Source organism: Staphylococcus sp. HMSC069D12 (assembly GCF_001810405.1).
GTDB classification, from domain to species: Bacteria; Bacillota; Bacilli; order Staphylococcales; family Staphylococcaceae; genus Staphylococcus; species Staphylococcus haemolyticus.
In genome coordinates, this window is record NZ_KV801100.1 from 1 (window position 1) to 41,373 (window position 41,373).

Consider the following 41,373-nt stretch of genomic DNA (forward strand, 5'->3'; position numbering starts at 1 on the left):
TTTAGTCATCAGTCCAATTTATTATAGAGCCTATATTATTGTTACTATGTTTAATTTTTATCTTTAGAATCACTTGAACTACCAGAACTACTTGAACTTTGTGTTGAACTATTGTTAGTTGTCGTTTTATTCTGTGTGCTAGGTTGTGATGTTGATGGCTGTTGCGTAGAAGGTTGTTGTGTACTTGGTTGTTGTGTTGTTTGAGTTTCTTTAGTATTTTTTTCTGAAGTAGCACTTTCTGAACTCTTTTGTCTTGAACTGCTTTCTTTTGTTTTAGATTCTTGTGTTCGAGTTGTCGAGTTATTTTGTTGTGTAGAATAACTTTGTTGCGTGTTTACAGTGTTGTTTGACGTTGGTTCTGATTGTGCATTTTCTCCATTATTAGATGTAGTAGATTGCTCATCAGTTTGTTCTTCTTTCGTTTTATCTTTCTTCTCTTTTTTATCATGCTTCTCAGTTTTATGATCATCACTTGAATTTGATTGTTTAGTACCAGTTGCTGCAAAGAATATTGAAAAACCTAAAGCAACAACAAGTAATAAAATGACGATACCTGCCAATACTTTTTTCAAGGTGTATCCTCCGTCCTTAATTCATTTCTTTATCTTATTATAATAAAACTTCATAAAATAGATAGTATTTACACAATTTTATAATATTAAATTTTGTTTACTAAAATTTTTGATAAATAGGTCTTAAGTACAGTGAATGTTTGTATGTATTGTGCGATAATATAAATGAAGTGTAATTCTAATATAGAAAGAAGGACTAACATGAATAAAGTAGTTAAAACTATTGCCTCAACAACATTAGCATTTGGAACACTTTTAGGAGTGAGCAGCGCTGTATTACCAGTACAAGATACTGCCCATGCAGCAACGCAAACTAAAGGGTATTACTACTCTTATAATGGTTACGTTGATAAAGACGCTAAATTCTTAACAGACAAGAACTTTATTAACGCAATCAAACACGACAACATTAAATTTAATGGTATCAAACTTGCTAAAACAAATAGCACAACTGTAAAAGAAAAGTATAATCAGAAATTTACTGGCGTAACAAGCAATGGCAAAAAAGCGAATAAATTACAATTTATAGTTAAAGGCGATTTAACGTACAGTCAACTTAAAAAAGCTTATGGTAAAGATTTGAAAAAAGTAAAAGGCAACAATAATGTTAAAGGTAGCGGTATTTACGTTTATAAACCAAATAAAGATGGTTTAGCAACATCATTTGTTCTTAATAACAATAAAGTTATAGAAGTAGATATTAGTTACGTAGGCTTTACAACAAGTAAATAATATTTAGAAGAGCGCATAAATGGGACTTCCTCATCTATGCGCTTTAATTTATCTCTAGTTAAAATAAAACTCATGTTTCAATGATATGAGTCACTAATTACGCAGCACACTTACTCTACATTACAAATAACCTCAAAATCGAGTTTCATCGTTTGTGAACCGTTCTCGTTACTAATTGTGATACAGCGATTTAGCGAGTCGATACGACGTATATACGCTGCAATTGATTGGATATAGCCATTTCTCCAATAACTAATCATTGCCAGTTGGTGCTGTGTGAATTTATATGTGAGCTGTCGATTGATATTTTCGAATTGATCATCTGACAATGAAGGCATGGCAATTTTATTCTGTTCCTCAATAAAATCATTCAATCGTAGATATTGTTCTGGCATTGTCGCAAAGGGTTATATATATATTGAAGGATATAGACTATTTTGTTTAAAATGAATCATATTTTAAGAAAAAATGAACAAAGTAAAAATATTAAATAGTCTTTTTTTATTACGTGTAATAAGTTTAATATGTATGATGTAAAAAGAGTTCGAATAGTGTATACTTATACTATTAAAATTAGAAATGAGATTATTATGAAAATAGTAGAAGTAAAATCTAAGAATGGTATCAATTTTATGATTTTAGATGGTAATAATGAACCTATAGTAGATGCAGTAAGATATTTGAAGTATCTGGATAGTGTTAATAAAAGTTTAAATACCAAGAAAACCTATGCCTATGCACTAAAAAAATTTTTTGTTTACTTAGAAAGTAAAAAGATATGCTATAAAGAAGTTAGTTTTGATAACTTTGTTGATTTTATAAGATGGATGAAAACACCTTTTGAATATGAGAATGTCCTCTCTTATCACCGAAAAGGAAAAAGCATTAGTCCTAAGACAATTAATCTGACTATTACTGTAGTATCTAATTTTTATGATTATCTCTATAGGAGCAAAAAATTAGATGTTAATTTCTATGATTTTATACATACGGAAAGTAAATACTCTAAAAAATATAAAAGTTTCATGCATCACGTAAACAAGGACTATGGAATGTTGAAAAATATTTTGAAAGTAAAAGAACCAAAGAAAAAACTAGAAGTGTTAACCAATGTTGAGGTTAAGAAATTATTAGGAGCAGCTAATAATATTAGAGATAAATTCTTAATACAATTATTATATGAAACAGGATTACGTATAGGTGAGGTATTATCATTACGCATTGATGATATCAAATTTGATTTTAGAAAAGGTCACCAAATAGTTTTGAAAAATAGATTTAATAGCAATGGTACTTATTTAAAAACTGGTGAAAGAAAAATATTTATTTCTCAATCGTTAATTGATTTATATGACGATTATGTGTACGAAATAATTGACGAACTTTCCATATGTTCTGATTATCTTTTTGTAAAAATAAAGGGTAGAAATGTAGGAGAAGCTATGCATTATAGTGATATATATTCATTATTTAAAAGGCTAAAACATAAAACATCTATAAATGTTCACCCCCATTTATTTCGCCATACACATGCAACTGTTTTTTATAATGAAACTAAGGATATTAAACAAGTTCAAGAAAGACTCGGTCATAGTAATATACAAACGACTATTAATTTATATGTTCATCCCACTGAAGAAGATATACGTGAAGATTGGAATAAAGTTAAGCATCAATTTCAAGTTTTTAATAAAGGGGAATAACTATGTCAATACCAATTAATTTGCCTACAAACAGTACTATGATTAATGAATTATGTACATTACAAAGTAGAACTATAAACATAAAAGGAGAAGTGCTAATAACTGAAATATATGATGATTACTTTTTAAAAAATGATGAATGGCACATTTCAGCTTTTAACAAGTTCGAGCAATTTCAAGATAGTATCAAGAACTATAAAGACAAAAGAAAAAATATTTTCTTTAGGATTAAAAGTGAAAATTTGAATTTAGAATTTAAATACCTTTTTTTGAAACTTATAGTTAAAGAGGATTGGTCTTTATCTAATGTATTTAATACTGGAGCAGTGAAACTTAACAAGATTGCTGAGTTCTTTAATGAAGTTTATCCAAATTTAAATTCTTTACTAGATTGTGATATTAATATGTTAGAAAAGTACTGGTTTAGTTGGTTGACTAAAAATAATATACCTATAAAAAGAAAATCATCAACAATAGTTTTTGGTGATTATGAACATAAAAGTGGACTAGCTTCTTTTTTAAAGAATATGTATATTAATCTAAATAAATTTATTGATAAGCGAGAAGAATGGGAAAAAGATAAATGGGATATTAGAAATTTAGAAAAATATGGATTGAGTTATAATAAAACACTAACTGGTAATTATTTGAACTTTGAAAAAATTGAGTCAATTAAAATGCGAGAATTAGCAAAAAAATATTTAAAAAATCGTTTGATAACTGGTGATATAGCATTTGCTACAGCAAGATTTTATATAAGAGTTTTGACTAGGTTTTTTCAAAATATATCTAAAAATAAAGAAACAAGGAATAGTTTAAATGAACTAGATAGATGTCATATCGAAGCATATATAGAATTTTTATTTGAATATGCTAATAGTAAAAATGTGCAAAGTTCTAGGAACTTCGTTAGAGAAGAATTAAAAGCAATTAGAAGGTTCTTAAATGATATTGCTAGTCAAAATTATGATATAGCCCCCTCTGAAGATATACGTTTTTTAATTTATCCTCAAGACTTTCCTAAGCGCGAAAAGAAAAATAGTAGCCAAATTGATTATATCCCAGATTTTGTATTGGAACAGCTTTTTGAGCATATAAATGATTTGCACAAAGATTTAATACCTGTAGTTTGGATAGCTTTTAAAACAGGACTAAGAATTTCTGATGTATTAACATTAAAAAATAATTGTCTTGCAAAAGTTAATGGAAAGTTTTCAATAATTACTGATATTGCTAAAACTTTTGTTAAAGGACATAGGATACCAATCGATAATGAATTAGCTGATATAGTAGCAGTTTTAATAGCCAATTCTAAAATTAAAAGTACAAAAGATAACAACCCTAATAATTATATTTTTGCTATTCATAAAGGAAAAAGAAAAGGAATGCCCTTTACACAGCATATGGTCAGAGCACACTTAAATCATTTAGCAAAAACAAAAAATATTCTTGATGAACAAGGTGAAGTCTTCCATTTCAAAACTCATCAGTTTAGACATACTTATGCAGTGAAATTGTTAAATGGTGGAGCAGATATATTAACCATACAAGAATTATTAGCACATTCCTCACCAGAAATGACACTCAGATATGCTAAGTTACTTGATGATACAAAAAGAAAGGCTTTTGAATCAGTTATTGATCAAGGGGCTTTTAGTTTTGATGTTGACGGTAAAATTAAAAATATACAGCATAGTAGTGAATTATCAGAAAAAGCATTGAATTCTTTATGGCAAGAACATAAATTAAACGCAATGGACAATCCTTATGGTACTTGTCATGCTAGATTGAGCGGTGATTGTCCATATATGGAAGCTCCGCCATGCTTAACTTGTAATTCTGGGAAACCATGTAAGGATCTAGCTATTGGATTTTCTGATTTAGATGTTGAAAAATATGAATTACATATCAAATCAACGGTCAAATCCATAGAATTAGCTAAAAATAATAATAGACAAGATATAGTTGAAAAACATACTAATATATTAAATAAATATGAAGAAATATTAGGTAATATAAAAGATGGAAACATTATATTCGGGAGAAGTAATAGAATAAAAGTATAGAGGTTAAGATGGGAAAATTTAATAGACAAGAACAATTAAAACAATTACATGCAGAACGAAAAGTTAAAACCGAGCAAAAAGTTTCTAAAGCAATAAATGAATTGGTTCGAAAAAATGAAGAAATTAACTTTAATATTGTTGCTAAGCATTCAAATGTATCTAAAGCTACTTTATATAATAATAGTAAAATTCGAAAGAGAATCGAAGAGTTACGTGAACAAAGTAAAGACATATTTGTACATAAAAATAACAGTGACGGTAAAGACGCATTAATTTCTTCATTAAAAAGGAGAGTAAAATCTTTAGAAAATGAGAAAAAGAGGCTCAAAGATGAAATAAACACATTATATAATAAAATATATGAAGATATTTAATACACAGGTAAAGAGAAATAATTCAAGTTTAAGAGATATTATACACATTAGTATTGAAAAAAGTATGTTTAGTATTTGTAGAATCGTAAAATGTAAAATAACCATTGATTGTATCAATTTTCAAAATTTTTCCTGTATAGTTTGAAATGCTGCCGTCTTCCCAATATGAGATTGTACATAACTCATCATTTTGAATTTTTATTTGAAAAATCTGATCTAAATTATCTAATGAATCATGTGTTAGCAATGGTTTTTCTATTTTATTTTGATCCTTTATAATTTGTTCTAAAATTTCAAACTGTTGCGGGAGAGTCGCAAAAGCTTGCCATTTGATTTTTCCACGCCCTTGAGGGATTTTAGGGTTTAAATATTTTCTTGGTATTTTTCTATAATCAGTTTCATATTTATATTCATCTGGCGCATTAGGATTTGGAATCATGTTTACCACCTCATCATCATTGTAGAACGTATGTTCTTTTTTGGCAAGGATTATATAATTTTTTAATGTGATTAATTAATTTAAAATAAGTTATTTTCTATATGGAAAAGTTGAGTAAGATTATCGAGCATTTATAATTATAGTAACTGGAATTATGATGTTTGGTATGTTAATAGTATTTTCTCTTTTAAAAAATGTGAACATAAAAAAATAGAACATATATAATTATAAATAATATATATGTTCTTCGATATTATGAAGTTTTATGAAAGATAGAATTATATCAGTTTTTGTAGTACATTTAGACTATTAAAATTTGTTTATTACATTCTTGGCGGTTTCACTTATCAATTTATCATTAGGTTTATCACTTTTATTGTCTTTATTCGTAAAAATGACTAAAATAATAGGTTCAGATTGGTTCTTAGGATAAATAAAAGCTACATCATTTCTAGAAGCATATGTTATTGCTTGACCACTTTTATCAGCAACCTTATAGTCTTTTGGAACACCATCTTTAATTAAAGTGTCTCCGTTTTTATTATTTAACATTAAATCAAGTAAGAAATTTTTATTTTTTTTGCTTAATTTTCCATTTGCGATAAGTTTATTTAAAGTCTTGCCGAAAGCAGCAGGCGTTGAAGTATCTTTTTTGCTCTTTGGTGAATAGTAATTTAATTCTATTTCATATCTAACTGGATTTGTTACTTTATCTCCCAATTTTTTTAAACGTTTTTTAATTTTTTTGATTCCACCGATTTCGTTTATAATTTTATTGTTTGCTGTATTATCACTATACTTCATTGAAGCTTCAATAAGTTCTTTTAAAGTGATATCTTTTCCTACATATTTTTCTAAAATAGGAGAATAAGCAACTATATCATCTTTGTTAATATGTACTTTTTTATTTAACTTATTATAAGGTACTTGTTCTAACAAAATAGCACTATTTATCGCTTTTGAAGTTGAAGCATAGGCAAATCTCTTATCGGCATTAAATTTTACTTCCTTACCACTTTTAGTATCTAATGCATAGACACCAATATTAGCATTATATTTCTTTTCTAAATTATTTAACTCTTTAGCATGTGAACTGGTTGAATTACATGCACTTAAAACTAAAGCAATTGCAATTAAAAGTATTAACTTTTTCAAAATATACCCTCCAATATTACAGTTGTAATTTCTATAAATCAATAATATTACAATTGTAATATTCGCGTCAATAGTTTATTATAAATATTTGAAAGAAGGTGTTGAAATGGCTAAGTTATTAATAATGAGCATAGTAAGCTTTTGTTTTATATTTCTATTGTTATTATTTTTTAGGTACATATTAAAACGCTATTTTAATTATATGTTAAATTATAAAGTTTGGTATCTAACTCTTCTTGCAGGATTAATTCCTTTCATCCCTATTAAATTCTCTTTTTTTAAATTTAATAATTTGAATAATCAAGAGCCCACAGTTGAAAGTAATTCACACAATTTGAATCCTAACATAAATACCACTAAACCTGTTCATGAGTTTACAACAGACATCCATAAGTTTAATTGGGATTCAATAGATAATATCTGCACAGTTATTTGGATAGTTTTAGTTATTATTTTAAGTTTTAAATTTTTAAATTCTTTATTATATCTTAAGTATTTAAAGAAACAGTCACTTTATCTAAATGAAAAAGAAAAAGATAAAATAAACAAGATACTTTTCAATCATCAATATAAAAGAAATATTGTGATTCGAAAAGCAGAATCTATTCATTCTCCAATAACTTTTTGGTATGGAAAATATATTATTTTGATTCCCAGTTTATATTTTAAAAGTATAAATGACAAAAAACTAAAATATATAATATTGCACGAGTATGCTCATGCTAAAAACAGAGATACTTTGCATTTAATTATCTTTCATATTTTTTCTATTGCTATGAGTTATAATCCACTAATACAAATTGTAAAAAGAAAGATGATTCATGACAATGAAGTAGAAGCCGATAGATTTGTCCTTAATAATATTAACAAATATGAATTTAAGTCTTATGCGGAAGCTATTATGGATTCCGTATTAAAAACCTCATTTTTCAACAAAAATATATTAAGCCATTCATTTAATGGTAAAAAATCATTACTCAAAAGAAGATTAATTAATATAAAAGAAGCCAATCTGAAGAAGCAGTCAAAATTAATTCTAATTTTTATTTGTATTTTTACTTTTTTTATCATGATAATTCAAAGCCAGTTTTTAATGGGGCAATCCTTAACTGATTATAATTATAAAAAGCCCTTACAAAGCGATTACCAAATTTTAGATGAAAGTAAAAATTTTGGTTCAAATAGTGGATCTTTCGTTATGTACAGCATGAAGAAAGACAAATACTATATTTATAATGAAAAAGAAAGTAGAAAAAGATATTCTCCTGATTCAACTTACAAAATTTATTTAGCACTGTTTGGACTTGACCGTCATATTATAAGTGATAAAAATTCACGTATGTCATGGAATCATAATCATTATCCTTTCGATTCTTGGAATAAGGATCAAGATTTAAATACGGCAATACAAAACTCAGTTAATTGGTACTTCGAACGTATTAGTAATCAATTATCAAAGAACTATACTTCTGATCAACTCAAGCAATTAAATTATGGTAATAAAAATTTGGGAAGTTATAAAGCCTATTGGTTGGAAGATAGTTTGAAAATATCTAATCTTGAACAAGTAATAGTTTTAAAAAATATGATGGAACAAAATAACCATTTTAGTAAAAATGAAAAGAAACAATTATCTTCTTCGTTATTGATTAGAAAAAATGAAAATTATGAATTGTATGGGAAAACAGGTACAGGTATAGTAAACGGGAAATATAATAATGGGTGGTTTGTAGGTTACGTAATTACAAATCATGATAAGTATTATTTTTCTACACATTTATCAGATGAAAAAGCCTCTGGTGAAAATGCTAAATTAATAAATGAAAAAATATTAAAAGAAATGGGTGTTTTAAATGGCCAATAAGCAAGTTGAAATATCTATGGCTGAATGGGATGTTATGAATATAATATGGAATAAAAAATCAGTATCAGCTAATGAAATTGTAGTTGAGATTCAAAAAAATAAAGAAGTTAGCGATAAGACGATTAGAACATTAATTACAAGACTATATAAAAAAGAGATTATAAAACGATATAAATATAATAATATTTATTTTTACTCATCAATTATTAAAGAAGATGATATTAAAATGAAAACTGCTAAAACCTTTCTTAATAAATTGTATGGAGGGGATATGAAAAGTTTAGTGCTTAATTTTGCGAAAAATGAAGAATTAAATAACAAAGAAATTGAAGAATTGCGAGACATTTTAAATGATATTAGTAAAAAATAAATAGATATAGGGTTCAAACATAATACATATATAAAATATGTTTGAACCCTATTAAATTAGATTTTTTATGAGATTAGTACATATAATAAACGGAGCCCACTTCACCATGCCACGTCCTTGAGGAATGTTAGCGTCTAGATATTGTCTTGGTATTTTACGATAATCTGTTTCATATTTATACTCATCTGGCGCATTAGGATTTGGAATCATGTTAACCACCTCAAATTCATTATAGAACATATGTTCGTATTTTGGAAGTGGTTTTCTACAATATAAATTAATTTTATATTTATTTTGGAAAAGTAAAAAAGACTATATAAAAGAGCCATAAGTTTAACAAAGGGGAAGTAAACTTATGGCTATAGTTATTACATAATATAACTTTTTGTGAAGGAGTTAATGGGGATGTTACTCCTATATTTAGTATAACATAATTTATATAAAAAAATTATTTAACGATTTGTGAAATTTAATTTTGTGTAATTATAAACAACATTACATCAAATATTAAACACTTCTAATTAGTTAACCAAAATTGTATAACAATCAAGAATGGCGTATGATATGTTTAGTTATAAAGAAAGAAGGCTTCTAATTTGAGAAAAACTACAAAAGCATTAGTTGCAACGACATTAGCACTAAGCACATTATTTGGTGTAGGTTTTACAAGTGCATTGACGGAAACATCTATTGCACATGCTGAATCTAAAGCTACAACAAACACAACTCATTCTAAAGCGAATGCGACATCTGCATATTACAATTATAAAGGATATGCAGGTCAAGACGTATCTTTTGTATTAGATAAACATTTTAAAAATGCGGTAAAAGCTGAAAATGTTACATTCAATGGTATTAAATTGAAAGCAACAACATCATCTAAAAATGTGAAAAAATATGATCAATATTTTAGAAACGTTTCGAAAGATGGTAAAACAGCATCATTACTTGATTTAAACGTAACGGGTAAAATGACATTGGATCAATTAAATAAAACTTATGGTAAAGATTTACAAAAGGTAAATAACCAAAAGCATAATACAACAGGTATCTATTTCTACCAACCAAATTCAAAAGGAATGACGGTATGGTTTGATGTAGATAACGGTAAAGTTGATCGCGTGGTAATAGGCTATAGCACTGTAAAACAAGCAATGAAAGAATCAAAATAGCATAACTTGAAAGACACCTCAATAGTTGGATGATAAATCTTACTTTTGGGGCGTTTTTATGTAAATAATTAAAGTTAAAACAGATTTTATGAAATACCCCACACAAAGAAAGACAAAAAAATGATATGTTAAAAGTAAAACATAAATATAGCAGTAGGCTGTATAGGGATAGAGGGAGTTTATAATATGAAAAAGAATAAACGTCTAGATCTCATCGCAACGGTAGTTAAGAATAACCGATTTAACAAAAAGGAAGAGATTGCAGATTACATCGATACGCATTTTGGGGTGCGTTATAGCGTAACTACGATTTCAAGAGATTTGAAAGAATTAAAGATTTTTAAAGTTCCAGCTGTAAGTAATCAATCCTATTATAAGAAGTTAGATAATACGCAACAAATGGATGCTAAAACGAAACTGCTACATTATTATGACAGTGAAATTAAAAGTATCATAATAAAAGATAACTACATACTTATCAAAACATCTCCAGGATTTGCGCAATGCATTAATTATTTCATTGATCGAATGAATATTAATGAAATATTAGGGACAGTAGGTGGCAATGACACATTGATGGTACTAACTAATTCTGAAGAAATGGCTAAATATGTGCATTATAAATTATTTAATCATAAATATTCAAATTAATGTATAAAATATAATGTGGATTTACTTTTTTATATTATCTATAATAGAGTGTAACACACCTAATTTATAATGTTCATAACCTAAGTAGTTATATAATTGTAGATACAAATCACGGGTGTTTATAAATACAGAATAATGCATAAAAAACTTTTCTTAAAAATATTATCATACGAAAATAAATGGAATATACATAAAAAGCACCAAATGCCCAATGATTTTGTATATTCAATCACAAATATGCATTGAATAACCAGAAAGCATGAACTAGCACACGTTCATATTGTGAAAACAATCACATAAAATTTTTTGAAAGCGCTTTATACTCTAATTGTAGATAAATAAAGGAGGAAATGAATATGACACAAGGACCTATTCAAGTAAACAGTGAAATCGGTAGATTAAAAACAGTATTACTCAAACGACCTGGTAAAGAATTAGAAAATTTAGTACCAGATCACTTAAGTGGCTTGCTATTCGATGATATTCCTTATTTAAAAGTGGCGCAAGAAGAGCACGACAAATTTGCACAAACACTTCGTGATGAAGGTGTGGAAGTTGTTTATTTAGAAAAACTAGCAGCTGAAGCAATTGCAGATAAAGATGTGCGAGAACAGTTCATTGACGATATTCTTGCAGAATCTCAAAAAACAGTATTAGGACATGAAGCTGAAATTAAAACGTTTTTTGCGAAGTTATCAGATCAAGAATTAATCGATAAAATTATGGCTGGTGTGAGAAAAGAAGAAATTGAACTAAAAACAACACATCTCGTTGAATACATGGATGATAGATATCCATTCTATTTAGACCCAATGCCTAACCTTTACTTTACACGTGATCCTCAAGCATCAGTAGGTAGAGGTATGACAATTAACAGAATGTATTGGAGAGCACGTCGCAGAGAATCACTATTTATGACATACATTTTAAAATATCATCCAAGATTTAAAGATGCAGATGTACCAGTATGGTTAGACCGAAACTCACCATTTAATATCGAAGGTGGAGATGAATTAATTCTATCTAAAGAAGCTTTAGCCATTGGTATATCTGAACGTACATCAGCACAAGCAATTGAACGCTTAGCACGTAATATATTTAAAGATGAATCTACGACATTCAAGAAAGTAATTGCGATTGAAATTCCAAATAGTCGTACGTTCATGCATTTAGATACAGTATTCACAATGATTGACTACGATAAATTCACAGTGCATTCAGCTATTTTCAAAGAAGAAAATAACATGAATTTATTTACGATTGAATACGATGAAGCAAAAGATGATATCAAAATTACACATTCTAATAAACTACGTGAAACGCTAGCAGACGTACTTGGCGTTGAAAAAATCGAGTTTATCCCAACTGGTAATGGTGACGTGATAGACGGCGCACGTGAACAATGGAATGACGGTTCAAACACGCTATGTATACGCCCAGGTGTGGTCGTTACTTATGACCGAAACTACGTATCAAACCAATTACTTCGTGATAAAGGCATTAAAGTGCTTGAAATTACTGGTAGTGAACTTGTTCGTGGACGTGGGGGCCCAAGATGTATGAGCCAACCATTATTTAGAGAAGATATTTAAAGTATTTCGAGCAAACGTAAGGACTTTTTTGAAAAATACATCGCAGGGAAAGTGATGTAGAAATATAACACAAGGAGAAGGGTTTGAAGCAGGGTTACCAGACAATTGAATAATGATGCTTCAAGCCCTTAATTTAAAAGTAATCCTCCTTAGAAGGGGAAATGAATTATGAATGAATCAGACACAAACAAACTTGGTAAAACGTCACTTATTGGCTTAGTCATTGGTTCTATGATTGGTGGCGGTGCATTTAATATCATTTCTGATATGGGTGGTCAAGCCGGTGGTTTAGCAATTATGATTGGATGGATTATCACCGCAATCGGAATGATTTCACTCGCATTTGTCTTCCAAAATCTCACTAATGTAAGACCGGACTTAGAAGGTGGAATTTACAGTTATGCACAGGCTGGATTTGGCGACTTTATTGGTTTCTCAAGTGCTTGGGGCTACTGGTTTGCTGCGTTTCTAGGTAACGTAGCCTATGCAACATTATTGATGTCAGCAGTAGGTAACTTCTTCCCAATCTTCAAAGGTGGTAATACGCTACCAAGTATTATCGTCGCTTCTTTCTTATTATGGGGTGTGCACTTCTTAATACTTAGAGGTGTTGAAACCGCAGCTTTTATCAATAGTATTGTAACTGTTGCAAAGTTAATTCCTATATTCTTAGTCATCATTTGTATGATTGTAGTATTTAATTTCGATACATTTAAAGCAGGGTTCTACGGAATGACAAGCGGTGGTACAGGTATATTTAGTTGGGGCGATACAATGTCTCAAGTTAAGAGTACAATGCTTGTAACCGTATGGGTATTCACTGGTATTGAAGGTGCAGTGGTATTCTCAGGTCGTGCTAAATCGAAAAAAGACGTAGGCACTGCTACAGTAATTGGACTTGTTTCAGTACTTGTTATTTACTTCTTAATGACTGTATTGGCACAAGGCGTCATTCAACAAAATCAAATTGCTGATCTTGCAAGCCCATCAATGGCACAAGTGTTAGAACATATCGTTGGTCATTGGGGTTCAGTACTCGTTAACATTGGATTAATTATTTCTGTTTTAGGTGCATGGCTTGGTTGGACATTACTAGCTGGTGAGCTACCATTTATAGTGGCTAAAGATGGCTTGTTCCCGAAATGGTTTGCTAAAGAAAATAAAAATAAAGCACCAATCAATGCATTATTAATTACAAACATTCTAGTACAAATATTCTTAATTAGCATGTTATTTACAGACAGTGCATATCAATTTGCGTTTTCACTTGCATCAAGCGCGATTTTAATTCCGTATATGTTTAGTGCCTTTTATCAATTGAAATACACAATTGAGCATAAAGGACACGCTACAGTGAAACAATGGGCAATCGGTATTATTGCATCAATCTATGCGATATGGCTTGTGTACGCTGCAGGTATTGATTACTTGTTATTAACCATGTTGCTCTACATCCCTGGTCTATTTGTTTATCGTTTCGTACAACGTAATAACCATAAACCATTAACGAAAGGTGACTATATCTTGTTTGCAGTCATTATCATACTTGCAATAATAGGTATCATTCGCTTAGCGATGGGAAGCGTTTCAGTATTCTAATAAAAAGTTTTAAAAGATTTAGGAGTGTATCTCAATGGCCGGAAAGACATATATCAACAACAGAGACAATGATTTAAGTGAAGGGCTCAAACAATTAGCGTCTTACTTAAATATTCCAACGGGTGTCATTCAAGCATTCAAGAGTGAATGTTTCGTGCGACGTTACAATAAAGGACAAATCATATATTATTCATCTGATCAGCCCACCTATGTGTATTTATTACTAGACGGTATTGTTTTGCGTGAAACAATTAATGAAGATGGGGACGCTTATCGTAAGCTTAATAAAGAGCAACTATTATTTCCGTTAAATCATCTCTTTCGTAAAATTGAATTAAACGAGATGTGCACAGCTATAACACCATGTAATGTAATAGGAATACCTAAAGATATGTTGGAATATCTTTGTAAAAATCATGACGACATATTTGTTACACTGTTCGAAAAGTTAAATAACGAACTTGAACTGCTAAGGGAATACAATATGGCATTAACCACAAAGTTGGCGAGAGAACGTATTGAGAAAGTACTATATTATTTATGTCATGCAATAGGATACGATCATGATGAATTCTACGAAATTAAACATATCATGACCATTCAATTACTGAGTGATTTAGCAGGTATTTCACGTGAAACAACTGGCCATATTGTACATGAATTAAAAGAAGAGAAAAAATTAATAAAAAATGGCAAAAACTGGATGGTTATAAAGTAATAAATAAGGCACAAAGCCCCCTTTATATACAAAAAGCGTTTATATTAAACTACCAAACCGATATAAACACAATAATTGCTACTTAAGACGTTGGTGACATTACTAACGTCTTTTTGTATGTTTGGGTAACACCTTTTTCAGAAAAAGTGTAAAATAGATATAATCATTTATTATTAGAAGGGGCGACAATCAACATGGCACTCATGACAATCAATTACTTATCACCATCTTTAGGTATGCAACAATCATTTGTAGCAATTATTCCAGAAGACGCCAGTTTCTTCGACGAAACACAATCACCTAAATCTTATAAATCACTTATGCTATTGCATGGATTATCAAGTGATGCAACGTCGTATACACGCTTTACCAGTGTTGAGCGATATGCAAATGAACATCAATTAGCCATTATTATGCCGAATGCAGATCATAGTGGCTATGCAAATATGACGTACGGTCATAGTTATTATGACCATATATTGGAAGTGTATCACTACGCACATAAGCTACTTCCATTATCACCAAAACGTGAAGATAATTTTATTGCAGGTCATTCGATGGGTGGTTACGGCACGATGAAATTTGCATTAACACAAGGAAGACTCTTCTCTAAAGCATCGCCATTGTCTTCTGTCTTTCAAGCGCAAGGGTTAATGGAACTTGATTATCCTGATTTCGCACCAAAAGCAATTACTGGGGAAGATACAACTATCAAGGGTACTGAACTCGATACATATCATTTAGTTGATGAAGCAATCGAAAAAGGATTGACCATACCTAAGTTGTTGATTCAATGTGGTACAGAAGATTTCTTATATGAAGATAATCAACAATTTATGACATATTTGGATGATAAAGGAATTGACTATCAATATGAAGAAGGTCCAGGTGAACATGATTATGCGTTCTGGGATAAGGCCATCAAACGCACAATTGAATGGTTAGTAGAAGAATAGGAATGAAAAAGAATTTGGAATCCAAATGATGAATAATAGCAGGAGTCTGGGACAAAATAAAATGTCTCAGCCTACTTTATCATTTTGTCAGTAGCTGACTGATTTGAAAATGCGCTTGAATCAAGCTTTTTTCAAACCTAGTCATCCTTGCCTGGTAGGCGGGGCGCTAACAAAGAGAATTTCCTAAAGAAATACTACAAGATAAGCAAGTTGGGGTTCGGGGCCCCAGCAAAGAGAATTTCCTAAAGAAATTCTACAAGCTAAGCAAGCTGGGGATACGACAAAATAAATTTTGAGAAATTATTATTTCTGTCCCACTCCCGTGCTTTTAATATTTTTTAAACTGATAAATATCTAACTTGAGTGATTGACAAAAACTAGGGAACAACCTATCATCAATAATGAAAACGTTTTCATTAAAGGTGGTACTATGGCAACAATAAAAGATGTAGCTCAGAGAGCAGGGTTATCTATATCGACGGTTTCAAGATATTTAAATCATCATCCTTATATTTCTGAGGATAAGAAAATTAAAATCCAACAAGCGATGGATGAACTTGATTATGTGCCAAATTCAGTCGCTATGCAATTGCGTTCTAACAAGTCGTATACGATTGGTATCATTGTACCTAGAATTACGAATCCATATTTCGCGTATTTGATTGATGCAATTGATAAAAAAATTAAAGGCACACCATACCATATGTTAATTATGCAAACATATAATGATAAAGAAGAGGAATTAAGATTATTAAATATGTTTAAGCAAAGACAAATTGCTGGTGTGATAATGGGCGCACTTGAAAATGACATAGAGGTTTTAGAGACGTATACGAAATATGGACCTATTATTTTATCGGCAGATCAGTCAATGCAGTCTGATAAAGTGAAGATTATACATACCACCCAACGTCAAACGACGTATGATGCCATTCAATACTTAATTAATAAAGGATATCGAAACATAGCTTATTGCACGGACAATAATTACTATGATCATTGCTTCAATAAACCTAGAAATGTCGGATTTAGAGTAGCGATGAAAGATAATGGTCTAGATATTAGAAATGAATGGATTTTTAATAATGTTCATACAATTGAAGATGGTGAGCAGATAGGGAAAATATTGTTGCGACAAGAACAGTTACCAGATGCTATATTTACAGGTAGCGATGAAGTGGCATTAGGGTTAATGCACTTTATGACTGCCCATCAAATAGATATTCCTAACCAAATCGCCATTTTGGGATATGATAATCAACCCATTTCTAGTTTATTGAAGATTCCATTATCGACAGTCAATCAACCAGTCAATGACATTGGTATGCAATTGATTAACTATTTATTGGCATTACTTGAAGAGACAGAATTTGAAATCAACAATAATGTATTAAAATTAAATAACGTAGAACGACAAAGCACATAAATAGAGCTTTCCATTTCGAATTTCAAACGAAGTGGAAGGCTTGTTTTGATTTATAAATCAAACAAGGATACTTAAATATTGTAAGTAATTATTTTTATGTGTAAAATGTAAATAACATCTATGTATAATACATGCAAAAGTTAATAAGGGGATGAGTAGCATGGTAAATGTAAAAAAACAAAGAATGAAAATTTACGTACTAGACAATGGACGCATGAAGATGGATAAAAACTTGATGATTGCTAATTCAAACCAAGCGACGATGGATAATCCAAATCAGCCTAATGAAATGCATGAATTTCCTATTTATACTGTATTCATTGATCATCCTGAAGCAAAGATTTTATTCGATACAGCATGTAATCCAAATGCTATGGGAGATAATGGGCGTTGGATTACAGTAACACAAAAAGCGTTTCCATACTTTGCTGACGAAGCATGTCATTTACCTAATCGACTTGAACAAATTGGCATAGACCCTAAAGATGTTGATATTGTTGTGGCCTCTCACTTGCACTTAGATCATGCAGGATGTCTTGAATACTTTACAAATGCGACTGTCATAGTGCATAACGATGAACTCAACGGAACAATGCAATCTTATGCACGTAACCAAAAAGAAGGTGCGTATATATGGGCGGATATAGACGCATGGATTAAAAACGATTTAACTTGGAAGACTATGAAACGAGATGAAGATTATTTAAAACTCGTAGATGGCGTTAAGGTCTTGAATTTTGGCAGTGGTCATGCATGGGGCATGATTGGCTTAGAAATTGAAACTGAAGAACTTGGAACAATTATTCTCGCCTCAGATGCTATTTATACGAAAGAAAGTATGGAACCAACACTTAAACCTCCAGGTATCTTGTATGATTCGGTTGGTTGGACAAATTCTGTAGAAAAGATAAAAAAATTAGCAGCAGAGAAAAACGCACAAATTTGGTTTGGCCACGATGGAGAACAATTTGCAAAATTTCGAAAATCAACAGACGGATATTATGAATAGGGACTTTCAAGGGAGTGTTTAATTATGAAAACAAGAGCAGCAGTATTATATGAAATGGAAGCATCTCAACCTTATAAAGAATCGAAACCTTTAAAAATTGAGAGCTTAGAGTTAGAAGATCCTCATGAGCATGAAGTATTGCTAAAAATACATGCAGCAGGGCTATGCCATTCAGACTTATCAGTAATTAACGGCAGTAGACCTCGATCTTTACCAATGGTACTTGGTCATGAGGCAACTGGCGAAGTATTAAAAGTTGGAAGTAGTGTCACAAGGGTGAAAGAAGGTGACCATGTAGTTTGTACCTTCATTCCAAGCTGTGGTAAATGTATACCATGTAAAGAAGGACGTCCAGCTTTGTGTGAAAATGGAGCTAAAGCAAATGAAAAAGGCGAAATGTTAGAAGGAGGTATTCGATTATCTAATGAAGATGGACAAGTATATCATCATTTAGGTGTCTCTGGATTTGCAGAACACGCAGTTGTCTCTGAAAATTCTATTGTAAAAATCAGTGATGAAATACCATTTGAACGTGCAGCAGTATTTGGTTGTGCTGTCATTACAGGTATTGGTGCTGTGATGAATACAGCTCAAATTCGTCCAGGTAGTAATGTTGCTGTAGTTGGACTAGGTGGTATAGGATTAAATGCCATTATTGGTGCTAAGTTAGCAGGTGCAAATGAAATTATTGCATTAGATATTAATGAAGACAAATTTGATTTAGCTAAGCAGTTTGGAGCTACCGCGACATTTAACTCTAGTGATGATGATATAGATGAACAAATTAAAGAATATGTGCCTGGCGGAGTAGAATATGCATTTGAAACAGCAGGGGTTGTTCCAGCAATGCAAGTCGCCTATAAAATTACTAAACGAGGGGGTACTACAGTAACAACGGGCTTACCTCATCCTAAAGATGAATTTTCATTTCCACAAGTAACATTAGCTGCAGAAGAACGGACAGTTAAAGGTTCTTATGTAGGAAGCTGTGTTCCTGATAGAGATATTCCTCGTTTTATAAGTTTATATAAACAAGGAAGATTAAACATTGATCCACTCATTAGTGAAGTGATTACTCTAGATGATATCAATGAAGGATTTGATAAATTAGCTGGTGGTGATGTCGGTAGAATTATTGTTAAAATGCATTGATTGAAATTAAAAATTTGAGACTGAATAACGAAAAGTCCTCTATTTCAAATGAATGAAGTAGAGGACCTTGTTGTATAAAGTCAAAATTAAAGTGCTTTCTCCACTTTCCAATACACAATAAACATATACCACAGCATTACTACCAATTCTATGCCTAAACCAGTCATGATGATAATGTCAGTACTTCTCATCATACCTACAATTTCAATCACTACTCCGATAATTCCAAACAATAATAACACCCATAAGTATTTTAAAGAATAGATGCCAAATTGTTTTTGTGCTTTAATCCAATTACGATCATTGACCATTGATTTCGTTGTTCGATAACCGTACCAACGATTGCGCTCGGTAGGTGGATGGAATTTAAAGATATAACCAAAGCAACCCATAACAAAGCTTAATGGCAATAATATCATATTATAAACTCCCTTAATAATTTATCGACTATACAACTAAATGATATATTAAAATTTTTTCTTATCCAAATTGCATTAAAATTAGTAATTGTCTAAAATGAAAATTAAAGAGTTCGTTAATAAATGTTATGCAACTCAACTAAAATATGTTTTGAATATAAAAGACGTTGAAATTCTTCAATGAAAGAAGGCGTACTTTGTGATTAAGTATTATGTTAGTTGTTTAGTACTATTTTTCACTTTTGCAATTCTCTGTGGCATGGCACTGGCTGAAGATGTTACTGATGAAGCATCAGTGGTTGCAGTAGGAGATAATTTAATACACCCCGTTGTCTATAATGATGCACTGCAACAAGATGGGTCATTCAATTTTAAGCCTATGTATTTACATATTAAGAACGACATACAATCACCTGACCTTGCATTTATTAATCAAGAATCTCCATTAGGTGGGGATGATCGCCCATTTTCAGGATTTAAGAACTTCAATACTCCGAGTCAGATTGCTCAAGATGTTGTCGAAACCGGATTTGATATGGTAAATGGTGCCAATAATCATTCATTAGATCAAGGTGATGAAGGTGTCCTAAATCACCTCAAGACATGGAATAAGTTTGATAAACAAGTTTTATTTACAGGTATTTTTAATTCGGAAAAGGACGCTCAAACGATACCAGTTATGACTGTGAATGGTATTAAGGTGAGTTTACTTAGTTATACATATGGTACAAATGAAATGACATCACAATATCCTTACACAATTAAAACGTTTGACGAAGCTACTATTAAACAGGATATACAAAAAGCAAAACAACAAAGCGACGTAGTGATAGTGTCTGCCCATTGGGGAAATGAAAATCACCATACACCAAATAAGACACAGAAGAAATACGCTCAATTATTTGCGGATGAGGGTGTAGATGTTGTCATTGGTACACACCCACATGTCATTCAACCGATTAAATGGGTGAAGAGTAAGCGTGATAATCATCAAACACTTGTCGCATATTCATTAGGTAACTTTCTGAATGGGCAAAATACTGGAGATGAACATAATCAATTATTAGGAAGACTAAATTTTGATATAGTTAAAGCGCCTAAAGGTGCACATATTGAAAATGTGAAGTGGACGAGTATGGTCAATCATTATCAACAGTGGGATCCTACCAATAAAGACACGAGACATGATTTTGAAGTGTATAATTTAGATGATTATAATGAGAAATTAGCCCAACAACATGGATTAATAAACGATAAGAAAAGTCAATGGGATATAAAACATCTTCAAGATATCACGAAAGATGTCATTGATTCTGAATACTTGGATGAAAAGAGTATATGATGCAAAAAAGCCTGTGACATGGTAGAACATGCGACAGGCTTATTTTAATAATTGTAGATGACCTATTTATTCTGTGCTGCAAAGGCTTTTGAAATGTCGCGAAGTTTAGCTGGTGCGTCATCCCACTTCATTGTGACTTCAGTGAAGTGTAATTGCTCTGGAGCAGCGTTAATGGCGTCAAAGACGTTCTGTAAGTCATTCGATGTTTTCACGTCATGCACAATAACATTATCGCCACCGAACACTTTAGGTAAGGCTTTATAATCCCACATACGGATATCATTGTACGTTTCTTCCATGCCGTGGATTAAACGTTCTACTGTATAACCATCGTTATTAATCACAAAGATAATCGGTTTGATATCTTGGCGGATCATCGTAGATAACTCTTGAACTGTAAGTTGTAATGAGCCATCCCCGATTAGTAAGATGTTACGGCGATTTGGATCAGCCATTTGCGTACCTAAAGTAGCTGGTAGAGTATAACCGATAGAACCCCATAATGGTTGTCCTATAAACGTCATGTCTTTCGGTAATGCTAAATCATACGCACCGAAGAATGATGTACCTTGCTCAGCTAATAAGACATCATCCTCTTTAATGAATTGTTGCATCATGTCAAAGTAAGTTGATTGCGTTAAGATATCATCTGATAATACGACTTCTTTTGATGTCCCTTTTTCAAAAGTAGGGAACGAGCCCTCATATCGATAATCAATGGTATTAAGTCCATCAATTAAGCTAGGTAGCGTCACATCTTCAGCAACCGTTTCATTCAATTTAAAGTTATGATGATTAAGCATAACCACATCATCAATATCAAATTCATAAGAGAAACCGGCTGTAGCTGAGTCAGTTAATTTAGCGCCAATATTTAAAATGGCATCACTGTTATCGACATAATCTTTAATTTGGTCTTCTGCAATTTTGCCATCGTAAATGCCAATATAATAGGGGTTCTCTTCGTTAAATGCCCCTTTACCTAATGATAATTGAGCGACTGGAATGTGTGTTTGATTAACAAATTGCTCGAGTGCTTTGTGTAAGTGAAAACTGTTGATTTCATGACCTGTGATAATGACTGGTTGTGAAGCGGAGCGTAGTTTGTCAGCGACCATATTAATATATCGATCAACATTTACGTCTGGAATTGGTGCGACATCATACTCTGAATCTACCTCGATTTCAGTCATTGCAACATCAATAGGAAGATGAATGTGCACTGGGCGACGTTCATGAATAGCAGCATTAATGACTCTAGGGATTTCAGTTGTTGCGTTCTCAGCAGTAATGTATGCTTGCGCTGTCGTAATGTGTTCGAACATCTTTTGATAGCTATCGAAACGACCTTCACCCAATGAATGGTGCACATACTTACCGGCTTGTTCTACTGCTTGCGTTGGCGCGCCTGTAATTGCAATCACTGGGACACGTTCAGCATACGAACCTGCGATACCGTTAACAGCACTTAATTCACCAACACCAAATGTAGTAACGAGCACGCCTAGTCCATTGATACGTGCATAGCCATCTGCAGCATAACTACCGTTAAGTTCATTAGTCGTTCCTACCCATTCAACGCCTTCATGACGTACGATGTCATCTAGAAAAGCTAGGTTGAAGTCTCCTGGCACGCCAAAGATTTTGTCGACGCCTGCATGATGTACTGCATCCATTAAGTATTGTCCTACACGTTGTTTCATATTCATTCCACCTTTATTTATAAATTAGAATACACTTACAATATAATTATATTGGCTAATAAAGTCAATTTAGTTGACCTTTTTTCGACTGTTTTTTGAAAATTGATTATAATGTGTATAATCATTCATAAATGGAAAAGGAAAGAAATCTATGGATAGTAATAAAAATGATTATGAACATATGTTATTTTACTTCGCATATAAGACATTTATAAAAACGGCAGATGAAATTATTGAAAAATACGACATGAGTCGTCAGCACCATCGCTTTTTGTTCTTCATTAATAAATTGCCTGGTATTACCATTAAGCAATTATTAAAGACATTAGAAATCTCTAAACAAGGATCACATGCGACGTTGCGTAAATTGAAGGAAGAAGGGTTAATTGTTGAACAAACATCTGAAGAAGATCGACGTGTGAAACAATTATTTCCAACGCCTAAAGGCAGTAAGTTAGTTGATAAATTAAATAAAGCACAAGATGAATTAATGCAGAGTACCTTTCAGAAGGTAGGACATGATTGGTATGACATCATGGAAGAACTATCGAATTACAGAGAAGGATTTCAAGATATTCAGCATTTGAAAGATGAGAAGTAAATAGGATTGAATAGTAAAAAGGCATTGCGTAAATGACTACGCAATGCCTTTTAATATGCTTATTAGAAATTTTTACCCATTTCTTGTGCTTCAGTAATTGAAGCGGCTTTAATTTCTTCTGTTCTCTCTGGTTCCGCATTATGACCTTCAATAATTACATTTTCGTATGAAGGTACACCTAAGAATGTCATGATTGTTCTTAAGTAACGGTCGCCACTTTCAACATCTGCAGCTGGACCTTCTGAATAGAAACCACCACGTGATTGAATGTGTAATACTTTTTTATCTGTTAAAAGACCTTGAGGACCTTCTGCAGTGTATTTGAATGTTTTACCTGCAATTGAAATTGCGTCAATGTACGCTTTCAATACAGGTGGGAATGATAAGTTCCACATTGGTGAAACGAAAACATATTTATCAGCTGAAAGGAATTCTTCTAAAATTTCACTGAAACGATCAACTTTTTGTTGTTCATCTTGATTAAGTTCATCGCCATTTCTTAATTTACCCCAACCAGTTAATACATCTTTATCAATAACAGGGATATCTTCTTTGAATAAATCAATGTGCTTCACTTCATCACTTGAATGATTATCTTTGTATGAATCAATAAATGCTTTACCAGCAGCCATAGAATTAGAAGCTAATTCATCTAATGGGTGTGCTGTAATGTATAATAATTTTGCCACAGTCGTGCACCTCATATATATTTATCTCGAAATCGATATAATTAATATACTCGATTTTCAAAATAATACAATACTTTTCATGAAAAATCAGACCAATGGTGTATAAGATAATTAAACGTGACTTTAAAAATGAACAATTTTAAGTGTATAATATAGGTAAATTTAGATTTTAATATTTAAGAAATCTAATAAATGTAGAACCTTAAAGGAGTGACAGACATGAAGGGATTATTAATTACAGTAGTTTTAGGCGTAGCTGCATATGTTGGTTTCAAAAAATACCAAAACAAAGTAAACGAAATGCCAAATATTGAATATTAATGTTTTAAGCCAAGATATCTCTGTGTAGAAATATCTTGGCTTTTTTATATTTATGTAAATTACATAATTATTGTTTGTTGGAGAGACCTTAATTGAGGAAGAGGATAAATGTAAGTATAACTTTTTAAGACAAATAATGAATTTATTGCATAAGGACATATATTGACCGTTCAAAATTGTATAATGTACGGATAAAGAAATCTGAAAGTTTTACTCGGAATTACATAGCTATAAAATGAATTTTTATAAATAAGCTACTAATTCATTACGCAAGTAGTTTATTTATTGCATATTTACATGATAGTTACATTAGTTTTAACGTAAATTCTAACTAATATTATAAGATAAAATGTAATGGTTTTGATGAATGTAAAGAATATATTTTGTAATGTTGAAGAAAAACAAAATTAATTCGCAATTACAAAAAAATAATATTGAAGCACGTCCAGTATGGAAACCAATGCACTTACAACCATACTTTGAATCTTATGATTATATAATGGTTGATGGTATAGATAACAGTGCCTATTTATTTGACCATGGAGTATGTTTACCATCAGGTTCTGATATGACAGATGAGCAGCAAACACGAGTGATTGAAATTATTAAAAGTCTATAAAAAATGAGTGATTAATATTATGAAAAAAAAGAAATCAACTACTTTTAAAGTAATTATTACAATACTGATTATATTATTAGTACTTATTGTTGCTGCAGCTATTTTTGTCTTTACGAAATTACATTCATTAAATAATTCAATTAATGAATCCTTAGATAGAGATCATTCCCAATTAAGACAAAAGGCAGCAAAAGAGGGAGACCCTATGACGGTTGTGCTTTACGGTATAGATGACGATGCTGAAAGACAGCAAGAAAATCTCGGGCAACGTAGTGACTCTATCGTCTTGATGTCAATTAACCCAGAGGATAAAAAAACTGTAATGGTAAGTGTACCTCGTGATACACGTGCTAAAATTGTTGGACATGGAACTACCGAAAAAATTAACCATGCTTATGCATATGGTGGTCCCAAAATGGCAGTCAACTCATTGGAAAAATTAATGGATGTACCTGTTGACCATTATATTTCTATTGATATGGATGGCGTTAAAACAGTAGTAGATGAACTTGGTGGAGTTACAATTACGAGTAATGGCTCTTTTATAACTAAAGATAGTACCAATACCTATCAATTCACTAAAGGTGCGCAATACAAAATGGATGGTAAAAAAGCTTTAGCTTACATGCGTAGTCGTAAGGAAGATGGTGCTGGTGGCGATGAAGGTCGTCAATTGCGTCAACAACAAGTAATTACAGCAGTTGCTAGAGAAGCATTCTCTGTTAACTCAGTAACTAAATTAAACGGTATATTCAAAGCTGCTCAAGATAACTTGAAAACAGATTTAAGCTTCGTACAGTTAAATCGCTTCAAATCTGACTATGATAAAGCACAAGACAATGTTAAACGTTTAACAATTAACGGTCAAAATGCACTTGGTGATGACAATCTATACTACTTCTATCCTGATAAAAATAGTCTAAAAGAAGTTAAAGAGAAATTAAAAGAAAACTTAAATCTTAACTAAATGAAAGCACTTTGTCGATGATATAAATCATTGACAAAGTGCTTTTAAATTGCAATTAACCTTTATTATACTTAAATTTTTAGTCTTAATTATTGTTGGTTTTGATTAGATGTTACATCGTTATTAAAGAAATCAAAGATATTTTTTGCGCTATCTGTATTATCATTATTACCAGCAAATTTATTTTCACCTGGTCCATGTGCATATGTGTTTACGTCTTCACCTGTATGACCATAAGTAGTCCAACCAGTGTGAGATTCATCGTTGATTGGTTTTTGAATCGCATCTTGAAGTTTAGTAGTTGCTGCAGCTAGTTTTTCATCGTCTTCACTTTTAGCTTTATCTTGAGCTTCTTTCAATTCTTTAGCAGCGTCTTTAACTTTATCCATTTGTTTAGAAGGGAATTCGAAACCATAGCCGTCGTTAATAACTTTTTCTGGGTCTTTGCCATCAGCAATTTGTTTAGTCATGTAGCTACCAGAGTGTTTCATTTTATGAATTGCTTCTGGATTCCATACGTAATCTTTCCCTTTAGCAATTGATAAACCACCAGTTGAATGATCGGCAGTTGCTACAACTAAAGTGTCTTTGTGTTTGTTTGAGTAGTCTATTGCATTTTGGAAAGCTTTTTCAAATCCGCCCATTTCTGACATAACACCAGTAATGTCGTTAGGGTGTCCTGATTTATCGATAGACGCACCTTCGACCATTAAGAAGAACCCTTTATCATTCTTTTCTAGTTTAGATAAGGCACTGTTTTCCATATCTACTAATAATGGATTACTTTGTGGTGCATCGATTTGTAAAGGCATATCTTTTTCAGAGAATAAACCTAATACTTGATCACTTTGTGAATTAGCAAGTTCATCTTTGTTTGTTACATAATCATAACCGTCTTTTTGGAACTTATCCGTTAAATTACCATTTTCTTTACCGAAGTATTTAGAACCGCCACCTAAAATAACATCAGCTTTATGTTGACCATTAATTTTGTCATTGTAAAACTGTTGCGCGATTTCGTCTTTCTTATCACGGTCATCAACGTGTGCAGCATATACGGCTGGTGTTGCATCTGTTACTTCAGCAGTTGTCACAATACCAGTTGATTTGCCAAGTTCTTTCGCTTTTTCTAGAACGGATTTTAATGGCTTTTTATTATTATCTACTGAAATTGCACCATTATATGTTTTGTGACCAGTTGCAAAGGCTGTACCACCTGCAGCTGAATCTGTTACGTTCTCTTTAGGGTCATTAGGGTTAGTACGGTTAGTACCCTTTAAATATTTGTCAAATGCAGTTTGATCTAATTCTTTAGTATTTGGATTGTCGGCATAGTAACGATAAGCTGAATTGTATGCAGGTCCCATACCATCGCCGACCATGAAAATAACGTTTTTAGGATTCTTTGTGTTACCGATGGCCATGTAATCTTCATTTTGTCCTTGTTGGCCTTGGTTACCTTCGCCAGAACCTGACGCGAATGACACGTGTGTTGTCCCTAATACAGATGCAGCTAAGATTGAACTTGCTACTGTTGTTTTACCAAATTTGTTGATGAAACTCATTTTAAAAAAAGCCCCCTAATATGTATATTGTGTAGTTGTTACACTATTTATATTAAGAAATTTAATTTGATTTTCAGTTAGTATAAAGTTATTTTTAAGTAAAGTAATTGTAAACAATTATTAATGAATAGAATTTATTTTATATTTAGTTTTATCATATGTTGTAAACGTTTTACTTTTATAATTGTTAAAAGTGAGTTATAATACCAATAAATAAAATAGTTCGTCTTATTAAGAGTGAGTGGAGGGAATTGGCCCTATGAAGCTCCAGCAACTGCATTTGACGTGAGGTGCTAAATCCAACAGGAGTTCCTGAAAGATAAGAAGATGTCCGTGAGCGCTTCTTATTTAAGGAGGGCTATTTTATTTACCCAAATTTAGAAAAGGTGGTAAATCTTATGGAAACATTGAAAGAGCTATTTGAACAATTAGACTATTGGGAGCAATATTCACCAAAGAGCTATGGTGGAAGTTTGTTGAGAGTAGCTAAGATAGGAGAAGCCAAAACACAAATATACGACAGTACTTCAATAGAAGATATTAGAACTTACATCTTAAATAAAAAGTAATGTCTAATCTGTACTTATGAGTCGCAATTAAATTTATAATCTTTATTATGATTGAAGCGGTACGTTGAAATAGTCATTATTTCGGTATCGCTTCAGTTTTTTGATGTTCATTTTATAAGTAAAGTTGTAAAATGAAGACTAAGACGATGTATCAATCAAATATAAAATATAGAGGTGTTCAATCGATGATATTTGTAATGTTATCACCACTACTCATCATTGGATTTATCGCATTATCAATAATGGAAGAACGTAAACGTAAAAAGAAAACTGAGCAAAAAGAAGCAGAATTTGAAAAGGAAAAGAATAAAGTTTCAAATCTTGATTATGACGACGACCACAAAGCTTAATAAATCATTAGTAATGAAAGGTGAGCAATATGAAAGTATTCATCGTGGAAGATGATTTTATCATTGCAGAAAGTTTAGAGCAAGAGTTATCGAAATGGAATTATGAGGTCATCGTGGCTAAACAATTTGATAATATTATCGACGTATTTTATGCAAATCAACCACAACTCGTATTGCTCGATATCAATCTACCGACATTCAATGGCTATCACTGGTGTCAGGAGATACGTAAGACTTCTAATGTACCGATTATGTTTATTAGTTCAAGAACCGACAATATGGATCAAATTATGGCAATTCAAATGGGCGGCGATGACTTTATCGAGAAACCATTTAATTTATCGTTAACTATAACTAAGATTCAAGCATTATTACGTAGAACGTATGATTTAGCAGTGTCTAATAATGAAATTACTGTTAAAAATTGCAAACTTGTTGTAGATGAAGCAACACTTTACCATGAAGACGAATCGGTTCAATTGTCTTTTACTGAATTACAAATCTTAAATATGTTGTTCCGCAATGAAGGTAAGTATGTCAGCCGTACCGCATTGATTGAAAAGTGTTGGGAGTCGGAGAATTTTATAGATGATAATACTTTAGCAGTCAATATGACACGATTGCGTAAGAAATTACAATCGATAGGTGTTATAGATTTAATTGAAACTAAGAAGAATGTTGGATATAAGGTGTCTTAATTATGCTGAAAGCTTTTATTAAATCAATATTAAATGAAATTATTATAGTTATCACATTTATATTATTATTCTTACTTATCTTTTTTCTATTTAATTTGCCACTGAGTGCGTATCTATTAGGTGCCGGAATAATGCTGTTCATCATGATAATTTATTGGTTAGTACAATTAAGTGGGTTTAGAGAACAAGTTCAGATGAGAGACACTATTCATGAACTAGAACATGAATTGCAACAGGTGAAAAGTGATCAAACTGAATATCAAGCTAATGTGGAGAATTACTTCTTAACATGGGTTCATCAAATGAAGACGCCTATTACAGCATCTAAATTGTTGTTAGAGCGTAATGAAGATAATGTCGTCAATCGAGTGCGGCAAGAAATTATTCAAATTGATAATTATACAAGTTTAGCGTTAAGTTATTTAAAATTGATGAACCAAGAAACGGATATGTCCTTTTCAAAAGTAAAGATTAATGACCTTGTCCGTCCATTAATTATGAAATATTCTATTCAATTTATTGATCAGAAGACAAAGATTCATTATGAACGGTGTGAGGATGAAGTTCTGACTGATGCACAATGGTGTTCGATCATGATTGAACAGATTCTAAATAATGCATTGAAGTATGCGCGAGGTAAGGACATTTGGATTACGTTTGACCAACAACAGCATATATTGACTATTCGTGATAATGGTGTCGGTATTAGTCAAGCTGACTTACCGAAGATCTTTGATAAAGGCTATTCAGGATATAATGGTCGATTGAATGCTAATTCATCAGGCATTGGATTGTTTATTGTTAAACATATCTCTCAACATTTACATCATCATGTAGATGTACAGTCTGAGTTGAACAAAGGTACGGCATTTAGTATTTATTTCCCGAAGAATAATTAAACTTTCAATATTGTAAGCTAGCCAACAACATTTGTAAGAAATTATCAATGTTGTTGGCATTTTTTTGTTTTATGATAGAGATAACAAAAGGAACATGAGGTCTTAAATTATTGGATTACATCTTCATTGTGACCATTTTTGTAAAAAATTATTAAAGAAAGCGAGGTTGAAGCGATGTTATTAGACGTCAAAAATGTAAAGAAAACGTTTGGCAGAGGTTTAAATGCGACTACTGCGCTGAATGGCATTTCATTTACAGTTGATAAGGGAGAATTTGTAGCCATTATGGGTGAGTCGGGTTCAGGCAAATCCACATTATTAAACTTAATTGCAACGTTTAATAAAGTGTCTGAAGGCAACATCACTATTAACAATCAAGATATTCGCAAGTTACGTAATAAGCAAATTGCGCATTTTCGTCGTGATAATCTTGGCTTTGTCTTTCAAGATTTCAACGTCTTACCAACTATGACGAATCAAGATAACATCTTAATGCCACTTGTGCTTGCTAACCGCTCTCATAAAGTAATGGAACAGCGTATGAATGCGCTAAGTTCTAAATTAGGTATTGAGAAATTACTTTCTAAATACCCGTATCAAGTTTCTGGTGGTGAACAACAACGAATTGCGATTGGTCGTGCATTAATCAATGAACCCGAATTACTGCTCGCCGATGAGCCGACCGGTGCGCTCGATTCAAAGACTTCGAAACAAATCATGACGCTATTTCGAGAAATTAATGATAATACGCAAACGATATTAATGGTAACTCATTCAACTATCGATGCGTCTTATGCTAAACGAGTATTATTTATTAAAGATGGACGTATGTATCATGAAATTTACCGAGGGGAAGAATCGCAACAAGATTTTCAAAAGCGTATCGCTGATAGTTTGGCTATTCTGAATGAAAGTGGGTACTAACATGACCATACATATGCTCTGGAAGATGATTGCTCAAAACTTCAAGATGCAGCGACATGTGATCATGCCCTTTATATTAGCACTGAGCATCATGTTCGCAACGGAATTTATTCTGTTATCTTTAAATATGAATGACTACGTCCAAAAACGAAGTCAGCTATTACCTATATTTATTGGTGTGGGAAATTTCTTTATGAGTGTCTTGGGTTTTATATTTATTTTATATGCCAACCGCTTCATGATGAAACGTCGTCAACAGGAACTTGCAATGAACATGATACTTGGAATGGAGAAGAAACATTTCCGGATGATTATGCTCTTCGAGATGGTATATCAATATGTTTTAATCGCGGTTATCAGTATAACTGGTGGCTATCTCTTTGGCGTATTAATCTTTATGCTTATGAATAAATTAATGCATCAAACGGGCATGTCGTTATTGGATTATCCTTTTGATGTGAAAGCGATGTGCATTACTTTAATTATTTTAGCAGCGGTAATGTTATTTCTCTTCTTGATTAACAATTTAAAAATATTATTCCAAAGTCCTATTAAATTAATACATCAACGTCAAAGAGCTGAAAGAAAGTTACCCAAATTTGTATTATACGTTTTACTAGTTATTGGAGTTGTTACGTTATTTAGCAGTTATCATATTGCGCTCTCTAATCAAATGGTATTACGCTCGTTATATGATTTGTTCGGTGCAATTGGCTTGGTTATGATTGGGACATATTGTTTATATTTATCGTTAGGCGTTTTACTATTAGATTGGTTAAAACGAATCCCTAAATGGTATTATAACCCCAAATACTTTTTTACCATTTCAGGATTGCAGTCTAGGATGAATTCAAATGCGATTGGACTTGCAAGTATCACGATGTTAAGTACATTTCTAATTGTTACTGTGGGTATGACGATTTCAACTTATCGAGGGATATCGAATCAGGTCGATTCTATTATGTCGGATCAATATAGAGTTTCAATAGATGGAAATCTTCACAATAATAAGAAGACTCAGGAGAAAGTACGTCATTTAGAACGTGATATTAAAGATCATGCTAAAGTTGATTTCTTTAAGAAGAATGCAGTTTCACTGATTGCGGTGGATTACAAACAACCAGGATTATTTAAACATCGTAATAATAAAGATTATAATATGACGATTAATAGTACCTATCTCGTGATTATGACACAGCACGATTATAATGAGCTAAATACGAAGAAGGTTAAGTTGAAACATGGGGAATTAGGATTTGAAAGTTTAAATCAACCTTTTAAAAAATTAAGAACTGCAACAATGATGGGGGACCAATTCAATATTAAACAGTTAAATGGTCATAATTATTCGTATCCAGTTCCAGGAGCGTTAACTATTATTACTCCAGATGATAAGACATTCCAACAATTAAACAATTATTATGTCAATGCTGATAAGAATGACCATCATGGTACGCAGAAAGTTCAAAATACATTTATGCATTTTAATATCATGACAAAGCATACATCTGACTTTGATAAGTTGAAAAATAAATTAATGCAACGCTATAAAGTGAGTATTGATGATAAAAAAGAAGTGGCGGGCACATTATATGAAATTAATGGAGGACTTATCTTTATTGGAACGGTAGTGTCTATCATTTTATTCATTGGTACATTTCTAATGATGTATTATAAAAATGTTGCAGAAGGATATGAGGACCGTAAGAATTATCAAATTATGCAACAAGTTGGTATAGATGATGACAGAATTAAAGATACCATTAACAAACAAATTATATGGATATTTGCATTGCCAATTATTGTCGCAACGATTCATGTTATCTTTGCTTCAAAAATAATATATAACGTGTTAGGTATTCTGAATGTTAATCACGTTGGTGTCTTTGTGACAAGTTATGTCGGTGTTATTATTTCGGTTGTTGTTATGTATGCGTTGATGTATTGGATTACATCGCGTATTTATTACATGATTGTTAATCGATATCACTAGATCGAGTATTAAAAATTTGCCATACTTTTTAAAAATTAAGTGTAACCTAATCATCGGTAGGGTATACAACAAAAAAAGGAGGCGTAAAAATGGCTAATCAAACAAACGATAATACATTACATCACACGCAAAATAACAAGATTAAACGCACGGTTGAACATATCCTTACTTGGCTAGGGGTTGTATTGCAAGCAATAGCTGCAATCATGTTCTTAGTTCTTAAACCTTTAATGGGAAATAATAACTTTAAAGATCAAATGATTAGTGAATCTCAAAAGCAAGGTAATTCAGTATCTACTTCAGAATTGAATCAAGGTATTGATGCTTTAGGTAGTTTCATTAGCTTCTTAACTTGGGGTGCTGTAATTTCACTAATTTTAGCGATTATTGGCGGTATTTTAATTAGTAAAAAACCTAAAATTGCAGGTATCTTATTAATTATTGCAGGTCTAATTGCATTATTGTCTAACTGGATTAGTTTTATTCTTTGGATCGTAGCTGGTATTATGCTACTTGTAAGAAAAGGTAAGAAAAAAGATAATTACGCTAATGTCTATTATGACAATAACAACCGTCGTGAAAATCATCATGATGATAAAGATGTTAACGCTAAAAACAATGCATTCATCTTAGATGAAGAAGATAAAGCGAAAGAAAAAAGAGATATTAAAGAACATTATTCTAATGATGATGTTCATAATGGTAGTCATAACCATTCAAATCACAATGATAACAATCGTTATGACAATAATAATCATGACCGTTCTAATTTAGAGCGTAATGATTATCAAGAGTCTAATCGTCGGGATGACTTACATCGTTCAGATGAAGACTTTAACCGTCGTAATGATGTAGATTGGTCTTCAGATGACCGTAAAGACAATAACTTTAATCAAAATCAAGAGCACAATCATAATCATCACAATGAAGAACGTAGTCAATTTGGTTCTCATAGTGATAGATATCAAGATGAAGCACATAAAGATTTAAATGATTTTGGTAAAGATCGAAATGAGCATAAAGATAACGATTTTGTACGTGATGAAGCGGACAAATTGAAAGATAAAAAAGATAGCGACCCATATAAATATTAATAGTTGAGTTGTTTAAAGAGTGAGACGAATGTCTCGCTCTTTTTAATTGCAATAAAGAAGTCGGTGACGCCCCTAAGTTAGCATCACCGACTTTACGTTAATTTCTATTATATGGATAAATAAAATGAATTTTCTACAATACTACTAGTCTAAGCTTCTCTCAGACAATGCTTATTTCAACATGACATTTTTGCTACTATGATAAAATTGCCTGGCGGTCACCTCTGTGTCTTTTTTAAAGTAAAAAATACGCAACCTTCACTATAGAAAAGTTACGTAAATGATAGATGTGAGTTTATATGAAATAAGGCATGACATATCTATACCTTAATCAAGTTATCTACGATTTCGTCCACACTTTCCTACGCTAGTACCATCTAGTTCAGGTTCAAAGGGTTTGGAGTATGACTCCATCTCAGTTTGAAAACACCCCTAGTGCATATTTTTATACTATGTATTTAATTTAGTATTTTTAATTTTAGAAGTCAAGACTGTAATTTGACTAGTTAGAGTTAATGTGAAGAGCCGATTATAAAACAATTTCATAAGTCTACAATACAAATTCGCATTAGCTGACTGAACTGATAATAAGTTTAAAATTAACCTCTTCTTAGTACTAGTTATCCTTGCGAGAGTTGAAAAGCGAATTCAAAACTAATTCTGTTCAACTCCCTTAATTGCAAAAAGTATTATTATTATCATAAAATGAACATTGCATAATTTTGACCCCGTTAATTAATAATTTTTCAAACAAATAATCAATAGTTAACTTAGCAAATATTAGAAGAGGAAGGAGGTTAATCATGACCTTTACGATTGGATTAGTGCCATCGCCAGGCGTTGCACATAAGCTCGTCGATAATGCGATACCAAAGATTCAACAACATTTACATGACCGGATTAAGGATGTGGATGAATGGCATTTCGAGAGTAAAGTAGATTTATTAATAGGATCTGCTGAGGATGTATATGAGAGTATTGATAAAGCTGCAGAATTGAAGGAAGAATATGATTGGGATTTCGTTATTTGTATTACAGATTTACCAAGTATCTCAGGTAATAAAGTTGTGATTAGTGACTTTAATAGTGAAAAGCAAGTTTCTATGCTTTCATTACCTGCGTTAGGTTGGATTAATTTAGAGCGTAAGCTAGTGAAGAGTATGACAGCACTAGTTGAACAGTTATATCACAATAATACGAAAGAGCGCCCCAAAGTACATCCACTGATTAAACCTAAAGCTGTTGATCCTCGAGAAGATGAAAGTTCGAAAAGACGTTATATTAATCGCTACTTTATATTAGGATGGTTGCAGCTTATTTTAGGTTTAACGCGAGCGAATGAGCCATGGAGGAATTTGTTTAATTTTAAGAAGATTATTTCCGTTGCATTTGCGACAGGGACATATGTTTCTATCTTCTCTATGCCATGGGAGTTAAGTGTTCAATATTCAACCTTAAGATTTATTGTCTTAATGATTATTTCTATATTAGGTATGGCGGGATGGTTATTATACGCGCATCAGTTATTTGAAGGAAAAACAGCAAAGTCTCAACGTGTTTATCGCTATGTATATAACGCGACGACATTACTTACTTTAGTCATCATTACATTGATGAATTACGTAGTTTTATATGTATTACTATCTATTAGTGTTTCATTATTTGTACCTGTAAGTTTATTTAATAGTTGGACGAGTGCAAATTCTGATTTCACATTTATAAATTATTTGAAATTATTATGGTTTGTATCATCGCTTGGTTTATTAGCGGGTGCAATGGGCTCAACTGTAGAAAATGAAGAGAAGATACGACGTATTACGTATTCTTATCGCCAATATCATCGTTATAAAGAAGCGCAACAAGAGGAAAAAGAGAAAAAAGAACAACAATCACAAGATGTATCACAACATGACGTGGAACAATCTTCATCAAACAAAGAAAGTAATGATGATGAACAGTATGAAGGTAAAAAACAAGATCATAGAGAGGAGGATGACGCATGAATGAAGCTAAAACAATCGGTTTAGTTGTTGCTCCTGGTGTTACAGAAAAATTAGCTGAGAGTTTAATGGATGATATTCCGAACATCTTATCTCACCAGAATAACAACCAACATGACTGGAAAGTGGATCTCGTGGTTGATCCTCTGACAGGCTACGCAGAATCCGTTGGCAAAATTTTTAAAAAGATACAAGATTATCATGATAAACGACAATGGGACTATGTCGTTGCAATTACAGATTTACCTATGTTTCATGATGAACGTGTGTTAGCACTGGACATCAATAAGAAGAATGGTGCTGTTGTCTTTTCTTATCCTGCATTTGGTTGGCGCCCAGTTAAGAAACGTTTTAAGAACGCCATCGTTGCGATAATCAATGAAGTACATCATTCTGAAGCTAAAAAGAATGATTATGATGACAATAATCATGTAACATATGCAGTTAACAAACAATTTCCATTATCTAAAATTGATAAAACTGAAGTACATTTAGATGAAACAGGTAATGATCATTTACGCTATTTATCCAATACTAGGTCAATGGGAATGGTTCGGCTTGTGAGTGGTATGACATTTGCAAATAATCCACTTAATATGATGGCAAGCCTTAGTAATATTGTGGCAATTGCTTTTACCACTGGCGCATTTGGCTTAATATTTACGACTATGTGGCAGATGAGTATGGAATTCTCAATGTGGCGTCTATTTGGAATATCTATTATCGCAGTCTTAGGTATGTTACTTTGGATTATGATGTCTCATGATTTGTGGGAATCTGTCAAACAAAGTCGTAATAAACGAATTACATGGTTATATAACTTAACTACAGTGATGACGCTCTTTGTAGCTATTATCATTTATTACATTATTCTCTACACATTATTTTTAATTGCGGAACTTGTGTTATTACCATCTGATTTCTTAGGGCAACAGGTAGGGTTAAAGGGACCGGCTGGAATTGATTTATATCTAAGTATTCCTTGGTTTGCTGCTTCTATTTCAACTGTTGCAGGTGCGATTGGTGCAGGATTATTAAATGATCAACTAATCAAAGAAAGTACTTATGGTTACCGACAACAAATGCGATATGATGATAGAGATAAAGATGAAGGATAACGAGATTAAAGTCGAGAAGCGTGAAGCTTTCTTCGGCTTTGTTTTTTTAGGTAAATTTATATAAAAAGATTATAGAAAATAATTGGTGCTTAATTTAAAATTAAATATAATGTAGGTGTCAAAACAAATAAGAGTCCTAAATTCACAACAATTACTTAGATTTAGCAACATGAAGTGAAGGAAGGTAATATCAAGAATTTTTGTCCTAGATGTGGTAATAAAATAACTAAAGAGTAACGATTTTGTAGTAAATGTGGCAATGATTTACGCGTATTTGAAGATGATTCAATTGAGTCACAATATGAGGTAGCTGAGCGCAAGCCAAGCATTTGGCTATTTATATTAGTTGGCTTAGTTGTTATTGGGATTATAGTCAGTTGTTGTTTTGCTTATTATCATTTCTTTTTAAAAGAAGGGAAACAAACGGAGCAGACTACGACTACAACAGCGCATTTGAAGAAAGATAAAGAAACAACGGATGACGATAAAGTGTCTAATGATCCTATTAAAGCAGAAAAGCAAAAAGCGAAACAAAGTGAAGATGAAAAAGACAAAGATGCGATTCATTCACAAGCATCTAAAATTGATGTCATGAGTGAGGATTTCCATAAGTCATTTATGCAAAAGGATACAAGGGATGCTTACATGGGAATTAAACCTGGCATGACTAGAGCAGAAGTGGAAAAAAGATATGGCAGATCCAATCGTGTTTTTCACAAAGTGGGCATGGATAATCTATATACCATTTATGGTGATTTAGCAGTGGTCTATGAATTGAAAGGTAATACTGAAGTAGTAAGAGGAATTGGCGTGTCACCCTCAAATGTTGATGAGCAAACATTTATTAGTAAATACAGTGATTATGAAAAAAATAATGATGCTGGAAGTTATATTTATAATACCGTGAAAAATAATGGCTTTGAAATTTTAGTAACTACAAAGAACGATAAAATTGCTTTGATTCAGTGTATTCCAGAAAATCATTACTAGGGAAAAGTTGAAACGTTTAGGGAGTGTGACGGGTGCAAAATGGAATCAATGTCCTACTCCCTACTTCTTTATATAATTCTCCTCAGAACCTTGACTTTATAGCAAAATCTCGATAAAGTAGTAACATATTATTCTGACAATTCTGATAGGTATTAGATTAATAAATTTGTGAAATTTTAGGGGGGACCATAAGTTTATGTCAGTACCGACAATTACGTATGAGAATTTTGAAGGTGACCCTTTCATTGATTCTATTTCTACTGACGATGCAACTAAAGGCGCTTATGAAATATTAGAATGGGCGTATCGCACATATGGTGATTCCATTGTTTATTCATGTAGTTTTGGTGCGGAAAGTATGGTTTTAATTGATTTGATTTACCAGATTAAGCCAGATGCACAAATTGTCTTTCTAGATACGGATTTACATTTCCAAGAAACGTATGACTTGATTGATAGAGTGAAAGAACGCTTTCCAAAACTTCGTATTGAAATGAAGAAGCCTGATTTAACGCTTGAAGAACAAGCTGACAAATATAATCCGGCATTATGGAAGAATAATCCTAATCAATGCTGTTATATAAGAAAGATTAAACCTTTAGAAGAAGTGTTAGGTGGCGCTGTTGCTTGGGTTTCAGGTTTACGTCGAGACCAATCGCCAACACGTGCAAATACGAACTTTATTAATAAAGACGAACGTTTCAAATCAGTGAAAGTGTGTCCTTTAATTTATTGGACAGAAGATGAAGTTTGGGACTATATTAAGAAACATGATTTACCTTATAATGTATTGCATGATCAACATTATCCTAGTATTGGCTGTATCCCATGTACCGCTCCTGTATTTGACTCAGATGATTCTAGAGCAGGGCGTTGGTCGAATTTCGATAAAACAGAATGTGGCTTACATGTTGCTGATAAACCATAATGCGTTTGGATAAAAATTTTTAACCATAAAACATAGTACTCTGATATGTTTTAAACAAAATCTACAAATATGTCCGACAATAGTGTACAGACGGACATATTTCTTACATAATAAAAGTAGTATAAAGCTTTTATAAAATGATTGTTATTTTACGGAATAAGAGGTGGATACAATTGAATTTAAGTGTTACAAATAGTCCTTTTACAGAAGGACAAGCGGCACAAATTAATGAACTCTTACAAACACTTACACCTGAACAAAAGGTATGGTTAAGTGGATACTTAGTTGCTAATCAACAATTGACGTCAAATGGAACTGTACCATCACAAACAGGTTCAAGTTCAACAAATGCAAATGGTCTAATTGAAGGCACAGAAGCAATGCTTCAACAAAACGAGCCTGTCATCACGCCGGAGAAACGAGCAATTACACTCTTATATGGTTCTGAAACAGGTAATGCACAAGGGTTAGCTGAAATATTTGAAGAACGCTTATCAAATATAGGTCATAACGTGACATTGAAAGCAATGGACGAATTTAAACCTAAGAACCTAAAAAATGTTGAAGATTTATTCATTATCACTTCTACTCAAGGTGAAGGGGATCCACCTGATAATGCAGCTGAATTGCATGAGTTCATTCATGGTCGTAAGGCACCTAAACTTGAAGGTGTGAGATTCTCAGTTCTAGCATTAGGGGATCAAACGTATGAATACTTCTGTCAAACAGGTCGTGATTTTGATAGAAAACTAGATGAATTAGGTGCTGAACGTATATATGATCGTGTGGATTGCGACGTTGATTATGAAGAAGACGCTGAAAAGTGGATGGCAAATGTAATCAATGCGATAGATACTGCACCAGAAGGCACCCAAAATGAACAAATTGTAAGTGAATCAATTAAATCTGCGAAAGAAAAGAAATTCTCTAAAGCAAATCCATATCAAGCAGAAGTCTTAGAAAACATTAACCTTAATGGACAAGGTTCAAATAAGGAAACACGTCATATTGAATTTCTATTAGATAATTTCGGTGAAGATTATGAAGTTGGAGACTGTTTAGTCGTTCTACCTCAAAATGACCCAGCTTTAGTTGATTTATTAATTAGCACATTAGGTTGGGATCCGAATGATCAAGTTCAAATTTCAGATGAGGGTGACACATTAGGATTAGAAGAAGCCTTAACAACTCATTTTGAAATTACGAAGTTAACGAAACCGCTTCTTATCAATGCGGCGTCATTCTTTGAAAATGAAGAACTTAATGAAAAGGTTGAAGATAATGAATGGGTTCAAAGTTACATTGAAGGTCGTGACTTAATCGACTTATTAAATGACTTTGCGACAACAGAACTTCAACCAGAAAATTTATATCAATTATTAAGAAAATTACCACCTAGAGAATATTCAATATCTAGTAGTTATCAAGCGCTACCAGATGAAGTGCATATTACAGTTGGGGCGGTTAGATACAACTCACATGGACGTGACCGTTCAGGTGTATGTTCAGTTCAATTTGCTGAACGTATTAAACCAGGTGACACTGTTCCAATTTACTTGAAACGCAATCCAAACTTCAAATTCCCTAAAGAGGGTGACACACCAGTTATCATGATTGGACCTGGAACAGGTGTTGCACCATTTAGAGCATACATGCAGGAAAGAGAAGAGCATGGATTTAAAGGTAATACTTGGTTATTCTTTGGTGATCAACACTTTACAACAGACTTCCTATATCAAACAGAATGGCAAGAATGGTTGAAAGACGGCGTGCTAGGAAAAATGGATGTTGCATTCTCAAGAGACACTGGTGAAAAAGTATACGTCCAACATCGTATTGCTGAACGCAGTAAAGAATTTAATGAATGGCTTCAAAAAGGTGCTTCACTTTACATTTGTGGTGATGAAAAACATATGGCGAAAGATGTACATCAAGCTATCCGCAATGTTTTAATGAAAGAACAAAACTTATCTGAAGAAGATGCTGAAGCCTACCTTAAACAAATGAAGAAAGATAAACGTTACCAACGCGATG

39 protein-coding genes, 2 pseudogenes and 2 riboswitches are annotated in these 41,373 nt (G+C 32.2%); of the genes and pseudogenes, 32 read left to right on the forward strand and 9 right to left on the reverse strand.

All coding sequences use genetic code 11. The annotated features are described in order from the left end of the window. Positions 1-50 precede the first annotated feature (50 nt). Positions 51-572 (reverse strand): hypothetical protein, encoded by a 522-nt coding sequence (locus tag HMPREF2737_RS03120; protein ID WP_037552609.1) that lies wholly within the window; start codon positions 570-572, stop codon positions 51-53. 201 nt (positions 573-773) lie between these two features. On the opposite strand from HMPREF2737_RS03120, the gene HMPREF2737_RS03125 reads away from it, so the two are divergent. After that, a complete protein-coding gene (locus HMPREF2737_RS03125) occupies positions 774-1,304 on the forward strand; it encodes an immunodominant staphylococcal antigen IsaB family protein (RefSeq protein WP_037552607.1) in 531 nt (176 codons plus the stop codon). A 110-nt stretch (positions 1,305-1,414) separates the two neighbouring features. On the opposite strand, the gene HMPREF2737_RS11185 is transcribed toward HMPREF2737_RS03125, so the two are convergent. After that, on the reverse strand, positions 1,415-1,699 hold the full coding sequence (locus HMPREF2737_RS11185) for a YolD-like family protein (protein ID WP_080287566.1): 285 nt from the start codon (positions 1,697-1,699) through the stop codon (positions 1,415-1,417). A 195-nt stretch (positions 1,700-1,894) separates the two neighbouring features. Between HMPREF2737_RS11185 and HMPREF2737_RS03130 the strand changes: the two genes are divergently transcribed. Genes HMPREF2737_RS03130 through HMPREF2737_RS03140 form a run of 3 tightly spaced genes read left to right on the forward strand, consistent with a single transcriptional unit; the run spans position 1,895 to position 5,447 of the window. Then, entirely contained in the window at positions 1,895-3,007 is a 1,113-nt protein-coding gene (locus tag HMPREF2737_RS03130; protein WP_000706211.1) for a tyrosine-type recombinase/integrase, read from the forward strand. Positions 3,008-3,009: 2 nt separating this feature from the next. Next, on the forward strand, positions 3,010-5,073 hold the full coding sequence (locus HMPREF2737_RS03135) for a tyrosine-type recombinase/integrase (RefSeq protein ID WP_000026854.1): 2,064 nt from the start codon (positions 3,010-3,012) through the stop codon (positions 5,071-5,073). An 8-nt stretch (positions 5,074-5,081) separates the two neighbouring features. Continuing rightward, positions 5,082-5,447 (forward strand): DUF6262 family protein, encoded by a 366-nt coding sequence (locus HMPREF2737_RS03140; protein ID WP_000514485.1) that lies wholly within the window; start codon positions 5,082-5,084, stop codon positions 5,445-5,447. 28 nt (positions 5,448-5,475) lie between these two features. Here HMPREF2737_RS03140 and HMPREF2737_RS03145 read toward each other — a convergent pair whose 3' ends face one another. Then, positions 5,476-5,886 (reverse strand): YolD-like family protein, encoded by a 411-nt coding sequence (locus tag HMPREF2737_RS03145; protein WP_000612780.1) that lies wholly within the window; start codon positions 5,884-5,886, stop codon positions 5,476-5,478. A 309-nt stretch (positions 5,887-6,195) separates the two neighbouring features. After that, a complete protein-coding gene (gene blaZ, locus HMPREF2737_RS03150; protein WP_000733621.1) occupies positions 6,196-7,041 on the reverse strand; it encodes a penicillin-hydrolyzing class A beta-lactamase BlaZ in 846 nt (281 codons plus the stop codon). 106 nt (positions 7,042-7,147) lie between these two features. On the opposite strand from blaZ, the gene blaR1 reads away from it, so the two are divergent. Further along, complete coding sequence (gene blaR1, locus HMPREF2737_RS03155) at positions 7,148-8,905, forward strand: beta-lactam sensor/signal transducer BlaR1 (protein WP_001096369.1); 1,758 nt, start codon at positions 7,148-7,150, stop codon at positions 8,903-8,905. Beyond that, positions 8,895-9,275: a penicillinase repressor BlaI gene (gene blaI, locus HMPREF2737_RS03160; RefSeq protein ID WP_001284658.1), complete on the forward strand. Its 381-nt coding sequence runs from the start codon at positions 8,895-8,897 to the stop codon at positions 9,273-9,275. Before blaR1 ends, blaI begins: the two co-directional genes overlap by 11 nt. 87 nt (positions 9,276-9,362) lie before the next feature. Here the strand turns inward: blaI and HMPREF2737_RS11560 are convergent. Continuing rightward, positions 9,363-9,485, reverse strand: a pseudogene (locus HMPREF2737_RS11560) (YolD-like family protein); the annotation flags it as partial. Between the two features lie 386 nt (positions 9,486-9,871). Between HMPREF2737_RS11560 and HMPREF2737_RS03165 the strand changes: the two are divergent. From HMPREF2737_RS03165 to HMPREF2737_RS03205, 9 genes are all read left to right on the forward strand, one after another. Then, on the forward strand, positions 9,872-10,447 hold the full coding sequence (locus HMPREF2737_RS03165; RefSeq protein ID WP_037552605.1) for an immunodominant staphylococcal antigen IsaB family protein: 576 nt from the start codon (positions 9,872-9,874) through the stop codon (positions 10,445-10,447). A gap of 186 nt (positions 10,448-10,633) precedes the next feature. After that, complete coding sequence (locus tag HMPREF2737_RS03170; RefSeq protein ID WP_037552604.1) at positions 10,634-11,098, forward strand: arginine repressor; 465 nt, start codon at positions 10,634-10,636, stop codon at positions 11,096-11,098. A 356-nt stretch (positions 11,099-11,454) separates the two neighbouring features. Further along, positions 11,455-12,690 carry an arginine deiminase gene (gene arcA, locus HMPREF2737_RS03175; protein WP_011274693.1) on the forward strand — a complete coding sequence of 412 codons (1,236 nt, stop codon included), beginning with the start codon at positions 11,455-11,457 and terminating at the stop codon, positions 12,688-12,690. A gap of 168 nt (positions 12,691-12,858) precedes the next feature. Further along, positions 12,859-14,289 (forward strand): arginine-ornithine antiporter, encoded by a 1,431-nt coding sequence (gene arcD / locus HMPREF2737_RS03180; protein ID WP_011274694.1) that lies wholly within the window; start codon positions 12,859-12,861, stop codon positions 14,287-14,289. A gap of 34 nt (positions 14,290-14,323) precedes the next feature. Beyond that, entirely contained in the window at positions 14,324-15,007 is a 684-nt protein-coding gene (locus HMPREF2737_RS03185) for a Crp/Fnr family transcriptional regulator (RefSeq protein WP_037552602.1), read from the forward strand. Positions 15,008-15,201: 194 nt separating this feature from the next. Then, complete coding sequence (locus tag HMPREF2737_RS03190; protein WP_037552600.1) at positions 15,202-15,963, forward strand: alpha/beta hydrolase; 762 nt, start codon at positions 15,202-15,204, stop codon at positions 15,961-15,963. Between the two features lie 430 nt (positions 15,964-16,393). After that, complete coding sequence (locus HMPREF2737_RS03195; protein WP_037551475.1) at positions 16,394-17,389, forward strand: LacI family DNA-binding transcriptional regulator; 996 nt, start codon at positions 16,394-16,396, stop codon at positions 17,387-17,389. Positions 17,390-17,549: 160 nt separating this feature from the next. Further along, complete coding sequence (locus HMPREF2737_RS03200) at positions 17,550-18,398, forward strand: AhlS family quorum-quenching N-acyl homoserine lactonase (RefSeq protein WP_037551477.1); 849 nt, start codon at positions 17,550-17,552, stop codon at positions 18,396-18,398. A gap of 24 nt (positions 18,399-18,422) precedes the next feature. After that, entirely contained in the window at positions 18,423-19,550 is a 1,128-nt protein-coding gene (locus HMPREF2737_RS03205; protein WP_037551478.1) for a zinc-dependent alcohol dehydrogenase family protein, read from the forward strand. An 86-nt stretch (positions 19,551-19,636) separates the two neighbouring features. Here the strand turns inward: HMPREF2737_RS03205 and HMPREF2737_RS03210 are convergent, their stop codons facing one another. Next, a complete protein-coding gene (locus HMPREF2737_RS03210; protein WP_037551487.1) occupies positions 19,637-19,969 on the reverse strand; it encodes an SdpI family protein in 333 nt (110 codons plus the stop codon). A 259-nt stretch (positions 19,970-20,228) separates the two neighbouring features. On the opposite strand from HMPREF2737_RS03210, the gene HMPREF2737_RS03215 reads away from it, so the two are divergent. After that, the gene (locus tag HMPREF2737_RS03215) at positions 20,229-21,311 is read left to right on the forward strand and encodes a CapA family protein (RefSeq protein ID WP_176744059.1); all 1,083 of its coding nucleotides are present in this window, start codon (positions 20,229-20,231) and stop codon (positions 21,309-21,311) included. Between the two features lie 62 nt (positions 21,312-21,373). On the opposite strand, the gene HMPREF2737_RS03220 is transcribed toward HMPREF2737_RS03215, so the two are convergent. Beyond that, a complete protein-coding gene (locus HMPREF2737_RS03220) occupies positions 21,374-23,014 on the reverse strand; it encodes an alpha-keto acid decarboxylase family protein (RefSeq protein WP_037551492.1) in 1,641 nt (546 codons plus the stop codon). 151 nt (positions 23,015-23,165) lie between these two features. Here HMPREF2737_RS03220 and HMPREF2737_RS03225 point away from each other — a divergent pair, with 151 nt between their 5' ends. After that, on the forward strand, positions 23,166-23,615 hold the full coding sequence (locus HMPREF2737_RS03225; RefSeq protein WP_037551495.1) for a MarR family winged helix-turn-helix transcriptional regulator: 450 nt from the start codon (positions 23,166-23,168) through the stop codon (positions 23,613-23,615). A gap of 62 nt (positions 23,616-23,677) precedes the next feature. Here HMPREF2737_RS03225 and HMPREF2737_RS03230 read toward each other — a convergent pair whose 3' ends face one another. Beyond that, on the reverse strand, positions 23,678-24,304 hold the full coding sequence (locus HMPREF2737_RS03230; protein WP_037551497.1) for an FMN-dependent NADH-azoreductase: 627 nt from the start codon (positions 24,302-24,304) through the stop codon (positions 23,678-23,680). 219 nt (positions 24,305-24,523) lie between these two features. Here HMPREF2737_RS03230 and HMPREF2737_RS11195 point away from each other — a divergent pair, with 219 nt between their 5' ends. The 3 genes and pseudogenes from HMPREF2737_RS11195 to HMPREF2737_RS03240 all read left to right on the forward strand — a co-directional run bounded on the left by HMPREF2737_RS11195 (position 24,524) and on the right by HMPREF2737_RS03240 (position 26,211). Continuing rightward, entirely contained in the window at positions 24,524-24,625 is a 102-nt protein-coding gene (locus tag HMPREF2737_RS11195; protein ID WP_016930637.1) for an SE2200 family small protein, read from the forward strand. 400 nt (positions 24,626-25,025) lie between these two features. Beyond that, positions 25,026-25,244: pseudogene (locus HMPREF2737_RS03235) on the forward strand (DegT/DnrJ/EryC1/StrS family aminotransferase); the annotation flags it as partial. Between the two features lie 19 nt (positions 25,245-25,263). Then, entirely contained in the window at positions 25,264-26,211 is a 948-nt protein-coding gene (locus HMPREF2737_RS03240) for an LCP family protein (protein ID WP_037551499.1), read from the forward strand. A gap of 89 nt (positions 26,212-26,300) precedes the next feature. On the opposite strand, the gene HMPREF2737_RS03245 is transcribed toward HMPREF2737_RS03240, so the two are convergent. Further along, positions 26,301-27,776, reverse strand: coding sequence for an alkaline phosphatase (locus tag HMPREF2737_RS03245; RefSeq protein WP_037551502.1), 1,476 nt, complete (start codon positions 27,774-27,776; stop codon positions 26,301-26,303). Positions 27,777-28,001: 225 nt separating this feature from the next. Beyond that, positions 28,002-28,102: riboswitch (SAM riboswitch) on the forward strand. 72 nt (positions 28,103-28,174) lie between these two features. Between HMPREF2737_RS03245 and HMPREF2737_RS11565 the strand changes: the two genes are divergently transcribed. The 12 genes from HMPREF2737_RS11565 to HMPREF2737_RS03295 all read left to right on the forward strand — a co-directional run. Then, positions 28,175-28,345, forward strand: a complete 171-nt coding sequence (locus HMPREF2737_RS11565) for a hypothetical protein (RefSeq protein WP_176744057.1) — start codon at positions 28,175-28,177, stop codon at positions 28,343-28,345. Between the two features lie 185 nt (positions 28,346-28,530). Beyond that, positions 28,531-28,695, forward strand: a complete 165-nt coding sequence (locus tag HMPREF2737_RS11570; RefSeq protein ID WP_176744058.1) for a hypothetical protein — start codon at positions 28,531-28,533, stop codon at positions 28,693-28,695. A gap of 29 nt (positions 28,696-28,724) precedes the next feature. Continuing rightward, the gene (locus tag HMPREF2737_RS03250; protein WP_037551504.1) at positions 28,725-29,393 is read left to right on the forward strand and encodes a response regulator transcription factor; all 669 of its coding nucleotides are present in this window, start codon (positions 28,725-28,727) and stop codon (positions 29,391-29,393) included. 2 nt (positions 29,394-29,395) lie between these two features. After that, on the forward strand, positions 29,396-30,292 hold the full coding sequence (locus HMPREF2737_RS03255; protein ID WP_037551505.1) for a sensor histidine kinase: 897 nt from the start codon (positions 29,396-29,398) through the stop codon (positions 30,290-30,292). Between the two features lie 174 nt (positions 30,293-30,466). Continuing rightward, positions 30,467-31,216 (forward strand): ABC transporter ATP-binding protein, encoded by a 750-nt coding sequence (locus HMPREF2737_RS03260; protein WP_037551507.1) that lies wholly within the window; start codon positions 30,467-30,469, stop codon positions 31,214-31,216. A gap of 1 nt (position 31,217) precedes the next feature. Further along, complete coding sequence (locus tag HMPREF2737_RS03265) at positions 31,218-33,209, forward strand: ABC transporter permease (RefSeq protein WP_037551508.1); 1,992 nt, start codon at positions 31,218-31,220, stop codon at positions 33,207-33,209. Positions 33,210-33,298: 89 nt separating this feature from the next. Then, positions 33,299-34,303, forward strand: coding sequence for a DUF4064 domain-containing protein (locus HMPREF2737_RS03270; protein WP_037551510.1), 1,005 nt, complete (start codon positions 33,299-33,301; stop codon positions 34,301-34,303). 342 nt (positions 34,304-34,645) lie between these two features. Next, positions 34,646-34,747: riboswitch (TPP riboswitch) on the reverse strand. 359 nt (positions 34,748-35,106) lie between these two features. After that, on the forward strand, positions 35,107-36,306 hold the full coding sequence (locus HMPREF2737_RS03275) for a hypothetical protein (RefSeq protein ID WP_037551511.1): 1,200 nt from the start codon (positions 35,107-35,109) through the stop codon (positions 36,304-36,306). Next, positions 36,303-37,421: a hypothetical protein gene (locus HMPREF2737_RS03280; RefSeq protein WP_037551512.1), complete on the forward strand. Its 1,119-nt coding sequence runs from the start codon at positions 36,303-36,305 to the stop codon at positions 37,419-37,421. The genes HMPREF2737_RS03275 and HMPREF2737_RS03280 overlap by 4 nt, the downstream gene beginning before the upstream one ends. Positions 37,422-37,874: 453 nt before the next feature. Then, positions 37,875-38,411, forward strand: a complete 537-nt coding sequence (locus HMPREF2737_RS03285; protein WP_037551513.1) for a hypothetical protein — start codon at positions 37,875-37,877, stop codon at positions 38,409-38,411. A gap of 196 nt (positions 38,412-38,607) precedes the next feature. Further along, positions 38,608-39,339 carry a phosphoadenylyl-sulfate reductase gene (locus HMPREF2737_RS03290; RefSeq protein ID WP_037538321.1) on the forward strand — a complete coding sequence of 244 codons (732 nt, stop codon included), beginning with the start codon at positions 38,608-38,610 and terminating at the stop codon, positions 39,337-39,339. A gap of 173 nt (positions 39,340-39,512) precedes the next feature. Continuing rightward, on the forward strand, positions 39,513-41,373 hold a 1,861-nt coding region (locus HMPREF2737_RS03295), incomplete at its 3' end, for an assimilatory sulfite reductase (NADPH) flavoprotein subunit (protein WP_070650042.1).

Bases quoted from the DNA above. Each gene is read 5' to 3' on its own strand.
- HMPREF2737_RS03125 (WP_037552607.1), top strand. From the start codon at position 774: ATGAATAAAGTAGTTAAAACTATTGCCTCAACAACATTAGCATTTGGA.
- HMPREF2737_RS11185 (WP_080287566.1), bottom strand. From the start codon at position 1,699: ATGCCAGAACAATATCTACGATTGAATGATTTTATTGAGGAACAGAAT.
- HMPREF2737_RS03130 (WP_000706211.1), top strand. From the start codon at position 1,895: ATGAAAATAGTAGAAGTAAAATCTAAGAATGGTATCAATTTTATGATT.
- HMPREF2737_RS03135 (WP_000026854.1), top strand. From the start codon at position 3,010: ATGTCAATACCAATTAATTTGCCTACAAACAGTACTATGATTAATGAA.
- HMPREF2737_RS03140 (WP_000514485.1), top strand. From the start codon at position 5,082: ATGGGAAAATTTAATAGACAAGAACAATTAAAACAATTACATGCAGAA.
- HMPREF2737_RS03145 (WP_000612780.1), bottom strand. From the start codon at position 5,886: ATGATTCCAAATCCTAATGCGCCAGATGAATATAAATATGAAACTGAT.
- blaR1 (WP_001096369.1), top strand. From the start codon at position 7,148: ATGGCTAAGTTATTAATAATGAGCATAGTAAGCTTTTGTTTTATATTT.
- blaI (WP_001284658.1), top strand. From the start codon at position 8,895: ATGGCCAATAAGCAAGTTGAAATATCTATGGCTGAATGGGATGTTATG.
- HMPREF2737_RS03170 (WP_037552604.1), top strand. From the start codon at position 10,634: ATGAAAAAGAATAAACGTCTAGATCTCATCGCAACGGTAGTTAAGAAT.
- arcA (WP_011274693.1), top strand. From the start codon at position 11,455: ATGACACAAGGACCTATTCAAGTAAACAGTGAAATCGGTAGATTAAAA.
- arcD (WP_011274694.1), top strand. From the start codon at position 12,859: ATGAATGAATCAGACACAAACAAACTTGGTAAAACGTCACTTATTGGC.
- HMPREF2737_RS03185 (WP_037552602.1), top strand. From the start codon at position 14,324: ATGGCCGGAAAGACATATATCAACAACAGAGACAATGATTTAAGTGAA.
- HMPREF2737_RS03190 (WP_037552600.1), top strand. From the start codon at position 15,202: ATGGCACTCATGACAATCAATTACTTATCACCATCTTTAGGTATGCAA.
- HMPREF2737_RS03195 (WP_037551475.1), top strand. From the start codon at position 16,394: ATGGCAACAATAAAAGATGTAGCTCAGAGAGCAGGGTTATCTATATCG.
- HMPREF2737_RS03200 (WP_037551477.1), top strand. From the start codon at position 17,550: ATGGTAAATGTAAAAAAACAAAGAATGAAAATTTACGTACTAGACAAT.
- HMPREF2737_RS03205 (WP_037551478.1), top strand. From the start codon at position 18,423: ATGAAAACAAGAGCAGCAGTATTATATGAAATGGAAGCATCTCAACCT.
- HMPREF2737_RS03210 (WP_037551487.1), bottom strand. From the start codon at position 19,969: ATGATATTATTGCCATTAAGCTTTGTTATGGGTTGCTTTGGTTATATC.
- HMPREF2737_RS03215 (WP_176744059.1), top strand. From the start codon at position 20,229: ATGGCACTGGCTGAAGATGTTACTGATGAAGCATCAGTGGTTGCAGTA.
- HMPREF2737_RS03220 (WP_037551492.1), bottom strand. From the start codon at position 23,014: ATGAAACAACGTGTAGGACAATACTTAATGGATGCAGTACATCATGCA.
- HMPREF2737_RS03225 (WP_037551495.1), top strand. From the start codon at position 23,166: ATGGATAGTAATAAAAATGATTATGAACATATGTTATTTTACTTCGCA.
- HMPREF2737_RS11195 (WP_016930637.1), top strand. From the start codon at position 24,524: ATGAAGGGATTATTAATTACAGTAGTTTTAGGCGTAGCTGCATATGTT.
- HMPREF2737_RS03240 (WP_037551499.1), top strand. From the start codon at position 25,264: ATGAAAAAAAAGAAATCAACTACTTTTAAAGTAATTATTACAATACTG.
- HMPREF2737_RS03245 (WP_037551502.1), bottom strand. From the start codon at position 27,776: ATGAGTTTCATCAACAAATTTGGTAAAACAACAGTAGCAAGTTCAATC.
- HMPREF2737_RS11565 (WP_176744057.1), top strand. From the start codon at position 28,175: ATGGAAACATTGAAAGAGCTATTTGAACAATTAGACTATTGGGAGCAA.
- HMPREF2737_RS11570 (WP_176744058.1), top strand. From the start codon at position 28,531: ATGATATTTGTAATGTTATCACCACTACTCATCATTGGATTTATCGCA.
- HMPREF2737_RS03250 (WP_037551504.1), top strand. From the start codon at position 28,725: ATGAAAGTATTCATCGTGGAAGATGATTTTATCATTGCAGAAAGTTTA.
- HMPREF2737_RS03255 (WP_037551505.1), top strand. From the start codon at position 29,396: ATGCTGAAAGCTTTTATTAAATCAATATTAAATGAAATTATTATAGTT.
- HMPREF2737_RS03260 (WP_037551507.1), top strand. From the start codon at position 30,467: ATGTTATTAGACGTCAAAAATGTAAAGAAAACGTTTGGCAGAGGTTTA.
- HMPREF2737_RS03265 (WP_037551508.1), top strand. From the start codon at position 31,218: ATGACCATACATATGCTCTGGAAGATGATTGCTCAAAACTTCAAGATG.
- HMPREF2737_RS03270 (WP_037551510.1), top strand. From the start codon at position 33,299: ATGGCTAATCAAACAAACGATAATACATTACATCACACGCAAAATAAC.
- HMPREF2737_RS03275 (WP_037551511.1), top strand. From the start codon at position 35,107: ATGACCTTTACGATTGGATTAGTGCCATCGCCAGGCGTTGCACATAAG.
- HMPREF2737_RS03280 (WP_037551512.1), top strand. From the start codon at position 36,303: ATGAATGAAGCTAAAACAATCGGTTTAGTTGTTGCTCCTGGTGTTACA.
- HMPREF2737_RS03290 (WP_037538321.1), top strand. From the start codon at position 38,608: ATGTCAGTACCGACAATTACGTATGAGAATTTTGAAGGTGACCCTTTC.